Annotated in this window: 53 protein-coding genes, 2 pseudogenes and 1 other annotated feature (1 of these 56 running past the window's edge); of the genes and pseudogenes, 44 read left to right on the top strand and 11 right to left on the bottom strand. The window is 37.4% G+C overall.

Annotated features, from left to right (window positions below):
* Positions 1–137 carry the beginning of an S-(hydroxymethyl)glutathione dehydrogenase/class III alcohol dehydrogenase gene (locus AC3RV6_RS18550; protein ID WP_489747430.1) on the bottom strand. Its footprint begins 982 nt before the window's first position, so 137 of the gene's 1,119 nt are visible here — the first part of the coding sequence; it begins with the start codon at positions 135–137; its stop codon lies beyond the left edge, outside the window.
* 132 nt (positions 138–269) lie between these two features.
* Here AC3RV6_RS18550 and AC3RV6_RS18545 point away from each other — a divergent pair, with 132 nt between their 5' ends.
* Together AC3RV6_RS18545 and AC3RV6_RS18540 are read left to right on the top strand one after the other, a co-directional pair.
* Positions 270–632 (top strand): winged helix-turn-helix transcriptional regulator, encoded by a 363-nt coding sequence (locus AC3RV6_RS18545; protein ID WP_489747429.1) that lies wholly within the window; start codon positions 270–272, stop codon positions 630–632.
* Between the two features lie 76 nt (positions 633–708).
* The gene (locus AC3RV6_RS18540) at positions 709–1,896 is read left to right on the top strand and encodes a DUF4317 domain-containing protein (protein WP_489747428.1); all 1,188 of its coding nucleotides are present in this window, start codon (positions 709–711) and stop codon (positions 1,894–1,896) included.
* Positions 1,897–1,983: 87 nt separating this feature from the next.
* Here AC3RV6_RS18540 and AC3RV6_RS18535 read toward each other — a convergent pair whose 3' ends face one another.
* From AC3RV6_RS18535 to AC3RV6_RS18525, 3 genes are all read right to left on the bottom strand, one after another.
* Complete coding sequence (locus AC3RV6_RS18535) at positions 1,984–2,523, bottom strand: ECF transporter S component (RefSeq protein WP_489747427.1); 540 nt, start codon at positions 2,521–2,523, stop codon at positions 1,984–1,986.
* Positions 2,524–2,788: 265 nt separating this feature from the next.
* Positions 2,789–3,178 (bottom strand): methyl-accepting chemotaxis protein, encoded by a 390-nt coding sequence (locus AC3RV6_RS18530; protein ID WP_489749309.1) that lies wholly within the window; start codon positions 3,176–3,178, stop codon positions 2,789–2,791.
* A 701-nt stretch (positions 3,179–3,879) separates the two neighbouring features.
* Positions 3,880–5,070, bottom strand: a complete 1,191-nt coding sequence (locus tag AC3RV6_RS18525) for a coenzyme F420-0:L-glutamate ligase (RefSeq protein WP_489747426.1) — start codon at positions 5,068–5,070, stop codon at positions 3,880–3,882.
* A 205-nt stretch (positions 5,071–5,275) separates the two neighbouring features.
* On the opposite strand from AC3RV6_RS18525, the gene AC3RV6_RS18520 reads away from it, so the two are divergent.
* From AC3RV6_RS18520 to AC3RV6_RS18500, 5 genes are all read left to right on the top strand, one after another.
* Positions 5,276–6,166, top strand: a complete 891-nt coding sequence (locus tag AC3RV6_RS18520) for a LysR family transcriptional regulator (RefSeq protein ID WP_489747425.1) — start codon at positions 5,276–5,278, stop codon at positions 6,164–6,166.
* A gap of 18 nt (positions 6,167–6,184) precedes the next feature.
* Positions 6,185–7,096: an HPr(Ser) kinase/phosphatase gene (gene hprK / locus AC3RV6_RS18515; RefSeq protein ID WP_489747424.1), complete on the top strand. Its 912-nt coding sequence runs from the start codon at positions 6,185–6,187 to the stop codon at positions 7,094–7,096.
* Positions 7,097–7,133: 37 nt separating this feature from the next.
* Positions 7,134–7,832: a pseudouridine synthase gene (locus tag AC3RV6_RS18510; RefSeq protein WP_489747423.1), complete on the top strand. Its 699-nt coding sequence runs from the start codon at positions 7,134–7,136 to the stop codon at positions 7,830–7,832.
* Between the two features lie 150 nt (positions 7,833–7,982).
* Positions 7,983–8,402 carry a MarR family winged helix-turn-helix transcriptional regulator gene (locus tag AC3RV6_RS18505; protein WP_489747422.1) on the top strand — a complete coding sequence of 140 codons (420 nt, stop codon included), beginning with the start codon at positions 7,983–7,985 and terminating at the stop codon, positions 8,400–8,402.
* 12 nt (positions 8,403–8,414) lie between these two features.
* Positions 8,415–9,599: an MFS transporter gene (locus tag AC3RV6_RS18500; RefSeq protein WP_489747421.1), complete on the top strand. Its 1,185-nt coding sequence runs from the start codon at positions 8,415–8,417 to the stop codon at positions 9,597–9,599.
* A 222-nt stretch (positions 9,600–9,821) separates the two neighbouring features.
* On the opposite strand, the gene AC3RV6_RS18495 is transcribed toward AC3RV6_RS18500, so the two are convergent.
* The 3 genes from AC3RV6_RS18495 to AC3RV6_RS18485 are packed head-to-tail and all read right to left on the bottom strand — an operon-like array spanning position 9,822 to position 12,706.
* Positions 9,822–10,184 carry a cupin domain-containing protein gene (locus AC3RV6_RS18495; RefSeq protein WP_489747420.1) on the bottom strand — a complete coding sequence of 121 codons (363 nt, stop codon included), beginning with the start codon at positions 10,182–10,184 and terminating at the stop codon, positions 9,822–9,824.
* Positions 10,185–10,199: 15 nt separating this feature from the next.
* A complete protein-coding gene (lsrK, locus tag AC3RV6_RS18490; protein WP_489747419.1) occupies positions 10,200–11,765 on the bottom strand; it encodes an autoinducer-2 kinase in 1,566 nt (521 codons plus the stop codon).
* A gap of 5 nt (positions 11,766–11,770) precedes the next feature.
* On the bottom strand, positions 11,771–12,706 hold the full coding sequence (locus AC3RV6_RS18485) for a sugar-binding transcriptional regulator (protein WP_489747418.1): 936 nt from the start codon (positions 12,704–12,706) through the stop codon (positions 11,771–11,773).
* A gap of 270 nt (positions 12,707–12,976) precedes the next feature.
* On the opposite strand from AC3RV6_RS18485, the gene AC3RV6_RS18480 reads away from it, so the two are divergent.
* The 6 genes and pseudogenes from AC3RV6_RS18480 to AC3RV6_RS18455 all read left to right on the top strand — a co-directional run bounded on the left by AC3RV6_RS18480 (position 12,977) and on the right by AC3RV6_RS18455 (position 19,990).
* A complete protein-coding gene (locus AC3RV6_RS18480; protein WP_489747417.1) occupies positions 12,977–14,512 on the top strand; it encodes a sugar ABC transporter ATP-binding protein in 1,536 nt (511 codons plus the stop codon).
* Positions 14,513–14,520: 8 nt separating this feature from the next.
* Positions 14,521–15,459, top strand: a pseudogene (locus AC3RV6_RS18475) (ABC transporter permease subunit); the annotation flags it as partial.
* Between the two features lie 58 nt (positions 15,460–15,517).
* Positions 15,518–16,522 carry an ABC transporter permease gene (locus tag AC3RV6_RS18470; RefSeq protein WP_489747416.1) on the top strand — a complete coding sequence of 335 codons (1,005 nt, stop codon included), beginning with the start codon at positions 15,518–15,520 and terminating at the stop codon, positions 16,520–16,522.
* A gap of 34 nt (positions 16,523–16,556) precedes the next feature.
* A complete protein-coding gene (lsrB, locus tag AC3RV6_RS18465; RefSeq protein WP_489747415.1) occupies positions 16,557–17,654 on the top strand; it encodes an autoinducer 2 ABC transporter substrate-binding protein LsrB in 1,098 nt (365 codons plus the stop codon).
* Positions 17,655–17,769: 115 nt separating this feature from the next.
* On the top strand, positions 17,770–19,413 hold the full coding sequence (locus tag AC3RV6_RS18460; protein WP_489747414.1) for a class II aldolase/adducin family protein: 1,644 nt from the start codon (positions 17,770–17,772) through the stop codon (positions 19,411–19,413).
* 52 nt (positions 19,414–19,465) lie between these two features.
* Positions 19,466–19,990 (top strand): type 1 glutamine amidotransferase domain-containing protein, encoded by a 525-nt coding sequence (locus tag AC3RV6_RS18455; protein ID WP_489747413.1) that lies wholly within the window; start codon positions 19,466–19,468, stop codon positions 19,988–19,990.
* Positions 19,991–20,191: 201 nt separating this feature from the next.
* On the opposite strand, the pseudogene AC3RV6_RS18450 reads toward AC3RV6_RS18455, so the two are convergent.
* Positions 20,192–21,067 (bottom strand): annotated as a pseudogene (locus AC3RV6_RS18450) (IS4 family transposase).
* A 314-nt stretch (positions 21,068–21,381) separates the two neighbouring features.
* On the opposite strand from AC3RV6_RS18450, the gene AC3RV6_RS18445 reads away from it, so the two are divergent.
* The 18 genes from AC3RV6_RS18445 (at position 21,382) to AC3RV6_RS18360 (ending at position 38,796) form a co-directional block, all read left to right on the top strand.
* On the top strand, positions 21,382–21,999 hold the full coding sequence (locus AC3RV6_RS18445; RefSeq protein WP_489747412.1) for an NAD(P)-dependent oxidoreductase: 618 nt from the start codon (positions 21,382–21,384) through the stop codon (positions 21,997–21,999).
* Between the two features lie 138 nt (positions 22,000–22,137).
* Entirely contained in the window at positions 22,138–23,028 is an 891-nt protein-coding gene (locus tag AC3RV6_RS18440) for a DMT family transporter (protein WP_489747411.1), read from the top strand.
* 162 nt (positions 23,029–23,190) lie between these two features.
* Positions 23,191–24,648 (top strand): FAD-binding oxidoreductase, encoded by a 1,458-nt coding sequence (locus tag AC3RV6_RS18435; protein WP_489747410.1) that lies wholly within the window; start codon positions 23,191–23,193, stop codon positions 24,646–24,648.
* Positions 24,645–25,190 carry an MFS transporter gene (locus AC3RV6_RS18430; protein ID WP_489747409.1) on the top strand — a complete coding sequence of 182 codons (546 nt, stop codon included), beginning with the start codon at positions 24,645–24,647 and terminating at the stop codon, positions 25,188–25,190. Before AC3RV6_RS18435 ends, AC3RV6_RS18430 begins: the two co-directional genes overlap by 4 nt.
* A 285-nt stretch (positions 25,191–25,475) precedes the next feature.
* Complete coding sequence (locus tag AC3RV6_RS18425; protein WP_489747408.1) at positions 25,476–26,159, top strand: GNAT family N-acetyltransferase; 684 nt, start codon at positions 25,476–25,478, stop codon at positions 26,157–26,159.
* Positions 26,160–26,170: 11 nt separating this feature from the next.
* Entirely contained in the window at positions 26,171–26,824 is a 654-nt protein-coding gene (locus AC3RV6_RS18420) for an MOSC domain-containing protein (protein WP_489747407.1), read from the top strand.
* Between the two features lie 146 nt (positions 26,825–26,970).
* A complete protein-coding gene (locus tag AC3RV6_RS18415) occupies positions 26,971–27,315 on the top strand; it encodes a hypothetical protein (RefSeq protein ID WP_489747406.1) in 345 nt (114 codons plus the stop codon).
* 163 nt (positions 27,316–27,478) lie between these two features.
* Positions 27,479–28,309 (top strand): hypothetical protein, encoded by an 831-nt coding sequence (locus tag AC3RV6_RS18410; RefSeq protein ID WP_489747405.1) that lies wholly within the window; start codon positions 27,479–27,481, stop codon positions 28,307–28,309.
* Positions 28,310–28,635: 326 nt separating this feature from the next.
* On the top strand, positions 28,636–29,838 hold the full coding sequence (locus AC3RV6_RS18405; protein ID WP_489747404.1) for a phosphoenolpyruvate hydrolase family protein: 1,203 nt from the start codon (positions 28,636–28,638) through the stop codon (positions 29,836–29,838).
* Positions 29,839–30,089: 251 nt separating this feature from the next.
* Positions 30,090–31,298 (top strand): Tm-1-like ATP-binding domain-containing protein, encoded by a 1,209-nt coding sequence (locus tag AC3RV6_RS18400; RefSeq protein WP_489747403.1) that lies wholly within the window; start codon positions 30,090–30,092, stop codon positions 31,296–31,298.
* 30 nt (positions 31,299–31,328) lie between these two features.
* Positions 31,329–32,159 carry a phosphoenolpyruvate hydrolase family protein gene (locus tag AC3RV6_RS18395; protein ID WP_489747402.1) on the top strand — a complete coding sequence of 277 codons (831 nt, stop codon included), beginning with the start codon at positions 31,329–31,331 and terminating at the stop codon, positions 32,157–32,159.
* 270 nt (positions 32,160–32,429) lie between these two features.
* Positions 32,430–32,858 carry a cupin domain-containing protein gene (locus AC3RV6_RS18390; protein ID WP_489747401.1) on the top strand — a complete coding sequence of 143 codons (429 nt, stop codon included), beginning with the start codon at positions 32,430–32,432 and terminating at the stop codon, positions 32,856–32,858.
* A gap of 83 nt (positions 32,859–32,941) precedes the next feature.
* Positions 32,942–33,391: a cupin domain-containing protein gene (locus tag AC3RV6_RS18385; protein WP_489747400.1), complete on the top strand. Its 450-nt coding sequence runs from the start codon at positions 32,942–32,944 to the stop codon at positions 33,389–33,391.
* Positions 33,392–33,657: 266 nt separating this feature from the next.
* On the top strand, positions 33,658–34,719 hold the full coding sequence (locus tag AC3RV6_RS18380) for a BMP family lipoprotein (RefSeq protein WP_489747399.1): 1,062 nt from the start codon (positions 33,658–33,660) through the stop codon (positions 34,717–34,719).
* 60 nt (positions 34,720–34,779) lie between these two features.
* Positions 34,780–36,324 carry an ABC transporter ATP-binding protein gene (locus tag AC3RV6_RS18375; protein ID WP_489747398.1) on the top strand — a complete coding sequence of 515 codons (1,545 nt, stop codon included), beginning with the start codon at positions 34,780–34,782 and terminating at the stop codon, positions 36,322–36,324.
* Positions 36,321–37,391, top strand: coding sequence for an ABC transporter permease (locus AC3RV6_RS18370; RefSeq protein ID WP_489747397.1), 1,071 nt, complete (start codon positions 36,321–36,323; stop codon positions 37,389–37,391). Before AC3RV6_RS18375 ends, AC3RV6_RS18370 begins: the two co-directional genes overlap by 4 nt.
* Positions 37,381–38,319, top strand: a complete 939-nt coding sequence (locus tag AC3RV6_RS18365) for an ABC transporter permease (RefSeq protein ID WP_489747396.1) — start codon at positions 37,381–37,383, stop codon at positions 38,317–38,319. The genes AC3RV6_RS18370 and AC3RV6_RS18365 overlap by 11 nt, the downstream gene beginning before the upstream one ends.
* 21 nt (positions 38,320–38,340) lie before the next feature.
* Positions 38,341–38,796: a cupin domain-containing protein gene (locus AC3RV6_RS18360; RefSeq protein ID WP_489747395.1), complete on the top strand. Its 456-nt coding sequence runs from the start codon at positions 38,341–38,343 to the stop codon at positions 38,794–38,796.
* Between the two features lie 22 nt (positions 38,797–38,818).
* Here AC3RV6_RS18360 and mgtE read toward each other — a convergent pair whose 3' ends face one another.
* Positions 38,819–40,177, bottom strand: coding sequence for a magnesium transporter (gene mgtE, locus AC3RV6_RS18355; protein WP_489747394.1), 1,359 nt, complete (start codon positions 40,175–40,177; stop codon positions 38,819–38,821).
* A 140-nt stretch (positions 40,178–40,317) separates the two neighbouring features.
* Here mgtE and dacB point away from each other — a divergent pair, with 140 nt between their 5' ends.
* Positions 40,318–41,823, top strand: coding sequence for a D-alanyl-D-alanine carboxypeptidase/D-alanyl-D-alanine endopeptidase (gene dacB, locus AC3RV6_RS18350; RefSeq protein WP_489747393.1), 1,506 nt, complete (start codon positions 40,318–40,320; stop codon positions 41,821–41,823).
* Positions 41,824–41,896: 73 nt separating this feature from the next.
* On the opposite strand, the gene rluF is transcribed toward dacB, so the two are convergent.
* Positions 41,897–42,601 carry a 23S rRNA pseudouridine(2604) synthase RluF gene (gene rluF, locus AC3RV6_RS18345; protein WP_489747392.1) on the bottom strand — a complete coding sequence of 235 codons (705 nt, stop codon included), beginning with the start codon at positions 42,599–42,601 and terminating at the stop codon, positions 41,897–41,899.
* A 549-nt stretch (positions 42,602–43,150) separates the two neighbouring features.
* Positions 43,151–43,375 (top strand) — a binding site (T-box leader).
* Between the two features lie 63 nt (positions 43,376–43,438).
* Here rluF and AC3RV6_RS18340 point away from each other — a divergent pair.
* From AC3RV6_RS18340 to opp4C, 12 genes are all read left to right on the top strand, one after another.
* Positions 43,439–44,815 (top strand): anthranilate synthase component I family protein, encoded by a 1,377-nt coding sequence (locus tag AC3RV6_RS18340; protein WP_489747391.1) that lies wholly within the window; start codon positions 43,439–43,441, stop codon positions 44,813–44,815.
* A 31-nt stretch (positions 44,816–44,846) separates the two neighbouring features.
* On the top strand, positions 44,847–45,884 hold the full coding sequence (trpD, locus tag AC3RV6_RS18335; protein ID WP_489749308.1) for an anthranilate phosphoribosyltransferase: 1,038 nt from the start codon (positions 44,847–44,849) through the stop codon (positions 45,882–45,884).
* Entirely contained in the window at positions 45,881–46,666 is a 786-nt protein-coding gene (gene trpC, locus AC3RV6_RS18330; protein ID WP_489747390.1) for an indole-3-glycerol phosphate synthase TrpC, read from the top strand. Before trpD ends, trpC begins: the two co-directional genes overlap by 4 nt.
* Positions 46,663–47,277 carry a phosphoribosylanthranilate isomerase gene (locus AC3RV6_RS18325; protein ID WP_489747389.1) on the top strand — a complete coding sequence of 205 codons (615 nt, stop codon included), beginning with the start codon at positions 46,663–46,665 and terminating at the stop codon, positions 47,275–47,277. Before trpC ends, AC3RV6_RS18325 begins: the two co-directional genes overlap by 4 nt.
* Positions 47,278–47,279: 2 nt before the next feature.
* The gene (gene trpB, locus AC3RV6_RS18320; RefSeq protein WP_489747388.1) at positions 47,280–48,488 is read left to right on the top strand and encodes a tryptophan synthase subunit beta; all 1,209 of its coding nucleotides are present in this window, start codon (positions 47,280–47,282) and stop codon (positions 48,486–48,488) included.
* Positions 48,488–49,279 (top strand): tryptophan synthase subunit alpha, encoded by a 792-nt coding sequence (gene trpA, locus AC3RV6_RS18315; protein ID WP_489747387.1) that lies wholly within the window; start codon positions 48,488–48,490, stop codon positions 49,277–49,279. Before trpB ends, trpA begins: the two co-directional genes overlap by 1 nt.
* Positions 49,280–49,410: 131 nt before the next feature.
* Positions 49,411–50,385: a DUF4003 family protein gene (locus AC3RV6_RS18310; protein ID WP_489747386.1), complete on the top strand. Its 975-nt coding sequence runs from the start codon at positions 49,411–49,413 to the stop codon at positions 50,383–50,385.
* A gap of 313 nt (positions 50,386–50,698) precedes the next feature.
* Positions 50,699–51,724 carry an ABC transporter ATP-binding protein gene (locus tag AC3RV6_RS18305; RefSeq protein ID WP_489749307.1) on the top strand — a complete coding sequence of 342 codons (1,026 nt, stop codon included), beginning with the start codon at positions 50,699–50,701 and terminating at the stop codon, positions 51,722–51,724.
* Positions 51,721–52,698: an ABC transporter ATP-binding protein gene (locus tag AC3RV6_RS18300; RefSeq protein ID WP_489747385.1), complete on the top strand. Its 978-nt coding sequence runs from the start codon at positions 51,721–51,723 to the stop codon at positions 52,696–52,698. Before AC3RV6_RS18305 ends, AC3RV6_RS18300 begins: the two co-directional genes overlap by 4 nt.
* Positions 52,699–52,731: 33 nt before the next feature.
* The gene (gene opp4A, locus AC3RV6_RS18295; protein WP_489747384.1) at positions 52,732–54,477 is read left to right on the top strand and encodes an oligopeptide ABC transporter substrate-binding protein; all 1,746 of its coding nucleotides are present in this window, start codon (positions 52,732–52,734) and stop codon (positions 54,475–54,477) included.
* A 395-nt stretch (positions 54,478–54,872) separates the two neighbouring features.
* Positions 54,873–55,838 carry an oligopeptide ABC transporter permease gene (gene opp4B, locus AC3RV6_RS18290; protein WP_489747383.1) on the top strand — a complete coding sequence of 322 codons (966 nt, stop codon included), beginning with the start codon at positions 54,873–54,875 and terminating at the stop codon, positions 55,836–55,838.
* A gap of 12 nt (positions 55,839–55,850) precedes the next feature.
* The gene (opp4C, locus tag AC3RV6_RS18285) at positions 55,851–56,768 is read left to right on the top strand and encodes an oligopeptide ABC transporter permease (protein WP_489747382.1); all 918 of its coding nucleotides are present in this window, start codon (positions 55,851–55,853) and stop codon (positions 56,766–56,768) included.
* 64 nt (positions 56,769–56,832) lie between these two features.
* Here the strand turns inward: opp4C and AC3RV6_RS18280 are convergent, their stop codons facing one another.
* On the bottom strand, positions 56,833–57,393 hold the full coding sequence (locus tag AC3RV6_RS18280; protein ID WP_489747381.1) for a hypothetical protein: 561 nt from the start codon (positions 57,391–57,393) through the stop codon (positions 56,833–56,835).
* Between the last annotated feature and the right edge of the window lie 278 nt (positions 57,394–57,671).

Raw genomic sequence — 57,671 nt, 5'->3', positions numbered from 1 at the left:
GTATAAGCATCTGTATGACAGACTGAAGTGTACAAAATCTTTACTAATACCTCGCCTGCTTTTGGATCTTCTACATCGATTTCTACAATTTTAAGTGGTTCTCCTGCTTTAAATGCAACGGCTGCTCTACTTTTCAAATTAACTCCTTCTTTCTTTTGTTTTATTTTATCTCATCTTAACTATATACCCATAATCACATACAATTAAGCTTAATACAATACTGACATTTTTGTCACTAAGTAGTATGATTAACATAGGGAGTGAAGTATATGACAATTCATTATAAAGAAAAGGTTTTTTTTACCGGTAAAGACTTGGCGTTATCAGTTATAGGCGGACGTTGGAAAATAGCAATTATATGGTGTTTGCTTCAGCAGTCTCCATTAAGATTAAGCGAAATGCAAAGAAAACTTCCTCAAGTCAATCAACGCATGTTAATTAGACAACTAAGGGAATTGGAAGATGATAAAATAGTTACTAGAACTGTATACCCTGTTGTACCTCCTAAAGTTGAATATGAATTAAGTGAAATTGGTCTTCGCCTAGAACCCGTTGTAACATCCATCTGTGATTGGGGAGACGACTTTAATAGTTTTTTGGAAAAGAATTCTAATGAGGATTTAGTTGATTAAAATTTAATAAGAGCTGAACTATTTTTAAATATTTGGCGAACAATTTAGTAACTTAGATAGGGAGTTGGTATAAGGGATGAACAAGAAAGATATTGCAGCAATTCGTAAACAGTTTAAGTTAGAAACGGATTTACTGAAGATTAACGACATTTATAAAGTTTATATTAAACAAGAGAGTAATGAAATCTATCATGAGGAGAGCCAACCGTTTGCATTGTTAGACCGGGAGCAACAGGAACTATTTCTCGCTAATTTCAAAAAAGTATTAGGCGGGAAACTTGATGTAAAGATGTTTGAAGTTAGTTTTATGCAGCAAAAAGAGGAACAAACGGATCATACACAACGGCTTTTATATGAGGGAATTCATGCGGAAAGTGTGGAAGACTGGAAAACCGGTATGCATAGTATCGCACAAAAAATGATTCAGGATGTTAATTTTGAAAAAGACCTAGTTATCACATTCATTCGCGGAAACTATTATAAACCGAAGAAAAAGAATCTAGATGAATATGAAATGGGACAACGAGATGAGGCGTATACTATGCCATTCATCCTTTGTAGCATGAATCAGACGGAACTTCCAAAACGTTCACTCGTGTTTGACTTTGTTGGGAAAGAGTTTAAGTCTAGTCTGATGCTGGATCCAGTCATAAACCTTACTTCTCCTACTGGTGGCTTTTTATTCCCATGCTTTACAGACAACTCAGCAGATACTAATCATATCCTATACGCTGCCGGAAAATCCAATAAACCAGATTACCAGTTTATTGAGCATGTACTAAATGGTGAGGAAATAATGACTGCAGAGGATGATAAAGCTGTTTTTGAAGAGATTGTAAAGGAAGTAGTTGGCGATGAGGTGAATACAAGAACGCTAGCCAATGTATATGAAGAAATCAATCGCATGATGGATATAGAAGCCGAAGATGAGGAAGAAGAAACTGTTCCGATTTTGGATAAGATAGAGTTAGAACGTGTGTTAAAAGCGAGCGGTGTACAAAATGTGAGTACTGAAAAAATAGGAATGGCCTTTCAGAAAGTAGTAGATGATGAAACGTATGAAATGAAAGCAAGTCATGTCGTTCCAAGTTACACATCCAAGTCTATTAAAATTAGCACGAAAGTCGCTGATATTTCGATAAGCCCACAAGATTTGAGGTATGTCAGACAGGTTAATTATAAGGGACAACGATGCATCTTAATCGAAGTAGAAGAAGATACGATGATTGAAGGATTTACACTAAGTGAAGAAGAATTATTATAAAAAACTTTTTTGTGTTTTATTCCCTATACTTATTGAAGTTTTAATAAAAAGAATGCTTCATAATAAGAAGCATTCTTTTATTATTATTTATTTAAAGTAGGGAATCTTTTTCAATACAATACAGGCTGGAATGGCTACAATAATTCCTATTACACATTGTAGAATATCACCTGGAATAGATGCTACTGGGATGATCCAACTTTTAAAAAGAATGGCTTCGCAAATGTAATAACCGGCTAACATGAACGGTACCGAAATAATTGTAGCTAATAGATTGAAACCGCTATTTGCCCCTTTACGACCATTTGACCAAGCGATTTTCCCGACGATATATCCTTGGAATCCTCTCGTTACAAAAGTGAAAGGTGCCCACAAAGTCCAACCCGCAAATAAATCGAATAAACCCATACCAAATGCACCGGCAATGGCCGCTTTTCTAGGACCGAATAGTATTGAAACGATAAAGAGCATTGCAGTGCCTAGATGAACTAATCCACCTTTTGCGGTAATTGGTAGTTTTATATTTAGTAAAAGTGTTGCAACGAAAATAAGGGCGATTAACATTGATGTTAAAATTAAATTGAATGTCCGTTCATTAGAATAAGTTGTTGCTTTTTGCGTAGTCATTAACTTTCCTCATCTCATTTTATTATGAGCATCTTGAAAACTTACCTATTAAAGTTTTCTTCCCGGATGTTGTTTGCTCACTGTCAGTTAACTTTAGCAAAAATTTGGTCTCTTTGAAAGTGCCAATTTAGTACAAATGATAGAGGTCAGATTATAATGAATAGAGTTATTATGAAGTAATTTATTATAAAGTTAAAAAATGAGCAGGCTAGTAATTAACTAGCAATGCTCATTTTTTATTGATGAGTCTTGGAATTGACTCATTTTACACCTTAAATCGTTGTACCATTTCTTGCAAATCAAGCGCTTTTCCAACGAGATCTGTTGCAACAGTATTAATTTCAGCAATTGTCGCCATTTGCTCTTCTATAGCAGCTGAGTTATGTTCGGCTTGTGCTGAAGCAGTGCTCGCATTTACTGCAATATCTGTGACAGAGGCAGAAACTTCTTCTGCATTAGCTGAAATCTGTTCTGTAGATGCTGAGATCTCCTTAATCTGATTACTCATTACTTGAACGGCTTCGACAATTGTTAAAAATGAGTTACCCACTTCTTCAATCATTTCAACGCCATGCGCTGTGTTCTTTAGACTTACTTCCACGGAAGCCTCAACATTCTTCGTGTTTTTCTGAATGGCTAATGTCAATTCTACTATCTGACTAGCGGAAGCTTAATGATGCGTTCTGTACTCGTTTTGAATTCTTCTGATATTGTCATAACCTCTTCTTTTCTTTCCAAATACTTATGAATCAATTCTTAAACAGTTAATTACTATTAATTAAGTGGATGATTATGGAGGAACGAATGAATTGTATTTAAAAGGTTATGGTTTCAAATTACTTTTCTAAAAAAGGTAGTAGCCGCTGACTATAAAGCAGATTTAAAATAAATTAACATAAAGCTCTAATTATATATCTGGAAAGAGTTAGGACAAAAAAATAATTACCATTACCGAGAAACCTTGCAACGTCCTCGAAACTAGTCAACGTATTACAGAAACTACACAACATTATGTGCGAAGTAATCAACGTTACCGTGAAACTTTGCAACGTCCGCGAAACTAGTCAACGTATTACAGAAACTACACAACGTTTTGAGCAAAGTAATCAACGTTACCGTGAAACCATGCAACGTCCGCGAAACTAGTCAACGTATTACAGAAACTACGCAACATTATGTGCGAAGTAATCAACGTTACCGTGAAACCATGCAAAGTCCACGAAACGAGTCAACGTATTTTAGAAACTATACAACGTTTTGTGCAAAGTAATCAACGTTACCGTGAAACCATGCAACAATCGCTGAACGATAAAAAAATGAGCAATGCTAGTAAATAACTAGCATTGCTCATTTTTATTATTTTGTAAAGTTGTCGAAGTAGCCTTGAATGAAGACAATTGGTGTTCCTTTGTCTCCGCTACCTGAAGTTAAGTCTGCTAAAGAACCAATTAGGTCAGTTAATTTACGTGGTGTTGTTCCTTGAGATTCTATAGATCCGACTAGGTCATCATTTTTGTTATCAATGAATCCAGAAATTGCTTGTTTTAGCTCTTCACCTCTTAGATCAGCGAAGTTGTTGTCAGCTAAATACTTTAACTTCACTTCATTCGGTGTACCGTCAAGTCCGGCAGTATAAGCAGGTGATACGACGGGATCCGCAAGTTCCCAAATCTTACCGACTGGGTCTTTAAATGCGCCATCTCCATAGACCATAACTTCAACAGTTTTACCAGTTTTCGTAATAAGCATTTGTTGAATTTTATCGACGACTGGTTGACAATTACGCGGGAAAAGTTTCAAGCTATCTTCTGTTGCAATATTTGAACCGAGAAGTCCGAACAGTTCATTATACCCGCTGCCATCAATGGATTCGTTCATGATGTTATCTAGGCTGTATATCTTTTGTCCGCCATTCTCTTTTAAAATTCTTTTTGTTCTTTGTCTTGTATGAACATCACAAGTAAGAATGTTTTTTGTATAATCCAAAATTGTTCTTGGGTTATTTGAAAAGATCACTTCACATTCTATGTTAAACTCAGCTGCGATTGATTTATAAAAGTCTATATAGTCAATGCCTGTAAAAGCATGTTTATTGTATCCGAAGTAATCGCGGAATTGAGTTTCTGTTAATACGTCTGTCCAAGGGTTAACACCTTTTTCATCTAGTAAGTCAAGGTCTACTAAGTGATTTCCAACCTCATCAGATGGATAACTAAGCATGATAACAATTTTCTTCGCACCTTTTGCGATACCACGAAGACAGTTACCAAAACGATTACGACTTAATATCGGAAAAATAACACCGATTGTATCATCTCCGAATTTTGTATGGATATCTGCGGCAATATGATCAATTGTTACGTAGTTTCCTTGCGCACGCGCAACAATGGATTCAGTGATAGCAACGATGTCTTTATCATTAAAAGTAATACCTTCAATTTCGGCTGCATCTAATACGCTATCCACTACGATTTCCTCAATGTTATCGCCTTTGTTAATAATTGGACAACGAAGTCCTCTAACTACAGTACCAACAACTCTTCCCATTACAATCGCTCCTTATAGCTGATAAAGTGAGTGTTCACTTTTCAGACGGCTTTTAACAATTTAATTTATTTATTTGCTGATTATGTCTTAATAACTTGTGTGGTTTTCGCTCTGTATTACAAAATACGCTATACTTGTACTATATAATAATTCAGTGGTATAAGTAAAGTTAATATATGTAATAAGGGGTATAAGAGGAGCTTATATGGTTAGCAAATTAGATTTATATAAAGTTTTTTTAGTTGTTGGAAAAAGTGATAGTTTTTCAATGGCGGCAAAAGCGCTTTACATGACGCAACCAGCCGTTAGCCAATCAATTATGCAATTAGAAAGTGAATTAGATACTCGCCTTTTCAATCGAACGCCTAAAGGGGTCACTTTGACCGACGAAGGCAGTCTTTTATTTGAGTATGTGAATTCTGCTTTAAGTTTAATCGATGCTGGAGAAGAAAAAATAATGGAATTTAAAAATTTAACAGCAGGGGAACTAAAAATAGGCGTGGGAGATACAATCTCTAAGTACTTTTTGCTTCCTTATCTAGAAAATTTCCGTAATAATTACCCGAATATTAAAATCAAAATTGTTAATGGAACGACAGATGAAATTATTTCAACTCTGAAATCAGGGGAAGTCGACATTGCGCTCTGCAACTTTCCTATTGAAGATTCGTCTTTGGAACTAAGACCTGTGTTTGAAATCCATGATACTTTTGTTTATGCTGAAAAGTTTAGAAGATTATTGTCAAAACCAGTTCATCTACAGGAACTAGTGAAGCTACCACTAATTTTTCTTGAACCGAAGTCAAACTCTAGAAAGTATGTAGAGGACTTTTTATTATCAAAAGGAATCCAAATTTCACCTGAGTTCGAATTAGGCTCGCATGATTTATTATTGGAGTTTGCAAAAATTAATTTAGGTGTCGCTTGTGTAACAAGGGAGTTTTCAGAGAAGTATTTAAGAAATGGTTTATTGCATGAAGTTCAGTTAATCGACGAAATACCGAAAAGAAGTATTGGCATTTGTTATTTGAAAAGTGTACCATTATCACCTTCATCAACGAGATTTTATGAGCTCATTTTAAATAAGATGAATTAGGAAGGAGTGGCGATAGAGATGAAAACAATTATGGTAGATGATATCGTTAAACACTTCTCACTAGAAGTACTGACTGGAAAAGACCAGCTATCACGACTTATAACTAAAACTAAGTCACGTCGACCTGGTTTGGAGTTTATCGATGTATTTGAATTTATTGCGAAAAATCATATTTTAATTTTAGGTAAAAATGAAAATAACTATTTACATACTTTACGTGATGAAGAAGCGAAATTTCGCATTGGTAATATGGTCAAATATGATCCTCCTTGTGTGATTATTACGACACAGCAAAAAGAACCGTTAGGACTGCGACAGTATTGTATGGAAGGGAAAATTCCTGTTTTACGCACGGATAAATCAACGAGTGAATTTAGAACTTTGTTAGATTTGTATTTAGTTAAAATGTTGGCACAAGAAATTGCCATTCACGGGGTTTGTGTCAATGTTTCGGGTATTGGGATTTTGCTTCGGGGAAATTCAGGTACGGGCAAAAGCGAAACAGCTAATACACTTATCCGCCGGGGACATCGCCTTGTTGCGGATGATATTGTTGTATTAAAAAAGCTTAGTCCTCAGACGATTTTAGGGACACATAATGAAAAAAACAAGGAATTTCTTGCTTTACGGAGCGTTGGTTTGTTAAATGTTGTGCGTTCTTATGGACGAGCTGCTTTTCAGGAAGAGACACGAATTGTGCTTGATATTGAATTAACAAAATGGCATGACGAGTCACTCAACAATGAATTGGAACTAGAAACGGACTTTGTAGAGTATATGGACGTTGAAATTCCACATATTGAAATTCAACTTCAACCAGGCCGAGACGTGGCTGGGTTAATTGAAGCGGCTGCGAATAACTGGTTCCTTAAGCAACAAGGGTATAGTGCAGCTGAAGAGTTCATCAAGCGGGTCGAATCTGATATGTAAGTTGTTGGCTTAATTGTTTGTTATATGGAGGAAAGTTATGAGGTTGAATCAATTTATAAGTGCATCAGGATATTGTTCAAGGCGTCAGGCAGACCGCTTTATAAAAGCCGAACAAGTAACCGTTAATGGGGAATTAATCTCGCTTGGTCATGTAATTAGTGAAGGGGATCGGGTGGAAGTTGAAGGACAACTAATTGTGTCTAAGGTAAATAGTATTTATATTATGCTCAATAAACCGCCTGGTATTACGTGTACGGCAGCAAGTAATATTGAGGGAAATATTATTGACTTTGTTAATTATCCTGAAAGAATATTTCCGGTTGGTCGTTTGGATAAGCAATCGGAAGGTCTCATTATTTTAACGGATGATGGTAGTATTGTGAATGCACTTTTACGGGAAGAAAATAACCATGATAAAGATTATATTGTTACGGTTGATAAAGAATTAACTTCTTCATTTATAGCGGAATTGGCTGAAGGGGTAGACATTTACAATCCTAGGAAAAAGGATAACACTAGGACAAAGCCATGTATTGTTGTTCAGTTAGATGCGTTTCGTTTTAAGATTACTTTATCGCAAGGGTTGAACAGACAAATTAGACGAATGTGCCGACGATTTCAATACACAGTTACAAGACTACAGCGCATGCAAATTAAGGATTTACAACTAGGTCAGTTAGAAGTTGGTCATTGGCGCCATTTAACAAAAGAAGAAGTGGATAGTTTAAAACTATGAACAATACTAATTAAAAGTATCTACTCGAAATACTTGAGTAGGTACTTTTAAAACTTTTTATTGGACAGGACATCATTTTTGTTGTTAAATTATATAAGTGGTTAGTTAGTATAACTAACCGAATTAAGTATATTGAAGGAGATGGCTTTGATGACAGATCAACAAGTATTTTTTCGAAACTATAGATTGCTCTATCGACCAATAATCAGTCAACTCAACATTTTGTTAGCACCGTATGGCTTGTTTAATTCACAGTGGACGATTTTAAATTTAATTTTACAAGCGGGTACAATCACACCTGCAGATATAGCAAATCGTCAACAAGTTGAAAAGCCTACTGTTACGAAGGTTCTTCAGCGTTTGAAAGAGTTGGATTATGTAGAAGTAACACAAGGAGTGGACAAGCGCGAAAAATGGATTCGTTTGACTAATACGGGGAATACTGTTTGTGAAGAAGTAATGCTTCAGTTGCAAACTATTTATGAAGAGGTTTTGGTAGATGTGACAAGTGAAGAGTTACAAATCGCTATCAAAGTATTAGAAAAAGCAAATAAAAATTTAGAAAAATAAGAGGGTATAACAATGAAAGAACAAAAATTATGGACTAAAAACTTTATTGTGGTTTCTATTATCAATTTTTTCTTAATGCTTGTTATGTATTTATTAATTGTTACGATAGCTCCGTTTACAGTAGAAAAGTACGGTGTTTCAACAAGTATGGCTGGACTTGTTTCGGGAATTTTTATTATTGGAACATTGATTGCACGAATTGCGACAGGGAGTATTATTGAACGGGTTGGAAGTAAAAAGATATTATTTATTGGTCTAATTGTATCAATGATTGCAACTGCACTTTATTTTGGAGCGACGACATTACCATTACTTTTGGCTAACCGTTTATTTCACGGGATCGGTTTGGGAATCGCATCAACTGCGACAGGTACGATTATTGCACAAATTATTCCCCCATCACGACGAGGTGAAGGTATTGGTTATTTTAGTATGAGTACTGTTTTGGCAACAGCAATAGGTCCATTTGTTGGGATATTTATGAGTCAGCATGTAGCGTTCAATAAGATTTTTGTTCTTTGTCTTATATTAAGTATAGTAAGTGTCGTGATGTTCTTTTTTGTTAAGGGGACACAATCAAGTATTGCTTCTCCAACAGAGGGAACGATTGAAAAAGCACATGGATTATCCAAATTTATTGAGATAAAAGCCTTGCCAATTTCTATTATTACGCTTTTGGTAGCACTTTCTTATTCAGGTGTATTGTCGTTTATTTCATTTTATGCAAAAGAAATTAACCTTGTTCAAACGTCTAGTTTTTTCTTTCTTGTTTATGCTTTTGCGGTGTTAATATCAAGACCTTTTACGGGTAAATTATTGGATATAAAAGGAGCCAAGTTTGTCGTATATCCGGCTCTAATAAGTTTCGCGTTGGGTCTACTTTTATTAAGCCAAGTGCATAAAGGTTGGACGTTATTATTAGCAGGTGCCGTGATAGGTCTTGGATTTGGGAACTTCCAATCTTGTGCACAAGCCGTTGCATTAAAAGGAATTCCAATCCATAGAATTGGCGTTGCAACATCAACTTTTTACATCTTTTTGGACTTCGGATTTGGTTTCGGTCCATACTTTTTAGGATCTATCATTCCTGTATTAGGCTATAAAGGATTGTATTTAAGTTTAATGGGCGTTGTCATTGCAGCCACATTATTGTTCGCCTACTTGTATCGAAAGAAAAATGTTTTGGCGGCGAGTTAATAATTTTAGAATGAAACATTATGAAATATCATAAAAAAAAGCGAGTACATCTTATAGAAAATGTACTCGTTAATTACTTGACTTCTTAGGCTATTTAAAATCTTTTCTCTTGTTATATTATATGACGTTTATCGAAATATATAAATATATTTAACGATGATAATGCTATTATTGACTATTGATTTAAAGAACTTAGTGATTTATTGTGAGTTTAAGTAAATATTATTTACTTGCAAGGACAGGATTATCCAAAGTTACTACATCTCTTTCTGTTATATAAGGTGATTTTACGAAAAGCGCTTTAAAGTTTACATTGGCTTTATTTGTCAGATAGTGTGTATCTTTAGGTGCACACTGTACCATATCACCAGGTCTTGCTATAATGTGTTCACCATTAATGTAGAAATCAATTTCACCTTCTAAAATATAGAAGATTTCTTCACAAGTAGTATGATAGTGGTTCTGAAAGTCCTGTCCAGGTTTAAGTACAACAATACCGACATCCACATTTGGGCCCCGTGTTAAATACTTTGGACCATGATCCTCAAAACGATATTCAAAGTCATTTTCATTTACTTTTTTCATTGTAATCACCTCCTCTCAAGTAGTTAAACCAGGTGCTATCCACATATGTTCAGTCAATTTTTGATCTGCTAGTTTTAGTTGCTCGGTATATACACGACGCCATGTTTCATAAAGTTTGTGATAGGTTTGATGATGTTCCATATTAGGTTCGTAAATTATTTCGAATTTGACGACCTTTTGAACGATATCTGAAATATTATCAAATATCCCTGCACCGACACCTGCATATAATGCAGTAGCCAGGGCAGCAGCTTCCTTCACTTTAGGAACTTTCACAGGAATGCCTAGCATATCTGCAAGAATCTGGGACCACAGCTTACCATTTGATGCGCCCCCTGCAAAAATAACTTCACTTGGATAATAACCAGTAACCTCTTCAATCAGTTTAAAGTTTCCTAGAGTCACCATTGCTGCATTTTCCTGAAGGGCTCTGAAAAGTACTTGTTTACCAGATTTTTCTGGGTCTAAACTTAAATTAATGAATGAAGGGGCTGCATGTCTCCATGAGATAAAGTTCATAACATCGGAGAAAATAGGAATTACTCCATGTGAACCTACGGGTACGTCTTTTGCTTTCTCCTCCATTACTTCATAAAAATCTTTTCCTAACCTTGCAGCTTCTTCTACTTCTTGGTCACAAAAACTATCCCTAAACCATCGAGTTACTAAACCTGGGAAAAAAGCGATTGTTTCTACTTGCCATAGATTAGGAATTGCATGACAATTAATTCGAATTCGATTGTGCTGATCAAAAATCGGTTTATCAATATTCAATTCTTGTTGCCAAAAGGATCCACCGGACACGATTGCCTGCCCATTTTCAATTGCACCGACACCAACTGAAGCTAACTGGGCATCACCACCACCTGCCACAACAAGTGTATCTTCACTTAATCCAGTTAATGATGATATATTAGAATTAATATGTCCAATAACTGTTCCAGCTTCGTTGACAGTAGTAAAAATTTCTTTGTCTATTTTGAATAATTCAGTTATTTCTTCTGACCAATTTCTATTTGTCAAATTAAATAATCCAGTTGTACAACCATTTGAAGGGTCTGACTGAAGTACTCCCGATAATTTATACAGGATCCAGTCATTAATCATTGTGATTGAAGAGACCCTTTCATATATTTCCGGTTGATTATTTTTCAACCATTTTAGCCTTGGTACTGCTCCTAATGCAAAAGTTTGACCTGATAGTTTATATGAAACTTGTTCTATATCATTACTTTGGCGTTTCAATTCTACAACTTCCTGGCTAGCTCTGGCATCAACATTCGCGCATGCCCAAATTTCGCAACCGCTTTCATCATAAAGTACGAATCCTTCTCGCATACTTGTTGCGCTAACAGCCCTTATAAATTTTGGATTAATTGCAGTTGATTGAAGTACATCTTTGATACAATTAACAATTATCTTCCAGTTTTCAACGTAGTCAAAGTTCATTGAACCTGGATAATTTGAATCTGGAAGATGTGTCCACTCATGTTGTGACACATAAATTTGTTCCCCGTGCTCATCAAATAAAACAGTTCTTATACTACCAGTACCTGCGTCAAATGCTAGAAGATAATTCATTCCATTTATTCCCCCTTAAATGTAAGTAATTGAGAGGCAGTTTCTTCATCAGTAATTAAGGTTGAAATATATCCACCTTTTAGTGCGCCGTATATTGCACGTACTTTTTCATTTCCACCAGCAACGGCAATGACATTCATTTCTTTTAATTTACTTAAAGGCATACCTATTAATCTTTTATGCAGTGGAACATCTATAATATCTCCATTAATATCATAGAATTGTCCCAAAATGTCGCCAACACCGTTTTGATGTGTGATGTTCGTCAATTCATTTAGAGTAAGTTTATTTTCCTGAACAATTGTAGCCTCTTTAGATAAACCACCGATACCGACTAGTACATATTTAGAAAGTGCTGCAAGTTCAAGAATTTCTTTAACGGAAGGTTCGGATAAGAACTGTTTTGCTACTTCTTCGGTGGATGTGATAAAAGGAGAGGGAATGGCGTAAATACGACCATTGAATCCCTGACCGATTCCACTATTTTGTTTTTGAATGTAGTTATTAACACCACCCGTTAAAGTTACGATAGAAATGTTTCTTGATGCTTCAATATTAATTTCATTTAATGCGTGAGAGACTACTCCCCCCCATCCTACTCCTAATAGTTCATTATCCGAAACTAAATCTTGAAGTATTTGAGCTGTTGCTTTAGCTAGTGAAAATTTAATATCAGTTTGTTTTTTAGGTGTAGGTACAATAATTGCATTATCTAAATTATAGATTTCCACTAATGCTTTCTTTAATTCCAAACAATTTGCCTCAATTCCATTAATGTGGAATTGTACTATGCCATCTATTCTTGCTTTTTCTAATAACCGAACAATCTTATTTCTATTTAGCCCTGTAATTTCCGCAATCTCCGATTGTGTTAAGTTATCCTTGTAATAGTACCAAGCGATTTTTGTGGCCAAAGGATCGTTATAAACCTTTACGCTCATATATAGGTTCCTCCAAACAATTAATAATGAAAAAAACAAATGTTTACTTGGGATAATATTAACCTCTGTATTTAGTATAGTCAACTACAAATGTAAGTATGCTGTAAATAAAGATATATTTAAAATTTTGAATAGACCATTGACTTATGTAAGCGCTTTATATAATATTAGTCTAAAGAGTTTAGATTAGTCCAACAATTTAAAAAAAGAACAATTGTAACTAACATTATTTTTTTACTCTTATTTTAATTATTGAGGAGGGAAGCTACCTTGTTAGACAATAGTTTACTAGAGATTACTAATTTGCATAAACAGTTCAATGGAAATCAGGTTTTGTTAGGGATTGATTATACCTTAAAAAAAGGTGAAATATACGCAGTAGTTGGCGGAAATGGCGCTGGAAAATCAACACTGATGAAAATTATTACAGGCTTATACAAGCCTGATAGCGGAGAAATAAAAGTTAACGGAAAAGTAGTACGTTTTGCAAATCCAAGTGACGCTCATAAACACGGTATCTATTTAGTCCCACAGGAACCACTAATTTTTCCAAATATGACTATTGAGGAAAATATTTCGATGGGACTAAAAGGAAAAGGTAAATCTAAAGAACTTAAAATGAAAATACTAGAAGTAATTGATAGAGTCGGCTGGGATTTAGATATTAATCGGTTAGGAATGACGCTTTCTATTGCAGAGCAGCAACTTGTAGAAATCTTAAGGGGACTTGTTCGCGAGGCGCAGATATTAATATTAGATGAACCAACTTCAACATTGACGCACAATGAAATTACTTCGCTCTTTGATACGATAAAACAACTATCTAATAACGGTATTGGAATTATCTACATCACACACCGATTCGCTGAAATTTTTGAGCTATCTCATTCAGTAGCTGTTCTAAGGGATGGAAGGATTTCTGCGCAAGGTAAAATTTCTGAATTTTCATATAATAGATTGTTAGAAGGTCTAGTATCAGTAAGCGCAAAACAGGACTTAAATATTCCAAGTAATCAAAAGAAAAACGCCCAGAGTGAAGTTTTGCATCAATCTTCTAATAAGCAATTGGGGGAAATTATTTTAAAAGTAGTTGATCTTTGTGGGAAGAAGTTTCGTAACATTTCGTTTTCAGTTAGAGAAGGAGAAATTCTTGGGATTGCAGGAGTTGTTGGTGCAGGTAGAACAGAGCTAGCAGAAGCAATTTTTGGGATTGAAGCATTCGATTCTGGCACAATTGAATTGGCAGGTAAGAAAATAAAAAATGTGTCCATTCGAAAAATAATGGATTTAGGGTTGGCTTATGTTCCTGAAGATCGTCACGCGCATGGTGTTTTTAAAATCACTTCTATTCGAAAAAATACAACTTCTACAATATTAAATCGGTTTTCAGGACTTTTTCTTCCTATCAAAAAAGAGAATGCAATTACAACCGGTTATATAGAAGATTTAAAAATAAAAACGGAAGGAACTAACCAGGAATTGAGCGATTTGTCTGGTGGAAACCAGCAAAAGGTAGTCCTTGCAAAATACTTGGCAACCGAACCAAAAGTTATTATTCTTGATGAACCAACACGAGGAATTGACGCTAGTGCAAGAGCGGATATTTACCGCATCATAAATCAGTTGAAAGAAAAAGGATTGGCTGTATTGTTAATTTCGTCTGACACAGAAGAAATTGTAGAATTAAGTGACCGTGTACTAGTCATGCATGAGGGAACAATTGAGAAGGAAATAGAAAAAGACAAACTTTCGGTTGATAGCATTACTTCAGCAGCGTTTGGTGTAAAAAAGGATGTGATTGCATGAAATCACTAATGTATAAAATAATAAAAGTTAGAGAATTATCCATAATTGTTTTAATGATTGCTTACTTTCTCTTCGTGGGATCAATTAATAGCCAGTTTACAAATATAGATTCAATTGTTTTGGTTGTAAATGGAAGCATTATCTTATTGGTGATGGCAATTGGGCAATCATTTGTTCTCTTAACTTCCAATATCGATGTTTCTGTTGGTTCTATCATGGGTTTATCCGCCGCGGTTTGTGGGACGCTTCTTGCAAGTGGTGCAAATCTAGGATTTGTTGTTTTTTCGGTCTTATGTGTAGGTGCAGTGGTCGGACTGGTAAATGGGATTGGCGTCTCTTATTTGAAAATCCCAGCCATTATCATGACATTGGGTATGTTGGGTGTGGTTCGAGGTCTTATGCTTCTTTATACAAAGGGCATGTGGATTGAGAATATACCAAACTACTATAAAAAGATAGCTAGAATGGAAATTCTGGGGCTTCCTTATCCCATATGGATTGGTGCATTATTAATTTTAATTTCCTACTTGTTCTTATCTAAAACAAAGTTTGGTAGATACTTTTATGCAGTTGGCGACAATGCAGACGGCGCAGAATTAGTCGGTTTGCCGGTTAACATTGTAAAAGTTCTTGCTTTTATGTTATCAGGCATAACAGCAGCTGTTGCAGGTCTAATTTTCGTTATGAATATAGGATTTGTTCCAAACCAAACGGGAAGTGGAATAGAACTTCAAGTAATAGCTGCAGCAGTATTAGGTGGAGTTGGTCTAACTGGTGGAGTTGGTAGCGTCGTGGGGGCGGGACTAGGGGCTATTTTCTTCACGGTCATTAATAGTTCTCTTGTTTATATGAAAATCCCGGCTTATTGGAACAGTGCAATTTCAGGTTTATTACTAATTTTAATTGTTGTTGGAGACTCTGGTTTCCAGAAGTATCTTAAACAACGTTCAAGTAAAAATACTAAAATTGGTGATTATAAGACCAGTAGTTTGGAGGAAACAGAACATGAAAAGCAAACTAAAGCGATTACTTAAGTGGGAGCTTTTCCTGTTTATGTTTTTAATTGGGGAAATAGTCTTCTTCGGTCTTCTAACTCCTGGTTTCTTAAACCTGCAAAATCTATTATTTAGTATGAATGACTTTGCATATATAGGACTGGCAGCAATCCCGATGACCTTTGTTATCATTACTGGAGGTATTGATGTTTCCGTGGGATCCATTATGGGGCTTGCCTCGATTACCATTGGAGTTTTGTGGATTGGAGGACTAAATATTTGGCTTGCGCTTGGTATTTCTCTAATCATCTGTATTTTAGCAGGATTATTTAATGGTTTAATTGTAGCGTTTACTGATGTTCAACCCCTTGTTGTGACATTGGGTACAATGTTTCTATTTGCTGGTATTGCACTTGTAATATCAGGTGGCTCTAGTGCAACTGGATACGAAGGAATTAGTGGATTTCCAGATCCCTTTGTTCAAATTGCAAATGGAATCACGTTAGGGCTTCCTAACTCAATATGGTTACTGCTATTAATATTAATATTATTTGGAGCACTGCTTCATTTTACGAAATATGGACGTAATGTATTTTTAGTTGGAATCAACATCAAAGCAGCTAAATATAGTGGAGTAGCTACTAGATGGATTGTTTTGAGTACTTACATGTTAGCTGGTTTAGGGGGTGGTATAAGCGGCGTCATATTAACATCCTATTTCGGTTCTGCTAGATCTGATTTAGGCGCACAAGCAATTTTGCCAGTTATAACGGCAGTAGTGCTTGGTGGAACAAGTATTCTAGGGGGGAGAGGTACTGTTTTAGGTACTGCAATTGCAAGTATAGTCGTTGGCATGATGAATTACGGCCTTCAACTATCAGGCATGTCTAGCGAACAAACAACTATTATTGTAGGTGCTATTCTAATCGTAGCTGTTCTGATGAGACAATCTAATATGAATCACTTAAAGAAACTGTTTAACAAGAATCAAAGCACTAAAGCAAGGTCAATTTGAAAAAAAAATTTACCCTAAGGGAGGAAATTATATAATGAAAAAGAATAGACTATTATTACTTATAATTTCGGTACTTCTGCTTGTTGTTGTAGCTGCTTGTAATAAGGAACCAGAATCAGGTTCTGACAAGGGTACAGATGAAAAAGTACCGGTAAGTGGTGAAGGGACTGTCAAAAAAGAAGACGTGAAAATTGCCTTCATTCCGAAACTAACGGGGGTAGGATTCTTCACATCAGGTGGACTAGGTGCAGAAGAAATGGCAGAATCTTTAGGTGTTCAATTTAAATACGATGGTCCTAGTGAAGCATCGGTTGCAGAGCAAGTAAAGTATATTAATAACTTTGTAAACCAGGGATATAATGCACTAATGATTTCTTCTACATCCGTAGATGGTTTAAATCAAGCGTTAGACCGTGCAAAACAAAGGGGCGTTAAAATTATAACATGGGATTCTGATGTGAGTCCTGAGCACAGATCTTTTTATATTAACCAAGGGACCCCGACTCAATTAGGAGAATTGCTTGTAAATATGGCAGCTGAACAAACAGATAAAGAAAATGCTAAAGTAGCATTCTTCTATTCAAGCCCAACTGTTACTGATCAAAACCAGTGGGTTGAGCAAGCAAAAGTTTATATTGCAGAAAAGCATCCCGGTTGGGAGATTGTTACAATCCAGTATGGTGAAAATGATGCACAAAAATCATTGACGGTGGGAGAAAGTATCTTAAAAACATATCCCGATATTGATATCATTTTAGCTCCAGATGCAACAGCTTTACCCGCAATGGCGCAAGCTGTCGAGAATCTTGATCAAGCAGGAAAAGTAATTGTTACTGGATTCTCTACTCCAAATGTTATGAGAGATTATGTTAAACGTGATACAATCAAAAAGTTTGGTTTATGGGATGTTAAACAACAAGGTGCTATTGCTGCTTACGTAGCATACTTAATGACTGTTGAAGGTAAGGAACTAAAAGTAGGAGATTCATTTGAAGTACCTGGAATTGGAGAAGTTACAATTGAGCCAAACTCTATTCAAGGCTATGATTATGAAGCGGATGATAGCGGTATTATTTTATTACCAGAAAGAGCAGAATTTACAAAAGATAATATTGACAACTACGACTTCTAATTAAAATTAGGAATAGGGTAGAAATCCTAGCTTGGACTATTGTTTCTACCCTATCACTACGAAGTCTGGTTGGTAAATAATAAATAATATAGAAATTTTGAAGGAGGAATTTTTTGTGCTAAAGCAGGCATTTACAGTCAAAGGTGATACAGAAATTAGTAAGTTAGTTAATCGGTCGAGGTTACTGGGGAAAGATCCCACCTTGGTTTTATATGGCGGTGGAAATACTTCGAGTAAGATAGAAGAAACGGATCATTTAGGTAAGAAACGCACAATTCTTAGAATTAAGGGGAGCGGTTGTGACCTAAAAACGATTACTGAACAAGACTTTTCCGGACTTTATTTGGAGGAATTACTCCCATTAATAGATTTAGAAAGTATGTCTGATGAGGATATGGTCGACTATCTCGCCAATTGTATGGTAAGTGCTGCAGAGCGCAGACCTTCAATCGAAACACTGCTTCATGCATTTATCGATGCGCCTCACGTCGATCACGTTCACTCCGATGCTATTTGTACGTTAACAAACCATGAGAATGCTGAAGAAATTATTTACGAAGTTTTAGGCAAGGATGTTGCATTTGTTCCTTATTATAGACCTGGTTTTAAGCTTTCAAAGATAGTAGAACAGTTTTCGAATAGTTACGCAGTTGTTTTAGAGCATCACGGACTAGTTACTTGGGGAGATACACATGAGGATTCATATCTAAAGACAATTGAATTAGAAGAAAAAGCTAAAGCATATATAGATAGTCGCAAATTAGATGTCGAGTTAAGTGGTCAAGAGAAACTGACTACTGACCAAAAAATATCACTTCTTCTACGTTTGCGTGGACAACTCTCGAAACAACAAAGACAAATTATCACGATTGATGAGAATCAATTGAACTTAGCAAATCGTAGCGATGTCGAAAAAATTGCAACGGGTGGAAGATCCACATTAGAACATATTTTAAGAATTGGTAAGGACTCACTAGTGATTTCCAAAAATGATGATTGCAATAGTGCAGTCCAATCTTATAGGGACAGCTACATTCAATTTTTCAAAGAATTCGAAGATAGGTTACCAAAAGGTTTTAAGATGCATGATAATATAGATCCCAAAGTGGGACTAATTCCAGGTGCCGGATGTTTTGGGACAGGAATCTCTCTTAGTAATGCAAAAAGAAACGCTGATATCGCACAACACACTCATGAAGCAGTAGCGAATGTTCTGGATATATTCGGGCCAACTAAAAATCTGACAAATAAGCAGGCATTCGATATTGATTACTGGCCACTTGAATTATATAAGTTAAGCCTAGCACCTATAGTTCCCAATTTAGCTGGATACATTTTCGTACTAATTGGCATAGGTAATCCAGATGAAGAACTAATACTTAAAAAACTTCTTAAAAAAGGTGCACATGTAGTTGTAGTTGCTAATTATACGGAAAGTCTTAGAGAGATTATAGAAGCAAATAAAAATCAAATTGTACTAATAGATGAGAATAATATTGACCTAGCAATTGAAAAATCTATACTACAATATGGCGGCTTAGATGGCATTATCTTGGGTGGGGGTAATTCATTATCTAGTAATCAAATGACCAAAATAAATGAAGTATTCGAAGCGCAAGAACTCACGGGCTTAATAATTAAAACTAATGAAATTACTTTAGGTATTGATCAAAGCGTTGAACTCAGTTCTACAAGCGTTATGAATGTCACGTCCAATCAAACAGCACTGAAGGGCATACTTTCAGTCCTAGGAAATTAATACTTTCAAAATTTAGAGGTGAAAAATTGAAAGAACAAAAGGAGCGTATAATATGGCTAAGATTGCAGCATTAATTACGAATTTGTTCGAAGACTCGGAGTACACTGAGCCAGCATTGGCATATGAAAATGCCAAACACGAGGTTTTTACGATTGATAAAGAAGCAGGAGAAGTAATAACAGGGAAACAAGGTGGAACACTAAAAGTTGATTTTGGGATTGATGATGTGTCACCTGATGATTTTGACGCACTATTACTACCAGGTGGTTTTTCGCCAGATTTATTACGTGCGGATGACCGTTTTGTAGCATTTACAAAAGCATTTATGGATGATAAAAAGCCAGTATTTGCTATTTGTCATGGACAGCAATTACTTATTTCTGCAAGAAGTTTAGAAGGTAGAGATGCAACGGGCTATAAATCGATAATTGTGGACTTGGAAAACGCGGGTGTTAATTTTAGTGATGAGGAAGTTGTAGTCTGTCAAAACCAGCTTGTCACAAGCCGTACACCCGCAGATATGATTGCATTTAATCGTGAGTCCGTAAAGTTGCTTGAAAAGTTATCAATTACATGATATAGGATCATTGGTAAAAGACTAGGGAACTAGTCTTTTTTTATTTAAATAATATCAATAGCGTCGCATAAACGTACTCTGAATATCCAAACTTTTATTTTGAATTTTAAAATGAAAAACGAAAACATGATAATAGAGGTAGTGAACATCCATTTTTTTACTTTACCTTTTGACGAGCGCAACAGAGACTAAGCGATGGGATTACGGTACGCTTTTACCTTCAATTTTTCGGATCCAAATATGGGCTGACTTCCATAAGGCTGCCTTCAGGTAGCGGCTGATTTGCAAGTATGTTCGCTTACTTTTTGTCCGTAAATGTGCGAGCACATTCAGACAGTAAACAATCATCGCGATGTACACTGAACAGATGTATTTTCCGGCAGTTCAAAGTGCTCGTGTGACCGTATAACCGCATTCTTGCACAGACGTGAGATGAAGAAAAATCCGTCATCTGTCATCTCATCAAATTGTTTGTAATCCAAGTAGCCTCGGTCAAACACATACATGCATTCCTTGTCATCCACCAACACTTCCAACTGACCGCGAACATGTTCTTTGGCATTCGTCAAGACTACCTTGTCTGGATAGGAACAACCATTTTCCATGAAAACGAGTCTAAGGTGGAGCTTGATGCCGGATTTAGTCTGCCGGAAAGTCGCCTAACGATGATTGTTCAAATTCAAAGGCAACGTGCTTGAATCTGACTTTCAAGGGAGTCATCGTCTTGCGTCGAGCTTGAAAATCCGTTGCCACATGGATTTGTGCAACCAATTCAAGAAAGATTGCCTGGAAGAATTCAGTCGGTACTTGACGTAAGCGTCTGCCGAGTTGGGAGAAACTAATGGCATCCAAGTTTGTCGCTTCTGCCAGTTCTTCAGAAAAGACGCTATCGCTGATGGCACGTAAACTTTCAGTTTCATGAAGCTGCGTGTACAATAGTGATTTCATAAATGAAGCCATATGTAGCTTCTTTGTATAGTCGTCAAGGTAATGGGGTTTCACCAGATTTTCAAATAAATCGTTCGTAATCGGTGCAACCCATTGCTCAAATACAGTTTTTCGTGTAATCTTATCCATGTGTGAGTCCTTTATTTTGGATTTGGATAGGTTACGACCTACCAACCATTATAAAGGATTTTTTTTGTGACATAGTTTAATTAAAGAATATTCGGTTTATATTAAAAAGATATTTTATTTTAATGCGACACTAGTGAAATAATATATATGATTTTATAATCAAGGTAAAAATAGAATTAAATATGATAACTATGTGCAATTTATCTTTGTTAGGGGGTGAGAATATTTGATTAACTATCAAGCGTAAACTGTTCCATTGCTTATATTTACTTGTGATACACTTAAGGCAAAAGATGTTTTCAGGGGGAATACATTTGAAAATCGCATTATTTGGCGCGACTGGGCGCGTAGGTCGAGAGGTTCTTAGATTGGCGCTTGCAGATGGACACGGTGTAACGGTACTGGTGAGAACTCCGGAGAAAGTAACAGCGCACGAAAACCTAACAATTTTAGAAGGAGATGTTTGTGAAGGGGTAGCTGTAGCACGAACAATTGCAGGAGCAAATGTTGTTTTTAGTGCACTTGGAACGGATAAAACGACGACATTGACGGAGGCAGTTCCGCATTTTATTCAGAATATGAATAAAATGGATATTAAGCGTATCGTGACTATCGGAACGGCGGGTATTTTACAAAGTCGAAATGGGGCTGATAAACTTCGTTATGAAGCGGGGGATTCTAATCGCAAGTTAACATTTGCCGCCGAAGAACACCATAGAGTTTATGACATGCTTCGCGAATCAGGGCTTGATTGGACAATTGTTTGCCCTACATATTTACCGGTGGGTGAGGCAGTTGGTAAGTATCGCGTTTTACGGGATTTATTGCCTGAAGAAGGAAAGAAAATTACTGTGGGAGATACGGCAGCGTTTGCTTATAAGGAATTGATAGAAGGACAACATATAAATTATAGAGTTGGAATCGCTTATTAAAGAATGGAAGCAGCACTGAATTGTAGAGTTATGCTTTTTTTCTGCAAAAAAGTAATTTACAATGATGTCCGAATTATGCTTGGGAAATGCGGTATAATAGACATAGTAGTTTCAATGAAATGTGAGTAGGTGGCTTGAATGCGGAAATATATTGGTGAAATCGGACTTGTAATTGTAGCAATTATATGGGGTAGTGGATTCGTTGCAAGTGCTGTTTCCTTGGAATATTATTCACCCTATCAAATTTTGGCGGCCAGGTTTTTAATAGGTGCGGTTATTTTATGTATTGTTTTTTATAAAAAGTTTCAATTACTAAGTAAAAGCTCTATTGGAAAAGGTGTAATTCTTGGCATTATTTTATATATTGCTTTTGCGCTTCAAACAGTAGGACTCCAATTTACAACACCTTCTAAAAATGCATTTTTAACTTCAGTAAATGTCGTTATTGTACCTTTTATTGCATTCGTTCTATATAAAAGAAGAATTGATAGATTTGAGACTTTTGGTGCAGTGATTGCACTGATTGGTGTTGCCGTATTATCGCTTCAACTATCTTCTGAAATTAATTTTGGTGATTTTCTAACTTTACTTTGTGCAGTTGCTTTCGCGTTTCATATTTTTTATACGTCTAAGTTTGTAAAGGAAGAGGATCCTTTTTTGCTCACGATTATTCAAATGTCTACAGCGGCAGTCATAGGATTTGTTGTTGTTTTTTTCAAAGGAGAAACGACATTTTCTGTGGAGACAGAAGGCCTGACGATGCTCTTATACTTAGGAATATTTTCAACATCAATTGCATTTTTACTTCAAACAGTCGCTCAGAAATTCATTTCAGAAACAAAAGCTGCAATTATTCTATCGACAGAGTCTTTTTGGGGTATGGCATTTTCCATTGTCATTTTGAGTGAGGTGTTGACGACACGCATGATGATTGGTGCAATTCTTATACTAGGAGCAATTATTTTATCTGAAACTAAGCTGAGTTTCTTGAAGAGGCGGAAACCGGTAGAAAGTCCGACTGAACTCTAGCATTTTATTGAATAGAATATATTATTTAAAGAGTCTAAACCATTTACGGTGTAGGCTCTTTTTTTATAGGTCAAATATGTTAATATTCAAATATTTCTGTAGGGAGTAGCGGTTCATTAATGATACACTTTGTATAAAGGACTATTAGGGGAAGGTGTATCTATGCGGAATAAAAGATATAAAGGTTTAGCGGTTATCTTTATTGCTGTCATCATTTATGCTGGATTTTTTAGTTACTCACTCTATCAAAACATGAGTAGTGATGAATTGTTAATACATGATGTAGGTCGATTATTCCCAGCACATGTTAAAGAGATAGTGCAAGGTGAGGAAGAGCAAGCTTTAATCGACGCGGTTTTGAAGGCTAAGGAAAAGGATTTGAAGATATCTATCGCGGGGTCAAAGCATAGCCAAGGTGGGCATGCTTTTTATGAAGACTCTGTGTGGTTGGATATGAGTGGGTATGATGAAATTTTGGCGATTGATAAAGTTAATAAGACGATCACTGTTCAAAGTGGTGCAACATGGAAGCAAATTCAGGATTTTATTAATCCTTATGGTTTATCAATTAAAGTCATGCAGTCGTCAAATATTTTTACTGTAGGTGGTTCGTTAAGTTCGAATGTACATGGACGTGATCCGAGCTATGGCACTCTTATTGAAACAGTTGATTCTTTTCGACTGCTAATGGCGGATGGAACGATAAAAGAAGTGAGTCGTACTGAAAATGAGGAGTTATTTCCACTTGTCATAGGCGGATACGGTCTTTTTGGCGTAATTTTAGATGTCACGCTTCAATTAACAGATGATATATTCTATTCTTCGGAAACGGTCAAAACTGATTATAAAAATTACGCGGCATACTTTAAGAAATCAGTTCTGATGGATGATACAGTTGGTTTACATTACGCGCGTTTATCTGTTGCGTCAAGTTCGTTTTTAGAGGAGATGTTTTTGACGAATTATAAATTGGTAGATGCAGATAATAAAGATGGAAAACTTACTGTGTTAGAAGAAGAGAAAAGTGTGCGACGCAATAAATTTTTATTTGGCTTATCTCGTAAGTTTGACTGGGGTAAGGATATGAGTTGGACAGTGCAGCAGAAGTTTTTTGCTGAAAAGAATGAAGGTGTCATAACGTCTCGAAACAATACGATGCGAACTTTGGTAGATTTCTTGGAATATGATTCATCTAAAAACACGGATATTTTACAAGAGTACTTTATTCCAATTGAAAACTTCGAGACATTTGTTGATGAATTAAGAGAAATTGTTAAAAAAGAAGATTTGAATTTATTAAACGCAACGGTTAGATATACGAAAGCGCATGACGAAGGATTTTTGAATTACGCAATGGAAGATACCTTCGCAGTCGTATTATTGTTTAATCATCCTCTTTCTGAAGAAGGAATTGCACATATGAAGCAGGCAACACAGGAGATTGTAGATGCAGCATTGGCACTTCGCGGCACATACTATTTAACTTATCAGTTGTTTCCTAGCCAACAACAAATCAGAGCCGCTTACCCAAACATAGATGAGTTTTTCCAGAAGAAAAGAAAGTTTGATCCAGAGGAACGATTTATGAACAATTTTTATGAGGAGTACAATGTAAAATGAATCTTAAATGGGTCGTTATTTCGCAAAGTTGGGTACTTTTTGGTTCAGGCCTTGTATTTCCGTTTTATCTTATATTCATAAGGGAAGTGGGCGCAGGGTTTTCTGAGTTTGGGTTAGCTTATGGTTTATTTATGTTGAGTTCAGCTTTGGTGCATCATTGGGTTGGCCGTAAATCTGATCAATTAGGGCGGAAAATATTCTTGTTGGTAAGTGTTTGGGGTACGGCCGTTTTGTTTTTGTTGTTTCCAATGGTGACAAGTATTTGGGAGGTTTATCTGCTGCAAGTATTATTAGGTGTTTTTGGTGCGATGCAAAAGACGAGTGAGAAAGCAATGATTGCCGATTTTACAGATGGACTATCACGTGGAAAGCAAATTGGTTCTTATCACTTTTGGGTTTCGATATTTTCCGGTTTTGCAGTAATTGCTGGTGGTTTTCTAATAGATATCTTTGCAGTGGATCTCATATTTTATATAGGATCAGTTGTGTTGTTCATTAGTGGCCTGCTTGTCATGCGAATTGAGGAAGGTACGAAAGATTAATAAAATGGGGTAATTAATTGGGGTATTTTAATTGTAAGTTGTTTAAGACACTAAATCGGTTGGGTCAAAGGTCCTGATTTGCCGATATAAGTGTAGTGAGCGTCGATATATGAGCGTTAAGCGCTGATATAAGTGTTAAATACACCGATATATGTGGGAGATGCGCCGATATAATCTCGAAATGCGCGGATATAGGAATGACGCTGTAATCAAACGGATAAAACACATGATGAAGTTAAGAAAAAGTGTAGGAACTCATTTCAAGAAATAATTAGGAGGGATGAAGTGCAAGAACTGTATAGCGGATTATTGGGAGAAGATACACCATATTACATTCGTAATTTACATGTGGAGGATCTAAGGGAAGTTTTATCTATCCAGGATGAAGTTGTAGCTGTGTTGGAAAATGAAAGTGTGTTAGCGACACTTTCAATGGAAGAGTACGAATATATATTATCAGGGAATGGCACGTTAATAGGGGTTTTTGCGGATGAAAGTTTGATTGCATTCCGTGCAACACTTGTTCCAGTTGAGGATGAAGAACATCTAGGTCTGGATATCGGGCTTGATTCATCAGAACTGTCTCAAGTCATTTATCAGGAGATTTCTAGTGTATCCCCATTGTATCGTGGTTATGGACTTCAACGAATCATGGCTAAAGTAATAATGGGACAGCTAATGGATAGTCATTTTTCTTATGTATGTGCGACAGTTGCCCCGTTTAATATTCCGAGTTTAAAAGACAAATTTTCGCAACAGATGGAGATAGCTGCATTGAAGGAAAAGTACGGCGGCAAGCTTCGTTATGTCTTTATGAAGAGTTTAAAAGAGAACGAAAGAGCCTACGAGGTGGAGCAGTTTATTCCAATGAATGATACCGAACAACAACAGAAAGCCCTATCGCACGGTTGGCGCGGAATGAGTATGGTTGAGGATTCCAATGGCTGGGTGATTAGGTACGAAAAATAGGGGGGATAAAAGTGATTGAACTGAAAAGTTTTGCGACGGGTCTACCAGAAATCGTGAAGTATGGTGATGGCAAGGTGATGGAGTCTGCAATATGTAAGAAGCCTGTTGAAGAGGCATATTTAGCTACGCTAGGCTTTCGTGGTGACGGTGTTGCTGATTTACGCCATCACGGAGGACCTGATCGTGCTGTTTGTATTTATCCATATGAACATTATGCGCAATGGGAGGAAGAAGTTCAGGGCCCTCTACCAGATGCAACGTTTGGAGAAAACTTAACGATTTCGAATCTATTGGAACAGGATGCTTTTATAGGAGACATTTATCGTCTAGGGAATGCGGTCATTCAAATCGCACAAGGACGGGTTCCGTGTAGCACGATAACGAAGCGAACGAATACTTCTTTGTTACTGAAAAGAATGGTCGAAACAGGATTTACAGGTTACTTATGCCGGGTGTTAGAAGAGGGCATTGTACGAAAAGATTCTAAAATGACATTAATAGAAGCCCATCCAAAGCAAGTATCAATTCTATTTGCGAATGAAGTTTATTTTCAACGTCCAAAAGACATCGAAGGAATTAAAAAGATATTGGACGTCCCAGAATTGGCTGAAGAATGGCGCGAAAGTTTGACGAAGCGATTAGAAAAGCTTTTGAAACAAAACTGAACGTGTAGCAACTTCAATTGTTCATTCTGCTGTAAATAGAGTTAATTATGAAAGGTTAGTTAAAATTGAAAAGGATTATGAATAGGGATCTTATACTGAGTATTAAGCGAAACTAGTTCAATATAAGTTAGAGGATGTGCCATAATATGAATTGTTTTTGTGATGAGGAAGAATCATTCAGATTAAAAGTAGAAGGTGAAGTCGGTGCAGAAGCAATCTGGTGTAATCAATGCGGGAGTAATTTTGATATGGCAAAAATTCCTATTCCATTGGAATTAAAATGGGAGTTGGGCGGCTGGATGATGGAATATGGAGAATGGATGGATTGGGATAAAGATCGATTACTTCAAAATGGGCATAAACTTGAAGAGAGTCATAATATAAAGGGTTTGGGGCTAACAAAACTGGTGGAAAAAGAGTTAGAAGGTAAATTCGAGGTTGTATTTTCACCCTCAACTATGACAATAAACTACCAAGATAGTAAGCTATGAGTCTTATTAATTAATTAGTAATATTTTACCAATTTATAAAAATCAGAATTATAGTTTCCTTTTTTATGGAAATAGGTATAGAATGAAAAACTGCAAGACTTAAGGTTCAGATTTATTTGTGAAATCCACTTAAGTCATTATAGTTAAAAAGGAGGAGATTTATATGATTAGAAGTAATTTGAAAAAAGGTATTAGCATTGTAGCGGTTGGTGCACTAAGCGTCTCGATTTTTGGTTCAATTACAGCGGGGTCTGCATTCGCTGCTGAAACGAATGGTTCAAGCTTCCAAAACAAATCTAATGGTTTACAATTGTCTCAAAATGGCCAAGCAATTGGTGCAGCAAAACGTGCTGGAGATTTCGTAACAGCTCAAGAGCTTATTGCTGAGAAACAACAATTGATTGCAGAGAAAAAAGGTCAATATCAGTCTTATGGAAATGAATTGTCTGATATTAACCGTGCAATTGGGGAAGCAAAACGTACTGGAGACTATGCAAAGGCTCAAGAGTTAATTGCGAAGAAGATGCAATTACTTGCAGCTAAAAAAGGTCAAACCGGTTCTTATGGTAATGAAATGTCTCAAAATGGCCAAGCAATTGGAGAAGCAAAACGCGCAGGAGATACTGCAAAAGCTGAAGAGTTAATCGCAGAGAAAAAGAAATTGGTTCAAGAGAAACAAGGCCAAAACCAAGCCTATGGTAATGAAATGTCTCAAAAAGGTCAAGCAATTGGAGAAGCAAAACGCGCAGGAGATACTGCAAAAGCTGAAGCGTTGATCGTAGAGAAGAAGCAATTGGTACAAGAGAAACAAGGTCAAAACCAAGCATACGGTAACAAAATGTCTCAAAATGGCCAAGCAATTGGAGAAGCAAAACGTTCAGGAGATTATGCAAAAGCACAACAGTTAATTACTGAGAAAAAACAAATGATCCAAGAGAAAAAGAATCAAAATCAAGCTTATGGACAAGCAAAGCGCTCACAGTACGGAAAGTAATTAGTATTATATAAGCTGAATTTGAAATCACGGAATTTTTAGTTGGTAATTATTGATAAGTACAGTGTAGTTGGTTTTTTAACTTATATGAATCAATCTACAAGGTTATCCAACTTATAAGGTTCAATTTATATAGTGTTTTATTACAAATAAATATTAGTGGTAATTAATTAGGTATTATATAAAATCCTTCCATGTTTTTAAAACATGGAGGGATTTTGCTATATAAGTATAATAATAAGTCTCGTGTGAAACCGATTTCTTGTATAATTATAAGCCCTAAATTATAATTTTAAGATAAAGATTTCCGAAAGAATGGTGAAATCATGCAAAGTAATTTACAGTTAAAGCAAAGTTTAATGAATAAGATTAACAAGAAAGAATTTATCATTGGATTAGCTTCTGGTTCGGGAATTTCTGCAAAAAATGCGGTAGAGGGTGGAGCTGATATTATTTTGGCTTTAAACTCTGGTCGCTTTAGACAAATGGGAGTAAGTTCACTTGCAGGCTTTCTCCCTTTTTTAAATTGTAATAAGTTAGTGATGGAATTTGGTTTAAATGAGATTCTTCCGATAGTCAAAGGTTTTCCTGTCGTTTTTGGATTATGTGCAACTGATCCTTCAATAGATTTGGCTTTTTTTATAAAAAAAATAAAAAGTAGTGGGTTTGCTGGATTAAATAATTATCCCTCTGTTGGCATGATAGACGGAATTTTTGGAGAGGCCTTGGAGGAACAAGGCATTTCATATGAGTTGGAAGTAAAAGCCATTAAAGTCGCCCATGAGCAAGGTTTGTTTACGATAGCCTTTGTGTTTAACAGAGAACAATCCTTGCAAATGCTTGATGTTGGAGCTGATGTAATATGTGCTCATCTTGGTTTTACAAAGGGGGGCATGCTTGGCGCGAAAAAAGCATTAAGTTTAGTGGAAGGTGCAAAAGTAGCAAATGAAATTTTTGATGCATGTGACATGGTAAATCGTGAAGTGATTAAAATGATATTTGGCGGACCTGTTTCTACGCCGTCAGATGTTAAGTATATGCATGATCATACTGGAACTATGGGATATATTGGAGGATCTTCATTTGAAAGAATTCCGACAGAACATGCCCTGTCATCCACAATCAGAAAGTTTAAAAATACAGGTCAAAAAGAAGCGGATGAATTTTTAATGAAGATGTTAGAAGGCGCTGAAAAGCACTATGATTATCTTACATTTGTAAAAGAATACATTACGATTAATTATATGCATAAAATCTCTTTGGCTGATTTAGCGCAGCTTCTTCATATTTCAAGACCTTATTTAAGTAAACTGTTTAAAAAAGAAGTTGGATGTACGTATAGTGAATATTTAACAGAGTATAGAATGAATAAAGCAATTGAATTTATTAGTCAAAATAGATTTCAACTTACAGAAATTGCTAGTATGACTGGATTTAGTGATTATGCGCACTTTAGCAAGGCTTTTAAAAGGTTTGTTGGTCAATCTCCACGAGAATATGAAAACGCATTACGTAAAGACATGTATTGATTACATATATACATATACGTTAGCAGAATTTACGCGTATTCTTTGTGTAGTAAGTAAAGTATTCAAATTATTCAAAGTGATTAGAACCTTTATTGTGAAAAGTTATAGGAATCTGAAAACTCCAAATTGAAAGCGATAACAAAGTACATTATTACTCAATCCGATAAGTTTTTTAAACTATATTCCCATGTTAAAGGGCATTGTGATGCTATGGATTGACCAATCACTTAATTTGATTAGGAGGGATTGTTTTGGAAGAAAGAGTTTTGTTAATAGGCACCCTTGATACTAAAGGGGATGAATATGGTTACGTTCAGGATTTAATTAAATCAAAAGGATATGAAGTAATTTTAATAGATGGTGGTGTGGCAGGTGAGCCAACTATTAAGCCGACTATTAGTGCTGATGAAGTTGCAAAAGCGGTTGGAAGTAGTTTAACTGCCTTGCGTGATCAAGGTGACCGTGGTTTCGCAATGAAATTGATGTCAGAAGGTATAGCTAAGTTGGTAGCGGAGCTATGTACTCAATTTGATGTTGTTGGTGTCATGGGTATGGGCGGTTCTGGTGGTACTGCACTTATTACGCATACAATGCGACAACTGCCAATCGGGTTACCGAAAATGGTCGTGTCAACAGTTGCTTCAGGTGATGTTCATCCTTATGTAGGAACAAAGGACATTACGATGATGTACTCAGTTGTCGACGTAGCTGGATTGAACCGCATCTCAAGACGAATTCTTGGAAATGCTGCAGGCGCGCTTTGTGGAATGATCGAAGAAGTTATTCCTGAGATGCAAGATAAACCGTTAATTGCAGCGAGTATGTTCGGGGTTACGACGACATGTGTCGAAAATCTTCGTGAACATATTGAAGGAAAGGGCTATGAATTGTTAGTTTTCCACGCAACCGGAAGTGGCGGACAAGCTATGGAATCATTGATTAGTGATGGATTTATAGAAGCTGTAGCGGATGTGACAACTACTGAGCTATGCGACGAGTTAGTAGGCGGTGTATTAACGGCAGGCCCTCACCGACTTGAGGCGGCTGCACAAGCAGGAATACCACAAATTGTTTCATGTGGCGCAATGGATATGGTGAACTTTGGAGCAATGGCAACTGTACCTAGCAAATTTGCGAATCGTACATTCTATGAGCATAATGCAAATGTGACGCTTATGAGAACAACGCCTGAAGAGTGTACTGAATTAGGAAAGATTCTTGCTGATAAATTAAACCAATCAACTGGATCGACTACTTTGTTTTTACCATTAAAAGGTGTTAGTGCTATTGATGAGGAAGGTCAAATCTTTTACTTACCTGAAGCGACTGAGGCTTTATTTACATCAATCCGAACGCATCTAAATCAGGAAATTGTTGAACTAATTGAATTAGATCTTCATATAAATGATACTGAATATGCAGCAGCAATGGCAACACATTTACTTGATAAATTAAACTAAATATAACTAGTCTAGAAAAGAGGGAAACAAATGTCACTCAGTTTACGTGAAAAAGCATTGGAAAAACTTCAAAGCCAAATATCAAAAGGAAATCCTATAATTGGTTCAGGAGCTGGAACAGGAATCTCCGCAAAGTTTGCTGAACAAGGTGGAACGGATTTAATTATTGTTTACAATTCAGGCCGTTACCGCATGGCTGGTCGTGGTAGCTTGGCGGGTTTACTTCCTTACGGAGATGCTAATGCGATTGTTATGGAGATGGGTTCAGAAGTTCTTCCAATCGTTAAAGATACACCTGTACTCGCGGGTGTTTGCGGTACAGATCCTTTCAGAATGATGCCAGTTTTTCTACGCCAATTAAAAGACATGGGATTCCAAGGCGTTCAAAACTTCCCAACAGTAGGTTTAATTGATGGAACGTTCCGAACAAACCTTGAAGAAACAGGAATGGGTTATAACTTAGAAGTAGAAATGATTCGTCATGCGCATGAGTTAGGAATGCTTACATGTCCGTATGTATTCACGCCAGAGCAAGCAGTTGCGATGACAAAGGCCGGCGCTGACGTTCTAGTACCACATATGGGATTAACAACAAAGGGAAGTATTGGCGCAAAAAGTAACCTAACGCTTGAGGATTCAGCGAAAAAAGTACAAGAAATGCGTGACGCAGCTGTCGCAATAAATCCAGATATCATCGTATTATGTCATGGTGGCCCGATTGCAGAACCAGAAGATGCACAATATATCTTCGATCATACAGAAGGCATCGCAGGTTTCTTCGGCGCAAGTAGTATCGAGCGTTTACCTACAGAAGTAGCTATTGAAACGCAAGCTCGTAAGTTCAAAGATTTATTAGTATAATATTGTTGCTTTTCTCTTTAGCTTATATGTTGAAGTAAAATATCTTTGTTAGACAGACTAGTTGTTTGGAGCGTAAGGCGACGACTCCAAAGGGATTAGCGAAGATTGAAGACCCCACAGGAGCAAAGCGACGAGGAGGCTGAGATCGAGCCCCTTGGAAAGCGTTCGCCTGAAGCGGAAAACAACGGCTTTCAGAGTGTTGGATTGTTTAATTCAACTTATTTAGAACATCAAATTTAACATTTTATAAACATACGAGGAGGAATTACAATGACTGAAGCAAAAGATATGGCGGGACTAAGATATATAAATCCAGAAGATGTAGAAACACAAGAATTCGAATGGGGAACACTTAAATGGATGAGTGAGCCACGTGTAACAAACGCAGAAAAATTTAGTATGGGCGTCGTTATTTTGCATCCAGGTAAAGGTCACGACCGTCACAACCACCCAGAGGAAGAGGAAGTTCTCTATGTTATTTCAGGTGAAGGGGAACAAACAGTTAATGATGGACCTCCGACAAAAATTACAGCAGGAATGACCGTACACATACCGACTGGCGTTTACCATTCAACAATTAATAATGGTTGGGAACCACTTAAATTGATGGCCATTTATAGCCCACATGGTCCTGAAGCAGTTCTCCGTGCAGATCCTAATTGTAAAGTTCTTGAGCCAGGCGTACTTCCAGGTAATTAACTTTTCAATGCGTGAGTTTATTGATTTAAATAAGTGTTGCAAAGTGAAACGAACTTCATTTTGTACCAATTAGGAGGAAGACAATGTCTATTGGAGCAATATCTCCATTAGTGAAAATATTAGATCTTGAATCTAATATCGAGGGTGGATGGTACAAGCAATTCTGGTTTTCGCCTGTCGAAATTCCACAATCTGTTCTTGGTGAAAAGTATTCTGGGCCGAGACCTTCTGCTACTGCAATATATTATTTACTCCATTCAGGTGAGATTTCCAAATGGCATACAATTCTTTCAGATGAATTATGGCTTTGGCAATCAGGAGGGCCGGTTATCTTAACGCTTGGTGGAGATGGTGAAAATCCGGGAGAAACAAAAGAAATTGTATTAGGTTCTGATATTCAAGCTGGGCAAGTTCCGCAAGCTAGAGTACCTGCAAATGTTTGGCAAACTGCCAGACCTGCCGGAGATGAGCCTGCCTTAGTGACATGTATTGTTACACCAGGTTTCCACTATGATGACTTTAAAATGCTGTAATAAATGATTGATGAAAAAATTGAACATGGGAACTGTATACTTAATCATACGTTTTCCTCGTGTTCAATTTTTTGTTTTAAATTTTTAGAAAAAACCGATTTTGTAATTACTTATTGCAACTGAATACACGAACGATTATAGTGAAAAGTGTTATAATGTTCGTGAATTAAATGTTATCACTGTTAATTATAGCGGAAAGCAATTGTTTGAAGCTCAAATCAACGTTGATATCTTAATGAGAAGTTAATTTAAAAAAGGTGGTAGAGATGATGAGAAAATCAATTAAAGTTAGCGCGTTACTATTAGCATTAATGCTAGTATTGGCAGCTTGTTCTTCAGGTGGTTCTGGTAAAGAAGAAAGTAAAGATAAAGATGGTGGATCAAAGGGCGACTTCAAAGTAGCTTATTATGTGTCTGGTTCATTAGGTGATAAGTCGTTTCATGATTCTGGACAAACAGGTCTTGATTTAGCAAAAGAAGAGTTGGGAATTGAGGTTAAGACAGTTGAAGGCGGACCTAATCAAGCCGATTGGAATTCAGGTTTGGAGTCACTTGCGATTAGTGGAAAGTATGATTTGATCGTTACAGGCGGAAGCCCTATTGAAGAACTAACTGTTGAAATGGCAAACAATTATCCTGATCAGAAATTCATCTTCTTTGATGGTGTGATCGAAGATGTCCCTAATATTCACTCAATTTTTTACTCGCAAAGTGAAGGTGCATTTTTAGGAGGCGCATTTGCTGCTTTGGTAACGACAAGTACTGAATTAGAAGGCGCAAACCCTGATAAAGTAGTTGGATTTGTTGGTGGAATGGATATTCCGATTATTAACGATTATTTATCTGGTTATGAGCAAGGTGCAAAATATGTTGATCCTGATATAGAAGTTATTGCTTCTTATGTAGGTGATTTTAGTAATAGTCCGAAAGCAAAAGAACTAACATTGTCTCAATACCGTTCACAAAATGCTGATATTACATTTAACGCTTCAGGAGCTGCTGGATTAGGGGTTTTAGAAGCAAGTAAAGATGACGGGAAATACTCTGTCGGAACAGATAGTAATCAAAGTTTAATTCAACCGGGTAGTACTCTAACTTCGATGTTGAAGCATATTGACACTTCACTATTTGACGCAGTAGACCAGGCTATGAAGGGCGAATTGGCGTATGGCGTGACTGATGTATTGGGTGTTGAAAAAGGTGGCGTAAGCTTGTACGATGGCGAACTTTATGAGCAATATGTTCCAGAGTCAATTAGAAAAGAAGTAGAAGCCATTAAAGCTAAATTAGCTAGCGGTGAGATTAAAGTAGAGTCATCGATTAAGTAAAATTGTTGTAACAGGGGTGGTATGTCACACCCCTATATTTAGATGCTAGGGGTGTTTAAAATGACATATCTTTTGGAAATGAAAAATATACACAAAGTTTACCCAAATGGTACTGTAGCTAATTCTGGTATAAATATTTCCGTCAAAGAAGGTGAGATACATGCTCTAGTAGGTGAAAATGGGGCTGGTAAATCTACTTTAATGAAGATTTTATTTGGATTAGAAATACCTACACAAGGAGAAATATTTTATCAAGGTAAGGCGTTAGAAATGAAAACATCCAAAGATGCAATTGAGCATGGAATTGGGATGGTTCACCAGCATTTTATGTTAGTCCCTTCGTTTAATGTAGCTGAAAATATTGTGCTTGGATTGGAACCTAGAAAAGGTGTATTTTCATTATTTAGGGATAAAAAGACTGCAGTACTTCAAACTGAAAAACTTGTTAAAGATTTTGGAATCGTCGTTGACCCAAATGCAAAAGTTGAAAGTATTTCTGTTGGTCAGAAACAACGTGTGGAGATTTTAAAGGTTTTATACCGTGGTGCAAAACTAATTATTTTAGATGAACCAACAGCTGTATTAACACCTCAAGAAACGGATGAACTATTTGATGCACTAAAGGTTTTGGTTAAAAAAGGACATACAATTATATTCATAACGCATAAATTACGTGAAGTCTTAGAAATATCGGATAGAATTACAATTCTACGTGCTGGGAAAACAATTACAACGATTGAAACAAAAGACACATCAAAAGAGGAAATCTCAAAATTAATGGTTGGTCGGGAAGTTCCACTTCAGTTGACGAAAATAAAGGCTCAACCGAAAGAAACTGTGCTAACAGTAGCCGGTCTAAATGCAAATAACGATAAAGGTCAACTTGCTCTTAAAGATGTCTCCTTCCAAGTTAAAGCTGGAGAGGTTTTTGGAATTGCAGGTGTTGAAGGTAATGGTCAAACTGAACTTATTGAAATCATTGCAGGACTTAAACATGCTAAATCAGGAAGTATCCAATATATAAATACAGAACTGTTAGGTATGGGCGTAAAAGAAATTAGAGATATGGGTATTGGTTACGTGCCAGAGGATAGACAAACAAGAGGTGCTTGTTTGACCGCTTCAATTAAAGAAAATCTAATTCTTGATTTATATAAATCGAAGGAATTTAATCGAGGACCCATTTTAAATGGGGAAAAGATTACCGCTTTTGCAAAGCAGATGATTGAACAATACGATATTCGAACACAAAGCGAAGACACACCCGCTGGTTCTTTATCGGGTGGCAATATCCAAAAGATCGTTATTGCCCGCGAACTTTCAAAAAACCCTAAACTTCTAATTGCTTGTCAACCTACCAGAGGTGTAGATATTGGTGCAATTGAATTCATTCATAATGAAATCATTAAGAAAAGGGATGCAGGAAGTGCTGTAATCGTTGTATCAGCAGAGTTATCAGAAGTAATTAGTTTGAGTGATCGAATTGGTGTGATGTACAATGGTGAACTCGTTGCTGTCCTTGATAATACTGTACGTTTATCTGAAGAAGAAGTAGGTTTTTATATGTTAGGCGTTAAGCAGCAGGAAAAGGTGGTTATAAAATGAAATCCAGAGGGCCGATTTATATAGATTTCATTGGCATACTTTTAGCTGTCTTAGCTGCTGTTGTGATTGGTATCATTGTTATTTTCTTTTTGAGTGAAGATCCAATGATTGCGATTAGTTCATTTTTATTGGAACCATTTTCGACTTTATTTAACTTTGGTAATGTACTGAATAAAATGATTCCACTTATTTTTACGGGATTAGCGATGGTTGTTGTATTTCAGGCCGGGATATTTAGTTTAGGTGCGGAAGGTCAGTTATATATGGGGGCACTTTTTGGTGCTTTAGCAGCCGTTTATATTCCGGGGCTTTCACCTTGGCTTCATATACCGCTAGTGCTGATTTGTGCGATTTTCGGAGGCGGTCTATTTGCGGCAATTCCTGGTGTATTAAAAGCTTATCTTAATGCAGATGAAATCGTTACGACATTAATGCTTAATTTCATTTCGATCTTATTTGTATCTTATCTTGTAAATAATGTTTTTAATGATCCTGCTAGTACTGGAAATGCGAGGATGCCTTTCGCTCAGCCTAGTGCAAAGTTGGGAAGAATGATTGAAGGTTTTCCTACACATACAGGTCTTTTCATAGCCCTAATAGCTGTGGTGTTAGTCTATATCTATTTATACAAGACTAAGGGTGGATATGAATTACGCCTAGTAGGACAAAATCCGCTTTTCGCTGAATACGGTGGTATTAATACAAAAAAGGTCATTATTATTACGATGTTAATTAGTGGTGCGTTGGCTGGACTTGGCGGTGTCGTTGAAATCATTGGTGTGCATGGTACGTTTAAAGATAATTTCTCGGTTGGATTAGGCTTTGACGGAATACTCATTGCGCTGTTAGCCCGAAATCACCCAATTGGTGTATTAATCGGAAGTTTCTTTTATGCGTATTTGCAGGTAGGTGGACAAATCATGCAAGCCAATAGTGATGTTCCACACGAATTATCAATTATGATACAAGTTCTAATCGTTCTATTTGTCTCTTCACAGGCGGTATTTGCCTACTTACGTCGCAGACAATTAATGCGGAAGCAAGGGGGTGGAGATATTGCTAGATAGTATTTGGGGAGCAGTTGTAGATTTAAGTTTATTTGCTATTTTGCTTCGTGTAATGGTTCCTATATTGCTTGCTGCTTTAGGAGGATTACTTACTGATTTAGCGGGCGTAGTTAACATCGGTCTTGAAGGACTAATGCTCGTTTCTGCGTTTGTCTCTATTTCTATTGGGTCGCTAACTGGAAGTTGGGTTATTGGTATACTAGGTGGTATTTTCGTATCTGTTTTAATTAGTGTACTAATGGGTTTATTCACCTTGGAGCTTAAAGTAGATGTCATTATTGTCGGATTTGCCGTGAATATTTTCGGTGCAGCACTTACTGTATTTTTAATGAGTGTACTTTTTGGAACAAAAGGAAGTTATATTCCTGAGTCGCTGAAAAAGATACCGAATATCAACATTCCTTTTATTGAAAATATACCTGTATTAGGAAAACTACTTAGTGGACATAATTTGATGGTTTGGGTCGCTTTATTCGCAGTACTATTTTGTTTTTATCTAATCTATCGCACGCCTTATGGTGTTCATCTTCGGTCTGTTGGAGAAGCGCCTGATGCAGCCCAATCATTAGGAATTAGGGTTAAGCGGATTAAATACTCTGCATTGATTTGGAGTGGTGTTTTTACAGGATTAGCAGGTTCATACTTGTCGATGGGTATGACGAGTATGTTTGTAGCTGACATGACTGCAGGGAGTGGTTTTCTTGCAATAGCGGTTGTTGTTTTCGGCAACCGAAATCCGTTTGGCGTCCTAGGCGGATCATTAATGTTTGGATTGGCAATGGCGATTACAACGATTATTGAGACAACGCCAGGCCTTGCAGTTTCAAGTCATTTTATTAAGATGACGCCATATATTGTAACAATTATTGCAGTCGTCGTGTTTGCAATACGTAAGAAAAATAAAAGTTTGCATAGCATTCAATCATAAAACTAGTGGAGGTTGAAATAAATGACAAAAGAAATTTCACCAATCGTAGAAGCACTTGGTTTACAGCATAATCCTGATGGCGGTGGATGGATCAAGGAAGTTTGGGAATCGCCTATCAAAATCCCTCAATCCGCTTTAGAAAACTATTCTGGTGATAGAAAAGCAGCTACAACGATTTACTTTTTGCTTCACCCAGGCGAAGTGACACCGTGGCATAAAGTATTGTCTGCAGAACTATTTTTCTGGCATTCAGGTGGTTCTGTCAAAATCATTATGGGTGGTAATTCAGAAAACCCAGTAGAGGAAGAAGAATTAGTGCTGGGACCAGATGTAATCAACGGCGAGCATCCTCAAATCGTTGTACCAGGAGAATATTGGCAAGCTGCACGTAACGAAAGCAATGAGCCTGCCCTAATGTCCGCATTAGTTGCACCTGGTTTCCATATTGACGATTTTGCGATGATTGAAGATAAATAAAAACTGATGCGTCCTTTTAAGGTCACATCAGTCTAGAGATGAACATCGTCGCAATACCAAAATAAATAAGTAGCGACAGAATATCGTTAATTGTCGTAATGAGTGGACCCGATGCAACAGCTGGGTCCACTTTTAATTTGTACAAAATAAGCGGAATTACTGTACCAGCTATGGTTCCGATAATTAGTGTCGCTAAAAGTGAAGAGCCAACGACTAACCCTAGAATGAGACTACCTTGCCAAAAATATGCGATTCCCGCAATTAGGACGGCACATGTTATACCGATAATAATTCCAACAATCAACTCTCTGTAAATAAGTTTTAAACTCTTTTTGAAATTAAGATCTTCTGAAACGAGGCCGCGCACAACGACTGCTAAAGATTGTGTCCCGGTATTTCCGGTCATACCTGCAATCATCGGCATAAAGAAGGCAAGGGCGACTACTTGCTCAAGGGTAGCTTCAAAACTAGCAATGATGCTTCCGGAAATTAAACCGATGAATAATAGCAGAATGAGCCATGGAAGTCGTCGATATGCAGCAACAAGTGGCTTCGTACGAAAATCAATTGCTTTACCGGATGCTAGAAGCATTTCAATATCTTCATTTGCTTCTCTAACGACAATATCAAGCACATCATCCACGGTGATAATACCAAGGATATGTCCATCATTATCCGTTACAGGAAGCGAAACGAAATCATATCGTCCAATCACTTTTGCAACTTCCTCTTGTTTTGTTAAAGCATTTACGCTAACAATCTTTTTCGCCATAAACGCCTCTATTCGTATATCAGGCTCCGCTAGTAGTAAGTCCCGGTAGGAAACGACACCGACGAACTCTTTATCATCATTGACAACATATAAATAGTTTAGGTAAGCCGCAAAAGTAGGGAATTCTTTTAACTTTGCGACTGCGCGTTCTACTGTGAAGTTTTGGTTAACCCAGACGTAGCGGTTTGTCATGACACGCCCAGCCGTTTTTGGTGGATAATTCATCATATGAACAATGACATCAAGTTCTTCTTTTTTCATGGCAGAAATTAACTGCTCAACTTCGTCGCTTGTAAGGCCAGCTAAGAGAAAAGCGAGATCATCACTTTCCATCAAATCTAGAATGTCCGTTGCGCGCGTTGGTTCAATTGTCCGGAGAACATGTAGTTGCTCATCTTGAGATAAGTGGCGCAAGATACCAGTTAATTGCTCTAAAGTTACAAATTCAAGGAAAAGAGGACGATGCTTGATAGGCAAGTTTTTAAATTGAGCAGCGATATCAAAATCCCTTAAATCACCCACAATCTCTTGAAATGTTTCTTTATTACCTTCTTTTATGACATTAATAATGGCAATTGTTATTTTTTCAGTATTTATTTCTGTGACCATAAAATACACCTCTATTCGTTATTCGTATTACTCATACTATGTCATTAATTCCCTAACTTTGTCGATAGAAAACCTTTTGGATGAATGGCGGAGTCTTGTCATATACTAAACGGGATGAAGTGATTCGGAGGTGAGTATATATGTTGAATAAAAAGATTCTTTTTAGATGGAGTTTTGTTGTACTAGTATTCGTAATTGTCATTGTTTTATTAATGGGGGAAAGTCCGTCTGAAGAAGAGGTCATTGCAGTTGCATCAATGGATCAAGACTCTTTGGATAATAAAGTAAATAAACTGCTAGAGGACGAAAGACTGGTTGGTTCAACGACAGGAGTAAGTATTCGGAATGCAGCTGGTAAAATTATTTACTCGCATCATGGGGATACAAGAGTTCATCCTGCTTCTGTTATGAAATTACTAACTGGTACAGCAGCACTTGAGACACTTGGACAGGCTCATAAATTAAAAACAGAATTACATACAGACGGTGTAATTGAAAATGGTGTGCTAACCGGTAATCTCTATTTAAGAGGACAGGGTGACCCTACTTTAAAGAAGCAAGATTTGGAAACATTTAGTGTGCGGCTTAAAGAGAAGGGTATTCGTGTAGTAAACGGAAATATCTATGCAGACGATACTTGGTATGACGATGTACGACTTTCTCAGGATTTAAATTGGTCGGATGAACCTTATCACACTGGCGCACAGGTGTCTGCATTGACCATATCACCAAATGATGACTTCGATGCGGGAACAATAATTGTTGAAGTGTCACCTTCATCGCGGAAAAAGGAAGCTGCAAATGTTGGAGTGATTCCGGCGAATGACTATATAAAAATTGTGAATGAAACGAAAACAGTTGAGAAAGACGGACCGAAAAAGATTTCAGTAGAAAGGAAGCACGGCTCGAATACGATTGTTGTTTCAGGAACGTTGCCGGTTAATTCGAATAAAGTCCGCGCTTGGGCTTCTGTCTGGGAACCAACAAGCTTTGCCCTTCATTTATTCAAAAAGTCGTTGGATAAGGTTGGTATAACATTTGTTTCAACGCCGAAAATAGAGCGTCGTGCTTTACCAAAAGATTCAGCAGTTTTAGCGTCCAAAGAGTCGATGTCGTTGGAAGAACTGTTAACACCATTTATGAAATTGAGCAACAACGGGCATGGGGAAATACTAGTGAAAGAGATGGGACGAGTGATAGGTGGCGAGGGTAGTTGGGATAAAGGTCTTGCCGTAATGGATGGTACACTTGCCGATTTCGGAATGAATCCGAATACTCTATTGCTTCGCGATGGATCTGGTATGTCGCATAAAACCTTAGTGACAGCGAATGAAGTGACAAATCTATTGTATGTTGCGCAGGATAAACAATGGTTTCCAGCATTTAAAAAATCGCTACCTATAGCAGGGAATGAAGACCGTTTTATTGGTGGGACATTGCGCAATCGTATGAAAGGAACGCCAGCAGAAGGAAAAGTCTTTGCGAAAACGGGAACATTAAATGGCGTGATTTCACTAGCAGGATATGTTGAGGCAACAAATGGTGAGACATTACTATTTTCAGTCATTGTGAATAATCATGTAGATGATTCGGTAACGGAAGTAATTGATAAAATTGCAGTTGCAATTGTAAGCTCTATGGAGTGAGTGCTAGATAATTATAAAGAGCTAGTCCTACATCGTGTAGGACTAGCTCTTTAAGTTTGCGGTCATTTACGCATTACCGTTTCGGTTTGTAGTTCATAAGTTTGAACATTTCAGCAAGTTCTTCCGTTGTTAAGTCGCGCCATTTGCCGTTGGGTAATTTACCGAGATGGATGTTCAAGATACGTGTGCGCTGTAGGTATTTAACATTGTATCCTAGTGCTGAACACATGCGGCGGATTTGTCTATTCAATCCTTGCGTTAAAGTAATGTTGAATTTTCGTTGGTCAATCTTTTTAATTTTACATGGCTTTGTTGTGACTCCTAAAATATCGACCCCGGATTCCATTGTGTTAATAAAATCTTGTGTAATTGGTTGATCAACAGTGACGATATATTCTTTTTCGTGCCCGTGTTCTTCCCGTAATATTTCATTGACGATATCACCATCGTTAGTAAGAAGTAGCAGCCCATCTGAATCCTTGTCCAGTCTGCCAATGTGGAAAATACGGAGTGGATGATTCACAAAGTCGACGACGTTTCCTTCTATATGTTGTTCTGTCGTGCTGGTGATACCCACAGGTTTATTAAGTGCGATATAAACGAGTTGTTCTTCGACTTTCACAGGTTTCCCGTCAGCGCGAACGTCGTCGCCTTCAGCAACTTTGCTGCCGAGTTCAGCTAATTGACCGTTAATCGTTATACGTCCGTCTTCAATCCATTTATCTGCGCCACGTCTTGAAACGATGCCAGCAGAGCTTAGGTATTTGTTAATCCTCATTGTAGTCATCCTATCTGTTTGGTAGTTATGAAATGCTTTTAAGTTATTATACGTGATTTAAGTGATATTTACTTTTTAATACCCTTTAGGTTGTGGAAACGTTGCAAGGTTTGGCGTGTACGTAGCATAGAATTCGAGAAACGTTGCGAGGATTCGTTGACGTTGAATAGTTTGTCGGAAACATTGCAAGGTTTGGCGTGTACGTTGCATAGAATTCGAGAAACGTTGCGAGGATTCGTTGACGTTGAATAGTTTAGCAGAAATGTTGCAATGTTTGGAGTTTACGTTGTATAGAATTCGCAAAACGTTGTAAGGAATCGTTAATGTTGTATAGTTCGGCGTAAATGTTGCAAGGATTGGAGTCTTGTGCGTTGCATAGTTTCGCATGAAGTTTTTCATTGACATCTAAATCACTCTGTATTAAGATTAATCTAACTATTAAATCCATTTAGCTAGACTTGTAATTTAGCTGAATTGATTTTAAAGACAGGCAGAAGGCACTGATAGCGGTGTCGCCTACGAATTAGATGAGCAGAGAAGAGCATAGCTGAGAAATTATTGAATAAGAAGAGTAGCACAGTTTCGCGATTTAGAGAGTCGGCGGCTGGTGAGAGCTGATTCGTGGATTGTGTGAATGGACTTATGAGAGCTTCCTTGGACGATATCCAGGAAGACGAAGATCCCACGTTACGGGAGGTACCTTATTTAGGTGCGCAAAGTGGGAGCAGCAATGCTTCAATTTGAGGTGGCAACGCGGAAAAATCCGTCCTCTACAATCGGGCTTCTATGTCCTTTTGTAGGGGATTTTTTATATTATAAAATCTAAGGGGTGTTGATATGAGTGTAAAGAACAAAAGATTACGTACAACAACGAAGAAAATAGACGGTGATTCGTTAACGCCTATTTTAATATTTAGGAGATTACAAGGGAAGCAAAAGTTCCTGCTAGAAAGTTCAGCGCAACATGAAGGATCAGGACGATATTCATTTATCGGTATGAATCCTGTAAAGGCGTATCGTGGGCAGGACGGGAAAATAGAAGAGTTTGATTATACTACGAATCGAACGTATACACATGAAGGTGATTTGTATAAGTTGCTTAAAAGATTGATGCCTCGCATTACGGAGAATGTTGACTTTCCGTTCACGGGTGGTGCCGTTGGTTATGTAGGATACGGGGCAGCTCGAAATGGTGAAATGCGTTCAGAAGATGATCTGCACATACCTGATGTGTATTTCAATATTTACGATACCATTATTATTTATGACCACGAATTGCATGACGTGACTTTATTGCACACTGAAATAAATCCTGTCTATGGTGGACCGAAACTAGAAGCTTTGGAAGAGATGATTGTCAATGGCCCGATTGACAAGGAAGTCGGGGTCATGTTGTCGGAATATCGCTGTGCTTTATCGCAACAAGAGTTTGAAGATCGGGTGCGAAAAGTGAAGACCTATATAGACCAAGGACTTACTGAACAAGTTGTGTTGTCTAGAAGATTGGAAGCTGATATTGAAGGCGATCCATTTGTGGTATATCGAAAATTACGCAAGAAAAATCCATCGCCGTATATGTACTATATGGAGTTTGATGATCATACGGTAATCGGTGCTTCTCCTGAAAGTCTTGTAAGTGTAACGGGTGATAAAGTGAAGACGAATCCAATCGCTGGAACGCGTAGACGTGGGAGAGACGCGGAGGAAGATATAGCGTTAGAAGTAGAACTACGCAAAGACCCTAAAGAACTTGCTGAGCACGATATGCTTGTTGAATTAAGTAAAGAAGAAATGCATCAAGTCTGTAATCCATCTACAATTCACGTTTCAAATTATTTGGAGACTGTGCGCTATGAGCATGTCATGCACCTTGTATCGGAAGTAGAAGGAACGTTAGCACAGGGTTTACATGCACTCGATGCATTAAAGACTTGTTTACCTGCAGGAACTGTAACAGGATCACCTAAAACAGTTGCAATGGATATTATAGATGAATTAGAAGATAGACATCGCGGTATTTACGGCGGTGCGATTGGTTATATCGGGCTCAATGGTAATATTGATTTTGCATTGACGATTCGTACGATGTTAGTAAAAGAAGATAAAGCTTATGTTCAGGCAGGAGCTGGTATAGTGGCAGCATCAGAGCCAGAACAAGAGTATTTGGAAACTGTTAATAAAGCACGTTCGTTGTTGGAAGTGATCAAAAATTAAGCGGACTTAATAGAGGAGAGATTAGATGAGCATGTACTTGAAAAACTATATTAGCTTAGTTCAACAAAATAAGCATTTAACTTATGGAGAAATGACGATTGTCGCTAATTACTTATTTGATGAAGGAACCGAGATTAGCGAAATTGAGGAATTTCTCGTTGCGTTATCTCTCAAAGGAGAAACAGCGCAGGAAGTTGCAGCACTTGCAACAGTAATGAGGTCGTTTGCGATTAATTTGAACATACCTAAAGGCGATTACATGGATAACTGCGGAACGGGCGGAGATGGTGTTAATAGCTTTAACATTAGTACGACATCGGCTTTTGTATTGGCAGGTGCAGGAGCGCCAATTGCGAAACACGGGAATCGTAAAATATCGAGTGCGGCAGGTAGTCAAGATGTGTTAGATGCGCTTGGTATTCATTCAAACTATAGTCCAGCTGATATGGGTGAGTTATTACGACGAGAAAGTATTGCGTTTTTATTTGCACCAAATGTTCACCCTAAAATGAAGCGTATTGGTCAAGTGCGCCAACAAATTGGTAAGCCAACTATTTTCAATCTTGTTGGACCATTAACGAATCCACTGAATTTAAAAACACAATTCACAGGCATCAATCGACCAGATTTCATTATGGAATATGCGTCGGTTCTCCAAATGCTTGGTAGGGAACGGGCGATTGTCGTGTCAGGAGCGGGTGGAATGGATGAGGCATCGCTTGCGGGACAAAATGCATTTGTGTTACTTGATAAAGGTGATCTAATTCCATTTTCTTTAACAGCGGATGATGTTGGTTTGCAGCATGCTGAGTTGTCAGAAATTTGCGGTGGAAATGCACAGGAGAATGCGGAAACGATTCGTTCAATTCTCGGTGGTGAGCGCGGACCACGATTTGATACAGTTGTTTTCAATGTCGGAATTGGTTTATTTGCAAACGGGCAAGCAGGCACAATTCAAGAAGGTGTGAAAATGGGCGTTGACAGCATCTTGTCAGGTCGTGCTTTACAAAAGTTAGAAGCCGTTATCGAGTTTAGCGAAAAGATTGGACAAAAGGAAGTGGCGAGATGACGATTTTAGATAAAATATTAAGTGAAAAACGACTTGAAGTTGAGCGTATGCTAAATGAAGAAATCGAAGTTGCTGTAGTTCATGGGCGTCCATCTTTATTTGAAAGATTGTATAAAGTCACGCACTTAAATGTCATAGCGGAAATGAAACGCGCTTCTCCTTCAAAAGGACTTATTGCGGAAGGTGCGGATCCTGTAAGACAGGCAAAAATCTATAGTGATGCGGGTGCAGCATGTATTTCAGTATTGACTGATGCTAAGTTTTTCAAAGGGTCATTCGAAGACTTAGAAGCTGTTGCAAAGACTGTTCCTACACCTTTGTTATGCAAAGATTTCATGATTCATAAGGTGCAAATTAATAAAGCGAAAAGTGTTGGAGCGTCAGTTATTTTACTTATTGTGGCGGCATTGAATGATGAGGATCTCTCTGAATTACATGAGTATGCATTGTCGTTAGGCCTTGAAGTACTAGTAGAAGTTCATGATACAGATGAATTGAAACGCGCTCTTAAAATAGATGCGAAATTGATAGGTGTTAATAACCGAGACCTTCGTACTTTCGAAGTAGATCTTGCGAGAACTGAGGAAATTGCAGCGGTGTTCCCATTTGATGAAAAACGTGTGTTAATTAGTGAAAGTGGCATTGTTGGAAATGAAGATGCAATTCGTGTTTCAAGTGTTGGCGCAAGTGCTGTTCTTGTAGGTGAAACCCTTATGCGAAGCGGTTCAGTAGCTGAAGCAATCCAATCGTTTAAAGTTCCCTTACTACGAGAAGTACGATGACAAAAGTTAAGATTTGTGGTCTTAAAGAACGTGATCATGTGATTGCGGCAGTAGAAGCTGGTGCGGATGCAATTGGTTTTGTTTTTGCGCCGAGCAGTCGTCGGATATCGGTAGAATTAGCGAAAGAACTTGTTCAAGATATTCCGTCAAATGTACTTAAAATAGGTGTTTTTGTAAATGAAACAGCTGAGGAAATGACACGTGTTTTTCATGAAGTCTCGCTTGATTTTATTCAGTTTCACGGTGAGGAAAGTCCTGAGTTTATTAATCAAGTAGGACTCCCTTCGATAAAAGCATTGGCGGTTAATAATGAAGAAGACGTTGAAAAGTCATTACAATACTGTGTGGATTATACATTGTTTGATGCACCTGGGACGGTTTATAAAGGTGGAAGCGGAGTTCCATTTGATTGGAAATTGCTAAAAGATTCAGGGATTCAGGCGGACAAATTAATACTTGCAGGTGGCTTGAATGCTGCAAATGTTAAAGAGGCTATACAACGTGTGCAACCTTATATGGTAGATGTATCGAGCGGGGTAGAAATGGAAGGACGTAAAGATGTCCTTTTAATCAAAACATTCATAAGTGCAGTTAAAGACGGGGAGAGATAAAAATGGTAAATCAAATAAATGCAGATGCTTCTGAAAAAGTAGGTCGTTTCGGTAGATTTGGTGGGCAATATGTTCCAGAGACGCTTATGACTGCGCTTAGTGAATTAGAACAGGCTTATAATATTGCCAAGGATGATCCGAGTTTTATTGACGATGTAAATTATTATTTAAAAGACTTTGTCGGTCGTGAAACGCCACTTTATTTTGCAGAAAGTTTGACGAAAAAAGCGGGCGGCGCAAAGATTTATTTGAAACGCGAAGATTTGAACCATACAGGTGCTCATAAAATTAACAATACAGTTGGTCAGGCTTTACTTGCTGTACGCATGGGGAAAAAGAAAATTGTCGCAGAAACAGGTGCAGGTCAACATGGTGTTGCAACGGCGACGGTTTGTGCCTTATTCGATCTTGAGTGTACAATTTTCATGGGCAAAGAAGATATTCGTAGACAGGAATTAAACGTTTTCCGAATGGAATTATTAGGCGCAAAAGTTGTATCTGTTGATAAAGGTGCAGGCACTTTGAAAGACGCAGTTAATGAAGCGCTGCGTTACTGGGTGACGAATGTAAATGATACGCATTATATTTTGGGATCTGCTTTAGGACCACATCCATTTCCTCAAATTGTACGTGATTTTCAACGTGTCATTGGAGTAGAGACGAAGGCGCAGCTTTTGGAGAAAGAAGGACAACTACCTAGTGCTATTGTCGCTTGTGTTGGTGGTGGAAGTAATTCAATTGGTATGTTCCATCCATTTTTGGATGATAAAGAAGTCGCGTTGTACGGTGTTGAAGCAGCTGGAAGTGGTATAGAAACTGGTCTTCATTCAGCTGCAGTTGCGGGTGGCAAAGAAGGCGTTTTACACGGTGCATATATGTATATATTGCAAGATGATGATGGACTAATTAAGGAAGCACATTCGATTTCAGCTGGTCTTGATTACCCTGCGATTGGCCCAGAACATAGTCATTTACACGATACAGGTCGCGTTACTTATACGTCAGTGACTGATACAGGAGCACTAGAAGCGCTTCAGTTATTATCAAGAACAGAAGGAATTATTCCAGCACTCGAAAGTTCACATGCTATAAAGTATGCTGTCGAGCTTGCTGCAGGAATGGCTCAAGAAGAAATCGTCGTAATTTGTCTTTCGGGACGTGGCGATAAAGATGTACAAACTGTAAAAGATGCGCTCGGAGGTGGGTTTTAATGACAAAGCACGATTTAACAAATGCAATTCTGAATTGTAATAAAACTGGCGATAAAGCCTTTGTCCCTTATATCATGGCGGGAGACGGCGGTATTGGTACATTGAAGAAAACGGTTTTATTTCTCCAACAAGCAGGGGTTACCGCAATTGAACTTGGCATCCCATTTTCTGATCCTGTTGCAGACGGCCCAGTTATTCAAGAAGCGGGTGAACGCGCACTTTCAGAAGGTGTAACTTTGCGTAAGGTGATTCAAGAAGTAGCTTTGTTCAAAGATGAAATAAAAGTACCGATTGTTTTCATGATGTATTTGAATCCAATCATTCGGTATGGCATAGATGAATTTGTTAAAGACTGTGTAGCAATTGGGATTAGTGGTTTAATTATTCCAGATTTGCCTTATGAAGAAAGCTACTTGCTCCGTGAGGCACTTGTTGATAGTGAAATAGCACTCATACCACTTGTTTCACTGACGAGTCCACAGGAACGTATTGAGAAAATTACGGCTGCCGGTGAAGGTTTCATTTATGCAGTTACAGTAAATGGAATTACAGGTGGAAGAACTGGGTTTGATGATGAACTTGGCTCACATCTTGAGAAGTTGAAAGCGGTAAGTCCTGTTCCTGTTCTTGCAGGGTTCGGTATTTCTACACCAGAACAAGTAGAAAAAATTGGTGCCCTCGCTGATGGTATTATTGTTGGCAGTACAATTGTAACAGCACTTCATAACGGAGATTTCGCTACCGTAGAAGCTTTGATTACTGCCTCAAAAACTAGTAAGCAATTAAGTTAAAAAAATAGTATGATTTTAAGTTCCTTCTATAATAGAGGGAACTTTACTCTGCTACTAGATGTGAGTATTTGACAATTATTGAAACTTTTCATCGTGACAATCGTACCTATGTATATAAGGAGTTGAGTTATGTGGATCCAATTGGGATTAGACGCGAAGTTGAAATGACTTATGAAAAAGTAAAGTCGTTGGCTGGATGGACGGTTGATAAGAATGTTGTACTCACAATTACATCCTACTACATAACTTCAGAACGTGAATTTGATGCAGAGAATTTAAGCAAAGCGATGGATGGGTTAAAAAGTAGAGCAGGGTGGTTTTCACCACTGCGCGGAAATCTTCTGCCGATGATGGGCGCTTTTTTAGATAATCCTCGAACAGAAATCGATGTGGAAATAGATCGTTTATTCGCCAAGCAAAGCGTCCTTAGATCTATCGGATTTCGCAATACGATTCATTCTTATTTAGCGGCCTTTCTGATGACCAATAACCCGGATATGTATGACAATGAAGCAAAACAAGCAAAAAAGTTATATAACGAAATGAAAAAGCAACACTTCTTCTTAACATCAGATGATGATTATGCTTATGCCGTTTTATTAGGGAAAAGAGGAAATGACCCTGTGGAACATGCATTATCAATGCGAAATTATTATGATGCCCTCCGCGCTGAAGGATTTCGGTCTGGCAATGAACTTCAGTGGTTGTCACAGGTTATGACTTATGAGGATATGACTTATGATGAGAAGCTTGTAAAAAAAGCAGTTGAAGTACTCTATCGTTTTAAAAAAGAAACTAAGGTACGTCCTGTTCACTATCCGATGATTGGATTTCTCGTTGTCTTCGAAGTTGGTGAAAAAGAGTTACTGAATATTATTGAGCTTAGCCGTGCATTCGAAGAATCAAAACCGTTTAAGTGGAAACGAGATATGGCGTTATCCTTTGCAATCGGATATGTGATGCATGAATTGACAGAAAGTATGGAGGAAGCGAGCGTTATTCTTGCAACTTCAGTGGAATTAATCTTGCAAGCACAACAAGCAATTATGGCTGCTACGATTGCTGCAATGGCTACTTCTCAAGCATCAAATTCATCAAATACATGAGTATTATTGAAATTAAGGGAAGATTCCGCACTTTACAAAGCTGGATCTTTTTTTGTTTTAAAATAAATACTTTTTTGGTAAAAAGTAACATAGGAATGCACAGTATCACTAAGTCATCAAGTTTTTTAGTAATTCTAATGAATTATTATTCTAGAAGAATAGGTTGTCAACTTGCTACTTGTATAGTATATTGAGGCAAATAGATTGATAATCAGAATTATTATTTGTGTTAATTTAGTTTGAAAAGTATCAACGTTTAATATAAGCCTCTTTTTCTGAGGGGAAATTTATATATCGGGGTGTTCAAATAGTGATTAATTCAACTTTAAAGAAAGATACACCTTTGCTAGAGGTTAACAATCTTCAAACAGGATTTAAAATTGAGGGAGAATATTACAATGCGGTTGAAAGTATATCCTTTGATGTAAAACGTAAACAAATTGTCGGAATAGTTGGTGAGTCCGGCTGTGGGAAAAGTGTTATGTCATTGTCTATTATGCAATTACTGCCATTAGGTATTGGAGAAATTCGTGGTGGGCAAGTAAAGTTTGAAGGACAAGATTTGGCAAATTATAATGAAAAAGAAATGAACGCGATACGTGGTAATGATATATCAATGATTTTCCAAGAACCTATGACATCTTTGAACCCTGTGTTTACAATAGGTTCTCAAATAGCAGAAGTTTTATTGAATCATCAAAAGATAACAAAAAAAGAAGCTAGATTAAAATCAATTGAATTACTAAATCAAGTCGGTATATCACGTCCTGATAAAGTTGTACATGAATATCCACACCAATTGTCCGGTGGGATGAGGCAGCGAGTGATGATTGCAATTGCAATTGCATGCCAACCGAAGTTGCTCATTGCGGATGAACCAACAACTGCACTAGATGTAACTGTACAAGCACAAATATTAGAGCTTTTAAAAAGCATTCAAGAAATGAATGATATGTCAATCATCTTAATCACACACGATTTAGGCGTTGTTGCAGAGATTTGTGATGAAGTAATTGTAATGTATGCTGGAAAAGTTGCGGAACGTGCTAGCGTAAATGAATTGTTTAAATCACCAACACATCCTTATACCCAATTATTACTGAAAGCGATTCCAAAAATGGATGAGGAAGTCGAAGAACTGGCCACGATTGAAGGGCTTGTTCCATCCATTCAAAATATGCCAGCTGTTGGTTGCAGATTTGCCAATCGCTGTCCCAAAGCAATGCCGGAATGTATGCAAATTACACCTCTTCTCAGTGAGGTTGTTGAGGGCCATGAAGTTGCTTGTCTATTATACGAGAGCAGCTGGCCGGCTGGAGAAAAGAGGGTTGCACGATGACAACTAAGAATGACAATTTACTAGAAGTGCAAAACTTGAAAACGTATTACCCAATCCATGGTGGTTTTTTCCAACGTGTCGTTGGAAATGTTAAAGCTGTTGATGATATCTCCTTTGCGATAAAAAGAGGAGAAACAATGGGTCTTGTAGGTGAGTCAGGTTGTGGAAAATCAACTGCTGGTCGGACAATCTTACGACTTATGAAACCGACAGATGGAAAAATCATTTTTGATGGTGAAGATATTACAAATATCAGTGGCTCCCGACTTCAACAAGCAAGACGAGATTTTCAAATGGTATTTCAAGATCCTTATGCTTCGTTGAATCCAACTCAAATGGTTGGAAATATTATAGCTGAACCTATATTAAACTATGAAAAACGTGATAAGGAAGAATTGAAAGCCTACGTTAAAGCTTTGCTTTTGAAAGTTGGTTTACCCGAGGAAGCTTATTATAAATATGCACATGAATTTTCTGGTGGTCAGCGTCAACGTATTGGAATTGCCCGTACGCTTGCGCTTAATCCGAAACTAATTGTTGCAGATGAACCTGTTTCAGCACTCGACGTATCTGTGCAATCACAAGTATTAAACTTGTTGAGAAGTCTTCAAAAAGAATTTGGCCTAACTTATTTATTTATCGCGCATGATTTAAGCGTTGTAAAACATATGAGTGATCGGATTGGTGTGATGTATTTAGGCAACATGGTTGAGATTGCTTCCAATAAAGATCTTTATAAAGAACCGCTACATCCTTATACACAAGCGCTAATTTCAGCGATTCCAGAACCAAATCCAACATTGAAAAAGGAACGCATTGTGCTAAAAGGAGATGTGCCAAGTCCTGCGAATCCGCCAACTGGTTGCCCGTTCCACACGCGGTGCCCGGTCGCGCAAGATATTTGTTCGCAGAAAAAACCACCTTTGAAGGAGGTGAGACCTGGTCATTTCGTAGCTTGTGTCTTACATGATTAACATTAACTAACAAATATTTTGGGGGGTAAAAGAATGAAGAAGAAATCCTTATTTTGGCTGTTTTCAATGATACTTGTACTTTCAGTATTTTTAGCAGCTTGTAACAAAGACGATGAAGGTGCAAAAGAAGAAGATAAGCCTAAAGAAGAAGATACTGATTCAACAGATAGCGAAGCAACAGACGGTGAACCACAAAAAGGTGGTACGCTTGTTTACGGAATTGATGCTGAACCTGAAGGCGCATTCAGCTCAGCGTTTTACAATATTCAAACAGACTTTCAAATTCTTGAATTTATCGATGAAGCACTATTCACATACGATGAAAATTTAGAAATTCAACCAAACTTGGCTTCTTGGGAAACTGAAGATAGCCAGCATTACACGTTCAAGTTTGAAGAAGGCGTAAAATGGCATAACGGTGAAGAATTAACAGTTAATGACTGGGTATTCGCACTTGAAACAATTGCTAATAAAGACTACGAAGGTGCTAGATTCACAAACGTAGAAACAATAGAAGGTGCGAAAGAGTACCGTGAAGGAACTGCGGATAGCATCTCAGGTCTTGAAGTTGTAAGTGATTATGAAATTAAAGTTACTTTTGATAAGGCACGTGTTAACAACTTGTTAAACGTATGGGCATATCCACTACCAGAAAAAGCATATGAGGGAATTGCAGTTGCTGATATGGCTGAGTCTGATGTAGTTCGTTCTAAGCCAATTGGTACGGGTCCATTTAAAGTAGCAAATATTGTACCAGGTGAGTCGTATGAGCTTGAACGTCATGATGATTACTGGAACGGTGAAGTAAACCTAGATAAGATTATTGTTCGTGTTATTGACAATGCATCTACAGTGGGCGCACTTCAAAACGAAGATATTCACATGATTGAAGTACAACCTGTTTCTGCTCCTGAAGTAGAAAAGTTAGAAAACGTAGAAATTGTTACTGCTCCAGGTCTTGCATATTATTATGTAGGCTTTAAATTAGGTAAATTTGATAACGACAAACTTGAAATTGTTGAAGAAAAAGAAAAGTATCAAGACAAAAACTTACGTCATGCAATGATGTATGCACTTAATCGTCAAGAGTGGATTGACGCATTCTTCTTCGGTTACGGTAAGCCGGTTAATAAGCCAGTTCCATCAGCACACTGGATTTCTGCTGACGATAGCGATTTGAACGAATATGCGTATGATCCTGAAAAAGCAATGGCACTTCTTGATGAAGCGGGATATGTTGATACTAACGATGACGGATTCCGTGAAGATCCAAATGGTGAAGAGTTTGTTATTAGCTTCGCACATTATGCAACAGGTAACCCAACATTTGAAGCACGCTCACAAGCAATTGCTCAATATTGGGAAGAAGTTGGCTTGAAAGCGAAAGTCGACATGACTGAAGTAACACTATATTATGACATGATTGAAAAAGATGATCCAAGTATCGAAACATTCTTTGGAGGATGGGGAACTAGTTCTGACCCAGATCCATCAGGTCTTTGGAAGTCAGACGTTCTATGGAACTACCCACGTTATAACAACCCTAAGTCTGATGAACTTCTTGAAAAGGCATTGGACATTGAAGTTGTAGGAACTGATAACGAGAAGCGTAAAGAAGTTTATGTTGAATGGCAGCAGCTAATCAACGAAGATCTACCAATGCTTTTCATTGCTGAGCTTGAAGAAATTGATGGCGTAAATGAAAATGTTGGCGGATTTGAAAGAAACGTTGCTGGTAAAAATAGTTCTTCAAAATGGTATTTAAAAGAAGCAAAATAAGAAATAAATGATGTCGGTGGTGGACGAATTCGTTCGTCTACTACTGATATTTACTTGTAAGGCTCTTATATACGGTAAGACATATTTGCGTATTTTATTTTGAATAGGCATGAGTGGCTCGAAGAAATTTTAATGCCAATAGCATAGATAACTAAAGTGGTTTACATGCTGTTACATAGTTGAATATCTACTTACCTGAGTCAATTTCATAATTACCTTAACATGCTACAACGACACAACATATTGTTTGAGAACGGTTCAACTCAACTATATGTTGTGTCGATGTAGCAATAAAATCCTATTATGAAATTGATTGACGAGTAACCTCATAAAATAAGTCTTACCGTGTTTAAGAGTAACAACGTAGAGTAGGACACAGTTAAGGAGAGTACCTTATGCTAAAACTAATAATTCGTCGTTTATTAGGGATGATCCCTATGTTATTTCTAATCTCCATAGTTGTATTCATGCTTGCGAAAGCGATGCCAGGGGATTCTTTTACAGGAGAAATAGATCCAAATAACACAAATCCAGAATACATTGAAGAAATGAGACAAAAAACGGGTTATTATGATCCGGTTTACATCCAGTATGGTAGATGGATTGGAGACTTTGTACAAGGTGATTTTGGGAAATCCACACGTTATAAAATTCCAGTGTCGGACCTCATTCTACAAAAGATACCAAATACATTATTTTTAGCGTTAACATCTATGGTAATTACTTATATTCTTGCATTTTTAATGGGCATGTATGCAGGCAGGAAACCATACACAATAGGTGATAACTTGATTGCTACTTTTAACTATGCAGGTCTTGCGATTCCTTCATTCGTTGCAGGTGTATTCGCGATTTATTTCTTTGCATTTGGATTAAACTGGTTCCCATTCGCGGGTTCAGTAGATATACAATCTACAGCTGGGACATTAGATTATTGGCTGAGTAGACTCCATCATGTTTTCTTACCAGCTGTTGTTTTAGGAATATTTGCTACAGCACAATACACTCAGTTTTTACGTAATGACTTAATTGAAAACTCACGTAGAGATTTCGTTAGAACGGCTAGAGCAAAAGGAACACCGATGGCTAGAATTTACAATGTGCATATATTACGTAACTCAATTATTCCACTTATTACGTTTCTTGGATTTGATATTGCAGCATTGTTAAGTGGAGCCGTTATTACCGAGAAGATTTTTACTTATCCTGGAATTGGTTTATTGTTCCTTGATTCGGTGACGAGTCGTGATATTCCAACTATGATGGCGATTACGATGATGTTATCATTCCTTGTGCTCTTTGGTAATTTACTGGCAGACATTCTATATGGTGTGGTCGACCCACGAATTCGTTTAGGATAGGAGGGAAAGGAAATGACAACAAGTACAACATCAACGGAACCAAGACCCCCTGCTAAAGGTTTGTCGCCGTGGGGAATGGCTCGGAAGAAGTTTTTGAAGAATAAGTTAGCGATGATTAGTTCAGTATTTTTAGCAATCGTCATCATCCTTTCTGTATTAGCTCCTTTTCTGGCACCATATATATCGCCAATTCCAGATATCGAGAAAGTTAATATTTCAAAAATGAATATACCTCCTAACAATGAGCATATTCTTGGGACTGATAAAAGTGGACGGGATGTATTAACTAGGCTTCTATACGGAGGAAGAGTTTCACTTCTAGTCGGAGTCAGTTCAACACTAATTGTTATTGTATTGGGTACAATCGTAGGTTCAATCGCAGGTTTTTTTGGAGGCCGTGTAGATAGTCTGCTTATGCGATTTACTGACTTCGTATTAAATTTTCCATTTCTCGTATTTGTTATTGTTTTGAATACGATTTTACATGGTAAAGTGAACGGACTTTGGGTATTAATTGGTGTGATTGGATTCTTAAGTTGGGGCGGTGTTGCACGTATTGTTCGTAGTAAAATACTTGCAGAGAAAGAGAATGAATATATTCTAGCAGCAATTTCAATTGGTTGTTCTCCAGCAAAAGTAATTATCAAGCATTTACTACCAAATGTAATGTCGACAATTATTGTCCAAGCAACACTCCTTTTCGCAGGTTTAATTATTGCAGAATCTGGGCTTAGTTACTTAGGATTTGGTGTACCGCAAAAGATCCCATCTTGGGGGAATATGCTCGCATTCGCGAATGAACCGGATGTGCTACAAGGGAAACCTTGGATGTGGATGCCACCAGCACTCGCAATTACATTTACGATTTTATCGATAAACTTTATTGGTGAAGGTTTGAAAGACGCAATGAATCCGAAGTCATCAAGATAATAAATATAGAAAACGGTCACGCATTTTATTGCGTGACCGTTTTTGTTCGTTTATCGGTGAAGGATTAAGGCTTCGTTCTAATATGCTCTCCGCCCACGTCTTCTATCTTCGTTATAATCGTTGAATACATGCGCATCATTGCGCCGCCCTCGTAGGTGAAATGCTTGCCGTCATTCATGCGAAGAACTACTTTTCCCACGGCAGTTGTACCATCCACTTTTGTAATTACTTCTTCAACACTTTCAAAATCATCCCACTCATAGATTTGAGTTTCGTATGCAAAAGGTTCATTCAAGGCAAAATAATCTGGTGTTAAGTAGTAATAATCTTTGATTGATAAAGAAATTCCAATGAATGCGATAACTCCAAGTATGAGCGTATATAATAATTTTTTAACCCTTTTTTCTACAACCCCAAATACGACGAAAATGATTGCAAGTGCAAGAATCCCAATTCCGCCTGTTAAAAGTGCCCACTGGGATGTTCCGATTTCCTGTGCTTGTGTTGTAATAAAACTACTCTTAGCGGGGAAGATAATCGCTGCAGGTACGATAAATGCTAAAATCGCTAAAATAACTGCAATGGCGATATTTAGCACTTTATTCTGATCAACAAAGTCATTCAATCTATAACCCTCCTTGTGAAAGAGCAATTTATTCTTATACTACTATACTACATTGTATTGGAAGATATTTCATCTGTGTGAGGTGTGTGCGATATCGGCGCACGTAGTGTTTATATCGGACATTTACGATGTTATATCGACGTTTGCGGGATGGATATCGGACAGTTTGCTAGATATATCGACGCTCACAACACATATATCGGCAAATCAGGACTTAGCACATACCCGGAAATCGCTTAGCAGCTAACATAGTTAATGAAAGTTGATAATTTATTATA

This window comes from Sporosarcina sp. So3-204 (assembly GCF_058068165.1).
The sequence above is the reverse complement of the archived record's forward strand: the minus strand, read 5'-3'. Positions and strand labels throughout refer to the sequence as shown.

Coding starts and splice junctions, on each gene's coding strand:
- AC3RV6_RS18545 (WP_489747429.1), top strand. CDS start 270: ATGACAATTCATTATAAAGAAAAGGTTTTTTTTACCGGTAAAGACTTG.
- AC3RV6_RS18540 (WP_489747428.1), top strand. CDS start 709: ATGAACAAGAAAGATATTGCAGCAATTCGTAAACAGTTTAAGTTAGAA.
- AC3RV6_RS18535 (WP_489747427.1), bottom strand. CDS start 2,523: ATGACTACGCAAAAAGCAACAACTTATTCTAATGAACGGACATTCAAT.
- AC3RV6_RS18525 (WP_489747426.1), bottom strand. CDS start 5,070: ATGGGAAGAGTTGTTGGTACTGTAGTTAGAGGACTTCGTTGTCCAATT.
- AC3RV6_RS18520 (WP_489747425.1), top strand. CDS start 5,276: ATGGTTAGCAAATTAGATTTATATAAAGTTTTTTTAGTTGTTGGAAAA.
- hprK (WP_489747424.1), top strand. CDS start 6,185: ATGAAAACAATTATGGTAGATGATATCGTTAAACACTTCTCACTAGAA.
- AC3RV6_RS18510 (WP_489747423.1), top strand. CDS start 7,134: ATGAGGTTGAATCAATTTATAAGTGCATCAGGATATTGTTCAAGGCGT.
- AC3RV6_RS18505 (WP_489747422.1), top strand. CDS start 7,983: ATGACAGATCAACAAGTATTTTTTCGAAACTATAGATTGCTCTATCGA.
- AC3RV6_RS18500 (WP_489747421.1), top strand. CDS start 8,415: ATGAAAGAACAAAAATTATGGACTAAAAACTTTATTGTGGTTTCTATT.
- AC3RV6_RS18495 (WP_489747420.1), bottom strand. CDS start 10,184: ATGAAAAAAGTAAATGAAAATGACTTTGAATATCGTTTTGAGGATCAT.
- lsrK (WP_489747419.1), bottom strand. CDS start 11,765: ATGAATTATCTTCTAGCATTTGACGCAGGTACTGGTAGTATAAGAACT.
- AC3RV6_RS18485 (WP_489747418.1), bottom strand. CDS start 12,706: ATGAGCGTAAAGGTTTATAACGATCCTTTGGCCACAAAAATCGCTTGG.
- AC3RV6_RS18470 (WP_489747416.1), top strand. CDS start 15,518: ATGAAAAGCAAACTAAAGCGATTACTTAAGTGGGAGCTTTTCCTGTTT.
- lsrB (WP_489747415.1), top strand. CDS start 16,557: ATGAAAAAGAATAGACTATTATTACTTATAATTTCGGTACTTCTGCTT.
- AC3RV6_RS18455 (WP_489747413.1), top strand. CDS start 19,466: ATGGCTAAGATTGCAGCATTAATTACGAATTTGTTCGAAGACTCGGAG.
- AC3RV6_RS18440 (WP_489747411.1), top strand. CDS start 22,138: ATGCGGAAATATATTGGTGAAATCGGACTTGTAATTGTAGCAATTATA.
- AC3RV6_RS18435 (WP_489747410.1), top strand. CDS start 23,191: ATGCGGAATAAAAGATATAAAGGTTTAGCGGTTATCTTTATTGCTGTC.
- AC3RV6_RS18430 (WP_489747409.1), top strand. CDS start 24,645: ATGAATCTTAAATGGGTCGTTATTTCGCAAAGTTGGGTACTTTTTGGT.
- AC3RV6_RS18415 (WP_489747406.1), top strand. CDS start 26,971: ATGAATTGTTTTTGTGATGAGGAAGAATCATTCAGATTAAAAGTAGAA.
- AC3RV6_RS18410 (WP_489747405.1), top strand. CDS start 27,479: ATGATTAGAAGTAATTTGAAAAAAGGTATTAGCATTGTAGCGGTTGGT.
- AC3RV6_RS18405 (WP_489747404.1), top strand. CDS start 28,636: ATGCAAAGTAATTTACAGTTAAAGCAAAGTTTAATGAATAAGATTAAC.
- AC3RV6_RS18395 (WP_489747402.1), top strand. CDS start 31,329: ATGTCACTCAGTTTACGTGAAAAAGCATTGGAAAAACTTCAAAGCCAA.
- AC3RV6_RS18390 (WP_489747401.1), top strand. CDS start 32,430: ATGACTGAAGCAAAAGATATGGCGGGACTAAGATATATAAATCCAGAA.
- AC3RV6_RS18385 (WP_489747400.1), top strand. CDS start 32,942: ATGTCTATTGGAGCAATATCTCCATTAGTGAAAATATTAGATCTTGAA.
- AC3RV6_RS18380 (WP_489747399.1), top strand. CDS start 33,658: ATGATGAGAAAATCAATTAAAGTTAGCGCGTTACTATTAGCATTAATG.
- AC3RV6_RS18375 (WP_489747398.1), top strand. CDS start 34,780: ATGACATATCTTTTGGAAATGAAAAATATACACAAAGTTTACCCAAAT.
- AC3RV6_RS18370 (WP_489747397.1), top strand. CDS start 36,321: ATGAAATCCAGAGGGCCGATTTATATAGATTTCATTGGCATACTTTTA.
- AC3RV6_RS18360 (WP_489747395.1), top strand. CDS start 38,341: ATGACAAAAGAAATTTCACCAATCGTAGAAGCACTTGGTTTACAGCAT.
- mgtE (WP_489747394.1), bottom strand. CDS start 40,177: ATGGTCACAGAAATAAATACTGAAAAAATAACAATTGCCATTATTAAT.
- dacB (WP_489747393.1), top strand. CDS start 40,318: ATGTTGAATAAAAAGATTCTTTTTAGATGGAGTTTTGTTGTACTAGTA.
- rluF (WP_489747392.1), bottom strand. CDS start 42,601: ATGAGGATTAACAAATACCTAAGCTCTGCTGGCATCGTTTCAAGACGT.
- AC3RV6_RS18340 (WP_489747391.1), top strand. CDS start 43,439: ATGAGTGTAAAGAACAAAAGATTACGTACAACAACGAAGAAAATAGAC.
- trpD (WP_489749308.1), top strand. CDS start 44,847: ATGTACTTGAAAAACTATATTAGCTTAGTTCAACAAAATAAGCATTTA.
- trpC (WP_489747390.1), top strand. CDS start 45,881: ATGACGATTTTAGATAAAATATTAAGTGAAAAACGACTTGAAGTTGAG.
- AC3RV6_RS18325 (WP_489747389.1), top strand. CDS start 46,663: ATGACAAAAGTTAAGATTTGTGGTCTTAAAGAACGTGATCATGTGATT.
- trpB (WP_489747388.1), top strand. CDS start 47,280: ATGGTAAATCAAATAAATGCAGATGCTTCTGAAAAAGTAGGTCGTTTC.
- trpA (WP_489747387.1), top strand. CDS start 48,488: ATGACAAAGCACGATTTAACAAATGCAATTCTGAATTGTAATAAAACT.
- AC3RV6_RS18300 (WP_489747385.1), top strand. CDS start 51,721: ATGACAACTAAGAATGACAATTTACTAGAAGTGCAAAACTTGAAAACG.
- opp4A (WP_489747384.1), top strand. CDS start 52,732: ATGAAGAAGAAATCCTTATTTTGGCTGTTTTCAATGATACTTGTACTT.
- opp4B (WP_489747383.1), top strand. CDS start 54,873: ATGCTAAAACTAATAATTCGTCGTTTATTAGGGATGATCCCTATGTTA.
- opp4C (WP_489747382.1), top strand. CDS start 55,851: ATGACAACAAGTACAACATCAACGGAACCAAGACCCCCTGCTAAAGGT.